The organism is Micromonospora sp. DT233, from assembly GCF_049841815.1.
Taxonomy (GTDB): Bacteria; Actinomycetota; Actinomycetes; order Mycobacteriales; family Micromonosporaceae; genus Micromonospora.
This window is the reverse complement of record NZ_JBNCLB010000004.1, coordinates 300461-358131: the sequence shown is the minus strand read 5'-3', so window position 1 is coordinate 358131 and position 57671 is coordinate 300461. Positions and strand designations below refer to the sequence as shown.

The following is a 57671-nucleotide window of genomic DNA, read 5'->3' as shown; positions in this document are numbered from 1 at the left end:
GCGGGCCGTCCGCCTCGGCCAGGCTCGCCACCGTGAGTTGGACGTCGATGACGTCGGTCGCCGCCAGGCCGGGCACGGCGGTCGGGCCGATGTGGTCGATCCGCAGCTCGGCCGGGGCTGTGGCGTGCCGGATCCGGGCGGCCAGCCGGGCGTACTGCTCGGGCCAGGTGGGATCCGGGCCGACCGGGGCCGACCGGTCGGGGCGGACGGCCCGGCGCAGCCGCACGTTCTCCTCGTACGGCAGCAGCCGGTCCCGCCACAGCCGGTCCACCTCGGCGTGCAGGTCATCGAGGGTGCCGTCGTTGGTCAGCTCCACGTCGGCCACCGCGCGACGGCGGGCGTCGTCGGCCTGCGCGGCGATCCGCCGCTCGGCCTCCGCCCGGGGCATCCCTCGGTCGCGCTCCAGCCGGGCGATCCGGGTGGCCAGCTCCGTGCGCACCACGACCACCAGGTGGTACGTCGGGGCGAGCCCCACCTCGACCAGCAGCGGCACGTCGTTGACCACGACGGCGTCGCCTGCCGCCGCGGCGGCCAGCTCGGCGCTGCGCGCCCGGACCCGGGGATGCGTGATCGCCTCCAGCCGGCGGCGGGCGCCCTCGTCGGCGAAGACCGCCGCGCCCAGGGCGGGGCGGTCCAGCGCGCCTTCGGCGGTGAGCACCCGGTCGCCGAAGGCGGCGACGATCTCCGCCAGCCCTTCGGTGCCGGGAGCGACCACCTCCCGGGCGATCCGGTCGGAGTCGATCACCACCGCGCCGAGCGCGGCCAGCCGGGCCGCCACGGCGCTCTTGCCCGACCCGATCCCCCCGGTCAGTCCCACCATCAGCACCACACCAGTCAACCGGACCGGCATGGCGCCGCCGGCACCGGGGCACCTCGTCCGGGCGGTGGCCGTGCCGCCCCCGTCGGCGTCGGGGAGCGCCTATCCTGCGGTCGGGGGTAGGCGGGCGCGGGGGCGCGCCGAGGTCAGCGGCGAAGTGGTGGAGGCGGCGTGGCGACGACTGAGAAGATCGACTTCAGGAGGACCCTCGACGCCTACCGGGCGCGGCGGGGCCAGTTCCGGACCGTGGAGCTGCCGGTCACGCGGTACCTCATGATCGACGGCCACGGCGACCCGAACACGTCGCCGGCGTTCTCCCAGGCCGTCGAGGCCCTCTACCCGGTGGCCTACCGGCTGAAGTTCGCCAGCCGCAGCGAGCTCGGGCGCGACTACGTCGTGCCGCCCCTCGAGGGGCTCTGGTGGGCCGAGGACATGGCCGCCTTCACCGTAAAGCGCGACAAGTCACGCTGGGACTGGACGCTGATGATCATGACTCCGGACTGGATCGACCGGGACATGTTCGCCACCGCCGTGCAGCGGACGGGGGCCGGGAACCGCCCGGCGCGGCTCGCCGACGTCCGCCTGGAGACCCTGGCCGAGGGGCGGTGCGTGCAGACGCTGCACGTCGGCTCCTTCGACGACGAGGCCGAGGTGCTGGCCCGGCTGCACGGCGAGGTCATCCCCGGCGGCGGACTGCGAATGGCGGGCCGGCACCACGAGGTCTACCTCAGCGACTTCCGCCGGGTGGCCCCGAGAAGCGGCGCACCATCCTGCGGCAACCGGTCACCGCCACCGCCCCGGCGGCCGGGTAGCCGACGGCGAGGGCCCCGCCCCCGGCGATCTCACGATCGCGGGGACGGGGCCCTTGCCGTCGTTCAGCGGGTCACTTGCCGCCGGCGAGCTTCTCCCGCAGTGCGGCGAGCGCCTCGTCGGTGGCCAGCGTGCCGGCCGGCTCCTCGGCCTGCCGGCTCGGGGCCGAGCTGCTGGTCGAGGTGGTGGTGCCGGCACCGGCGGAGACCGGCGGAGCCGGGTTCGCCGCGGCCTCGGCGTCGGCGGCGCGGGAGGTCTGCACCTGCTTGGTGTGGGCCTCCCAGCGCTGACGGGCCTCGGCGTACTGGTTCTCCCAGGTCTCGCGCTGCTTGTCGTACCCCTCGAGCCACTCGCCCGTCTCCGGGTCGAAGCCCTCCGGGTAGATGTAGTTGCCCTCGGTGTCGTACGTCGCGGCCATGCCGTAGAGGGTCGGGTCGAAGTGCTCCTCGCCCTCGACGAAGCCCTCGTTGGCCTGCTTGAGCGACAGCGAGATCCGGCGACGCTCCAGGTCGATGTCGATGACCTTGACCATGACCTCGGAGCCGACCTGGACGACCTGCTCCGGGATCTCCACGTGGCGCTCGGCCAGCTCGGAGATGTGGACCAGGCCCTCGATGCCGTCGTCCACCCGGACGAAGGCGCCGAACGGCACCAGCTTGGTGACCTTACCCGGCACGATCTGCTGGATCGCGTGGGTGCGGGCGAACTGCCGCCACGGGTCCTCCTGGGTCGCCTTCAGCGACAGCGAGACCCGCTCGCGGTCCAGGTCGACGTCCAGGACCTCGACCTCGACCTCCTGGCCCACCTCGACGACCTCGGACGGGTGGTCGATGTGCTTCCAGGACAGCTCGGAGACGTGCACCAGGCCGTCCACGCCGCCCAGGTCGACGAAGGCGCCGAAGTTGACGATCGAGGACACGACGCCCTTGCGGACCTGGCCCTTCTGGAGCTTGTTGAGGAACTCGGTGCGCACCTCGGACTGCGTCTGCTCCAGCCAGGCCCGGCGGGACAGGACCACGTTGTTGCGGTTCTTGTCCAGCTCGATGATCTTGGCTTCGAGCTCACGGCCGACGTACGGCTGAAGGTCACGCACCCGCCGCATCTCCACCAGGGACGCGGGCAGGAAGCCGCGCAGCCCGATGTCGAGGATGAGACCACCCTTGACGACCTCGATGACCGAGCCGCGGACGACACCGTCCTCGTCCTTGATCTTCTCGATCGTGCCCCAGGCCCGCTCGTACTGCGCCCGCTTCTTGGAGAGGATCAGACGACCCTCCTTGTCCTCCTTCTGGAGGACCAGGGCCTCGATGTGGTCACCGACCGAAACGACCTCGGCCGGGTCCACGTCGTGCTTGATCGACAACTCACGAGAGGGGATGACACCCTCGGTCTTGTAGCCGATGTCGAGCAGGACCTCGTCCCGATCGACCTTGACGACGGTGCCTTCGACAATGTCGCCGTCGTTGAAGTACTTGATGGTCTCGTCGATCGCGGCGAGGAATGCCTCCTCGGAACCGAGATCGTCGTGGGTGACCCGGGTGGCGCTCGAGGGGGCCTCGATGCTGCTCGTCATGTGGGCGGTTGCTCCGGTCGGATGGGTTGTCACAGCAAAGCTGGTGTCGCGGTGACCTGTTCGCGCCAGCGGATCCGTCGCCGGGCACACCGAACGAGCGCTCAATGAGATCTAGTGATCGCTTGAGATCCTGATGTGGCTCCGTCGACCGCGCACCTGCTCCCTGCCGAGGCACACGATCCGCGAGCGCATCGTCAAGCCTACCGTGCGCATTACCACAGCGTGCAAGCCCCGGGGTAAGTGATTCAGCCCGCTTGCCCGAGGGGTCGCTGAATTCCTCCCGGTAAGGCCGGTTTCGGGCGTTCCGTCCCACGCGACGCCGGCCGCGCCGAGCGCCCCGACCCCGCCGCGCCCCGTGACCCTCCCGGCGCCTTCCTCGTTGACAGACACGTTCGACCCCGTCGCGTCCGGGGCGTCACCGCCGCGTCGCCCGGCGTCACCGGCCCACCCGCAACGAGCGCCGGCCGGTGCCGGCCCACCGAAGAGAAATGAGCCCGAAGTGCCACGTCCCACGATCACCCAGCGGGTCCGGGCCCGGATACCGGGGGTCCCGCGCACCGGCCGCGAAGCGCTCTCCTCGCTCCAGGTGCTCGCGGTGCTGCGGGAGCAGGGCTGGCACCGCACGGTCAGCGGCGGCACCCCGGCGGACGGGGCCGGCCGGCCGGTGCCCTGGCTGACCTACCCCGCCGTCGACCTGCTCGACCGGGTCATCACCCCGCAGACCCGCGTCTTCGAGTACGGCTCGGGCGCGTCGACCCGGTGGTTCGGCGCCGGGCGGGCCGCCGAGGTGATGGCGGTGGAGCACGACGCCGAGTGGTTCTCCCGGCTGCCCCAGCCGCGCAACGGGCGGATCGTCCACGTTCCCGGCGACGGCGCGCGGTGGGACACCGACCCGGACGCCCCGTACGTGCGGGCGGCCGCGGCCGGCGCGCCGTGGGACATCATCGTCGTCGACGGGATGGCCCGGACCACCTGCGCCGCCGCCGCACCGGACTACCTGCGCCCGTACGGCCTGGTCGTGCTCGACGACACCGACCATCCGGGGCTGGCCGACGCCCAGGCGGAACTGACCCGCCGCGGCATGGGGCGCATCGACTTCTGGGGCTTCAAGCCGGGCATCGGGCTGCGCGGCTGCACCTCGGTCTTCGCCTGGGACTTCAACCACTGGCTGGTCACCCGGTCGCCCGACCGCCGTGCCTGACCGACGGCCGACGGCGCGCGACGCGGAAGCGCCGCAGGAGCCGCGGCGGCGCACGCTGATCCTCAACCAGGGCCACCAGGGGCACCCCCTGGTCTACGTCCGGCTGCTGGTCGACGCCCTGCTCGACCGCGCCGACGTGCCGGTCCTGGCGCTGCCCGCCGCCGCGCTGCACTCCCCGGAGTTCACCCTGCACCTCGGCGCGGTGGCCGACCGGTGCGAGCTCGTCCGGTCCGACGAGCCGATCACCCCGGCGCTGGCCCACCGGCTGGCCGACCGGCACCGCTGCGCCCGGGTGCTCGTGCCCGACGGCGACCAGTTCGCCACCCGCCTCGGCCTGGTCGGGTGGCGCAGCGCGGCTCAGGTCGTCGCGCTGGTCATCCGGGACCCCCGGCTCTCCGGCAACCCCCGGCCCCGGCACCGGGCGAAGATGGCCGTCAAGGGCGTCCTGCTGCGGCGGACGGCCCGGCTTCCCCGGGTACGGGTGCTCTACCTGGCCGACCACGCCGAGACCGCCCGCCGCGGCCGCGACGCGGTGGCCGACCCGATCCTCTTCGACGCCGCCCACCTCGACCCGGCGGAGATCCGCCGCGACCTGGGGCTCTCCGAGGACCGGTTCTACTTCGTCGTGGCCGGCAAGATCACCGCCCGGAAGAACCTGGACATGGTCCTGCGGGGCATCCTGCCGCTGGCCGCCGCCAAGATCGGCCTCTTCGTCTGCGGCGAGCTCTCCCCGGACGTGCGGACGACGATCGCACCGCTGCTGGAGCAGGCCCGCCGGCTGGACGTCGAGGTGGTGCTCAGCGACCGGTTGCAGAGCAACCACGAGCTGAACCGCGCCGTGCAGATGGCGGACTGCCTGGTCACCGCCTACTCGAACTCCGCGCCGCCGTCGACCACGACCAAGGGCGCGCGGGCGGGCCGGCGGGTCGTCGTCGCCGGTTCCGAGGTGACCCGGATGTGGGCGCGGAACCTGGGCATCGAGCTGCACTGCCCGCTAAAGCAGCGGGCGCTCGACGATCTGCTCCGCCGGGCGTTGAGCAGCCCGGTCCCGCCGCCCATCCCCGGCGGCGACCCGCGCGCCTTCGCCGAGGCCTTTCTGTGCTGACCGCGCGGGGGTCCGGGCGATCGCGGCGCGGGTCCGGGTCGCGCCGGCACGGGTCGCGGCACGGCGGGCCCGGACGGTTGCGGCGCGGGGCCGGCTCGCTGCGACGCGCGGCCGGACGGCTGCGGGACCGCTCCCGGTTGCTGCGGGGCCGGCTGCGGCCCCGGGGCGGGCTGACCCGGCAGACGCTGGTGCTGGCCGGCGCCACGGCGGTGTCCCAGCTCGGCTACGCGGGGCTGCTCGTCGTCGTGGCGAAGCACGCCGGCCCGGCCGACCTCGGGGCGGCCACGGCCGCCATCGGGCTCGGCAGCTTCCTGGGCGGGCTGCTGGACTACGGCTTCACCTCGTACTCCCTGCGGGAGCTGGCGGCCGGGCGGATGGCCACGGTCGAGTACTGGAGCCGGCTGCGGGCCAAGCTGGTCCTGACCGCCGCCGTGGGCCTGGCGGCCGTGCTGGTCGCGGTGGTGGCCCTGCCCGATCCCGGGCTGGTGGTGGGCGCGGCGGTGGTGGCGTTCGGACGGATCCTGGTGCTCGGCGTGACGATCCCGAACCGGGCCGACCGCCGGGTGGCCAGCATCGCCGGGGTGACCGTCCTGGAACGGGTGGTCGCCCTGGTCACCTACCTGGTCGTCGACGCCGTCCGCCCCGGCGACCCGGTCTCGGCGCTCTGGCTCGCGCTGGGGCTGGGCACCCTGGTCGCCGGCTGCTGCGGCCTGCTGCTCACCCCCGGCGGCCACCGGCTGGTCACCTCGCGCCGGCTGGTGAACCCCTGGTCGGCGGTGGCCGGGTTCGGCAGCTACGCGCTCGCGGTCAGCGCGTGCAGCCTGGACACCGCCCTGCTCGGCCTGGCCGGCGGCGGCGTGCAGGCCGGCCTCTACGGGGCGGTGAGCCGGTGGACCCAGCCGGCCCAGCTCATCGCCCAGTCGTACGCGATGGCGGCCGTGCCGCCCCTGGCCGCCGCGCAGTCCACCCGGGCGGCAGCCCGGATCGTGCGCAACTCGCTGGCCTTCCTGCTGCTCGGGGTGGCCGCCTGCGCGGCGCTGGCCGCCGCCGCCCCCGCGCTGGTGCCGCTGGTGCTCGGGGAGAGCTACCGGGGCTCCGCGCCGGTGCTGGTCCTGCTGGCCGGCTCCGCCGCCGTGGTGCTGCTGAACCAGCCGCTGCTGACCGTGCTGACCTCGCGGGGGCGCGACCGCTTCGTCGGTCGGGCGACCGTCGTCACCGTCGCGGCGCAACTGCTCGGGGTGTGGCTGCTCGCCGGCCCGGCCGGCGCGCTGGGGGCGGCGCTGGCCGCCCTGCTGTCGCAGGCCGCCCTCACCGTGGTGCTGGCGGTCGGCCTGGCCCGGCTGATCCACGGCGAGTCCGCCCCCGACACCGCCGCCCCGACACCCGCACCCGCCGCGCCCGTGGCGCCCGCCGAACCCGCCACGCCCACCGAACTCAGCACCCCCGCCGGACCCACCGTGCCCACCGGACCCGCCGCGCCCGCCGCCACGCCGCGTGCCGGGGAGCCGGCCGGGGCGGCCACTAGACTGCCGCGATGATTGACGACCGGGCGGGCAGCGCCCCGCAAGCCGACGACGCCGAAACCCCCGGCGTGCTGCGTCGCCCGGTGACCGACGCGGACGCCCGCCGGGCCAACCGGGGCTGGTGGGACTTCGACGCCGACGACTACCAGGCCGAGCACGGCCCGTTCCTCGGCGACGTGGACTTCGTCTGGTGCCCCGAAGGGCTGCGGGAGGCCGACGCCCGGCTGCTCGGCGACGTCACCGGGCGGCGGGTGCTGGAGGTGGGCGCGGGCGCCGCCGCCGCAGCCCGCTGGCTGGCCACCCAGGGGGCCCGGCCGGTCGCGCTGGACCTCTCCGCCGGCATGCTGCGGCACGCCGCCACGGCGGCCGGGCGCACCGGCGTACGTGTCCCGCTGGTGCAGGCCGACGCGCTCGCGCTCCCCTTCGCCGACGCGGCGTTCGACACCGCGTGCACGGCGTTCGGGGCGATCCCGTTCGTGGCCGACTCGGCGGCGGTGATGCGCGAGGTGTGCCGGGTGCTGCGGCCCGGCGGGCGGTGGGTCTTCTCGGTGACCCACCCGATGCGCTGGATCTTCCTCGACGACCCGGGTCAGGGCGGCCTGACGGCCGTGCACTCGTACTTCGACCGGTCCCCGTACGTGGAGCAGGACGCCACGGGCCGGGCCACCTACGTGGAGCAGCACCGCACCCTGGGCGACCGGATCCGCGAGCTGGTCGAGGCCGGGTTCCGGCTGGTCGACCTGGTCGAGCCGGAGTGGCCGCAGGGGCACGAGGGGGTCTGGGGGCAGTGGAGTCCGCTGCGCGGGCGGCTCTTCCCCGGCACCGCGATCTTCGTCGCGGAGAAGCCCGCCGGCTGAACCGCCTACGCGGACGAGCCAGCGGCCGACCTGGTCGGACGAGCCGGCCGGCCGGGCGCGAGACGCACCGCGAGTGCGACATGTCGGGCATCCGCCGGGGATATTCTGACCGGGTGAGCGCCGGACCGATCGCGACCCCACCCGGTCCCTGGCGTCCGGACCCGGTCCGGCAGCAGCGTGCCGACTACACGATCGAGGACCTCTTCAAACTGCCCGACGACGCCCCCCGCGTCGAACTCGTCGACGGAGTCATCCAGGTGGCGCCCTCCCCCACCCTGGGCCACCAGGACATCGCCCTCCTCCTGGCCCGCTGGTTGTTGCAGCACACCCCCGACCACCTACGCGTCACCCAGGCCGTCGGGGTCGCGCTGACCCTGACCACCAGCCGACAGCCGGACGTGCTGCTGCGCCGCGCCGGCGTGAGCACCGACCGCAGCCTGCTCCTGCCCGCCGACGTCGTGCTCGCGGTGGAGGTGGTCTCCCCCGCCACCCGGCGCACCGACCGCTTCACCAAGCCCACCGAGTACGCCGCCGCCGGCATCCCGTTCTACTGGCGCATCGAGCAGGACCCGGTGCACGTGTACGCGTACCGGCTCGGCGGCCGGCGGGGCCCGAGCGGCGAGCGGCAGTACGAGCTGGCCGCCGAGAGCGCGGAGCTGATCGCGCTGGACGAGCCCTTCGAGATCAAGCTGCCGGTGGCCGAGCTCATCGGCTGAGCCCGTCGTTTGGCCGTGGGTGCCCCGGGTAGCCAGGCGCATGGCCGAGAAGAAGTTCCGCAGAGGTGACCACGTCTCCTGGGCCAGCCACGGCAGCCGGACCCAGGGGGTCATCCGGGAGGAAGTGACCGAACGGACGCGGTTGAGCGGGCACACCGTGAACGCGTCCCCGGACGACCCGCAGTACCGCATCCGGGCCGACAGCTCCGGCCGGGACGTCGCCCACCGCCCGGAGGTGCTACGCCATGAGCGGAGCTGACCGCAACCGGGCCGACAGCAACCGGGCTGACCGGGGCAAGGCCGGACAGGGCGGGGCTGACCGGGGCGGGGACACCTATCGGGAGTTCACCGACGCGGTGAACATGAAGCCCCGCGAGCTGGCCACCTGGCTGGAGACCGACGAGTCCAAGCGGGTCGGCTGGCACAAGGGCGGCCGCTCCGGTGGCGGCGAGTCGGTCGGGCACGCCTCCGGCCGGCGGATCATCGACCTGCTGCGCCGCCGGCGCAACCAGCTCGACGAGGGCGACTACAAGCACATGCGCAAGGTCGTCGGGTACGTCCACCGGCACCTGGCGCAGCGCCCCTCCGGCGACGTCCGGAACACGAAGTGGCGGTGGTCGCTGATGAACTGGGGTCGCGACCCGCTCAGGTGACCATGCCCCGGCGTTGCGGCGGGTGCCGCCGCAGCGCCGGGGCCCACACCGGTGCGACCACAGCCCGCCGGGGCCCCTGCGGCCGCCGGCCGGTCAGTGGTCGTCCGGCCCGTCAGTGGTCGCGTCCCCGGCCCGTCAGTGGTCGGCGCTGTTCCAGTCGCGGCCCTCGCCGACGGAGACCTCCAGCGGCACCGACAGCGGGTACGCCCCGCCCATCCGCGCCCGCACCAGCGTCTCCAGCGTCTCCCGCTCGCCCGGGGCCACCTCGAAGACCAACTCGTCGTGCACCTGCAGCAGCATCCGGGAGCGCAGGCCGGCGTCGCGCAGCGCCGCGTCGACGTGCAGCATGGCCACCTTGATGATGTCCGCCGCGGAGCCCTGGATCGGGGCGTTGAGCGCCATCCGCTCGGCCATCTCCCGGCGCTGACGGTTGTCGCTGACCAGGTCGGGAAGGTATCGGCGGCGACCCAGGACGGTGGAGGTGTAGCCGTCGCGCCGGGCCCGGGCGACCACCTCGTCGAGGTAGTCGCGGACCCCGCCGAAGCCGGCGAAGTAGTTCTCCATCAGCCCGCGCGCCTCCTCGGCGCTGACCCCGAGCTGCTGGGAGAGGCCGAACGCGCTGAGCCCGTACGCCAGGCCGTAGTTCATCGCCTTGATCTTGCGGCGCTGGTCGGCGGTGACCTCGGCGACCGGCACGCCGAAGACCGACGAGGCGGTGGCGGCGTGGAAGTCCCGGCCGGAGTTGAACGCCTCGATCAGCGCCTCGTCGGCCGACAGGTGCGCCATGATCCGCATTTCGATCTGGCTGTAGTCGGCGGTGAGCAGGCACTCGTAGCCCTCCCCCACCACGAAGGCCCGGCGGATGCGCCGCCCCTCCTCCGTGCGGATGGGGATGTTCTGCAGGTTGGGGTCGGTGGAGGAGAGCCGCCCGGTGGCCGCCACCGTCTGCTTGAACGTGGTGTGGATGCGGCCGTCGTCGGAGACGGACTTGAGCAGCCCGTCCACGGTCGACTTGAGCTTGGCGACGTCCCGGTGGCGCAGCAGGTGCTCCAGCACCGGGTGCGGGTGCTGGGCGTGCAGCCACTGGAGGGCGTCGGCGTCGGTGGTGTATCCGGTCTTGATCTTCTTGGTCTTGGGCAGGCCCAGCTCGACGAAGAGCAGCTCCTGCAGTTGCTTGGGCGAGCCGAGGTTGAACTCCCGATCCACCGCCGCGTACGCGGACTGGGCGGCCTTCTTCACCTCGTCGGCGAAGTCGGTCTCCAGCTCGTGCAGGTAGTCCAGGTCGGCGGCGATGCCGACGCGCTGGATGGTGGCCAGCACCTCCGAGAGCGGCAGCTCGACGTCGGCCATCAGCCGGGCGGACTGCTCGCCGTCGCGGGAGAGCTCGGCGTCGATCGCGTCGGCCAGGTCGAGGGTGGCGCGGGCCTGCAGCATCAGGTTCTGCTCGGCCTCGCCCTCGTCGCCGAGCCCCTCGAGGGTGAGCTGGCCGGTCTCCGGGGCGTCGACCCGCAGCTCGCGGTGCAGGTAGCGCAGCGCCAGGTCGGTCAGGTCGTAGGAGCGCTGGTCGGGGCGGGCCAGGTAGGCGGCGAGCTCGGTGTCGCGGGCCACCCCCGCCAGCGACCAGCCCCGGGCGGCGAACGCCAACCGGGCGTGCTTGCTGTCGTGCAGCACCTTCGGCCGCTGCGGGTCGGCCAGCCAGCCGGCCAGGGCCCGCTCGTCGGCCTCGGCGAGCTGGGTCGGGTCGAACCAGGCCGCCGGCCCGGCCGCCAGGGCCAGGGCCACCCCGTCGAGCTGCGGCTCGTAGCGCTCGCGGGGGGCGGCCGGCTTGGCCGGCGTCTTCACCGCCACGCCGACCTGGGTGCCGGCCGGGGCATGGGCGTCGAGCCAGCCGGCCAGCGCCCCGGGCTCGGTGAGCTTCTCGCCGGCCAGGTCGAACCCGGCCTCGGCCTCCGGCTCCACGGCCTCCAGGTATTGGTAGAGGCGGTCGCGCAGGATGCGGAACTCCAGGGTGTCGAAGACCTGGTGCACCGCCTCCCGGTCCCAGCCGGCCCAGCGGGCGTCCTCGGGGCGGATCGGCAGCTCCAGGTCGCAGACCAGGCGGTTGATCTCGTAGTTGCGGATCACGTCGGCGAGCCGCTCGCGCAGGCTGTCGCCGGCCTTGCCCTTGATCTCGTCGGCGTGGGCGACGACCCCGTCGACCCCGCCGTACAGGTTGATCCACTTGGCGGCGGTCTTCGGGCCGACCCCGGGCACTCCGGGCAGGTTGTCGCTGGTCTCCCCGACCAGGGCGGCCAGGTCGCGGTAGCGCTGCGGGGGCACCCCGTACTTCGCCTCGACGGCGGCGGCGTCCATCCGGGCCAGGTCGGAGACGCCCTTGCGCGGGTAGAGCACGGTGATGTCGTCGTCGATGAGCTGGAAGGCGTCCCGGTCGCCGCTGGAGATCAGCACCGTCATGCCCTGGTCGCGGGCCTGGCAGGCCAGGGTGCCGATGACGTCGTCGGCCTCGTAGCCCTCCCGCTCCACCACCGGGATCCGCAGCGCCGCCAGCACCTCCTTGACCAGGCTGACCTGGCCCTTGAAGTCGGTGGGGGTCTCGCTGCGGCCGGCCTTGTACTCCGCGTACTGCTCGGTGCGGAAGGAGCGGCGGGAGACGTCGAAGGCGACCACGATGTGGGTGGGCCGCTCGTCGCGCAGCACGTTGATCAGCATCGAGGTGAAGCCGTAGACGGCGTTTGTCGGCTGCCCCGTCGTGGTGGAGAAGTTCTCCACCGGCAGGGCGAAGAACGCCCGGTATGCCAGGGAGTGTCCGTCGACGAGGAGCAGGCGCGGCGTCGTAGCTGTCACGCGAGCGACTCTAGTCCGTACCCCCGACAACCCGGCCCGGCGGCACGGCCGGTGACCCCGGGATTCGGCGGGCCCCGCGACGCCGGCGGCCGCCCGCCCCCCGGAGTGGGGAACGGACGGCCGCCGGCGGTGCGTGCTCAGGCCACGCCGAGGTACGCCTCCTTGACCGCCGGGTCGTGCAGCAGGTCCTGGCCGGTGCCCTCCTTGACGATCCGGCCGGTCTCCAGCACGTAACCCCGGTGGGCGCGGGAGAGCGCCTGCTGGGCGTTCTGCTCCACCAGCAGGATCGTGGTGCCCTGCTGGTTGATCCGGGTGATGATCTCGAAGATCTGCTGGATCAGCTTCGGCGCCAGCCCCATCGACGGCTCGTCGAGCAGCAGCAGCTTCGGCCGGGCCATCAGCGCCCGCCCCACGGCCAACATCTGCTGCTCACCGCCGGAGAGGGTGCCGCCGGCCTGCTTGCGCCGCTCGGCCAGCCGGGGGAACAGGTCCAGCACCATCGCCATGTCCTTGGCGATCTCCGCCTTGTCCCGGCGGGTGTACGCCCCCATCTCCAGGTTCTCCATCACCGTCATGCCGGGGAAGACGCCCCGACCCTCCGGCGCCTGGCCGATGCCCCGGGTGACCCGCAGGTCGGCCCGCATCCGGGTGACGTCGGTGCCGTCGAAGACGATGGAGCCCTGGGCCACCGGGCGCAGCCCGGAGATCGCCCGCATCGTGGTGGTCTTGCCCGCGCCGTTGGCGCCGATGAGCGCGACCACCTCGCCCTCGTTGACCACCAGGCTGATCCCGTGCAGGGCCTGGATGCGCCCGTAGAGCAGGGTCAGGTCCTTGATCTCAAGCAGCATCGGTCGGCACCCCCAGGTACGCGGCGATCACCTTCGGGTCGTCCCGGACCTCGGCCGGCAACCCCTCGGCGATCTTCTTGCCGAACTCCAGCACGACGATCCGGTCGGTGACGCCCATCACCAGCCGCATGTCGTGCTCGATCAGCAGCACGGTCGTGCCGTTGTCGCGGATCAGCCGGATCAGGCCGAGCAGCTCCTCCTTCTCCGCCGGGGTGAAGCCGGCGGCCGGCTCGTCCAGGCAGAGCAGGGCGGGATCGGTGGCGAGCGCCCGGGCGATCTCCAGGCGGCGCTGTTCGCCGTAGGAGAGGTTGCGGGCCAGGTCGTTGGCGCGCCGCTCGATGCCGACGAAGCGCAGCAGCTCCAGGGACTTCTCCCGGCCCTCCCGCTCCTCGCGCCAGTGCCGCGGCAGGCGCAGCATGGCGGCGATGACGCTGGTCTTGTGGTGGACGTCGGTGCCCACCATCACGTTCTCCAGCGCGGTCATCTCGGGGAAGAGCCGGATGTTCTGGAACGTCCGGGCGATGCCGACCTTGGTGATCCACGACCGCCGCTTGCCGTTGGTGCGCTGCCCCTTGAACCGGATCTCGCCCTCGGTGGGCCGGTAGACGCCGGTCACGGCGTTGAAGCAGGTCGTCTTGCCGGCGCCGTTCGGGCCGATCAGGCCGAGGATCTCCCCCTTGTAGAGGGTGAAGTTGACCTTGTCGAGGGCAACCACGCCACCGAAGCGCAGCGTGACGTCGTCGACCTCCAGCAGCGGCTCCCGGCCGCCGGCGTCCCGCCTGGCCGGGGCCGCGCCGGTGGGCCCGTCGTCGCCCTTCGCCGGCGGCACCCCGACCGTGCTACGGCCGTCGGCGGTGACGTCGCGGTCGCTGCTCTGGTCGCGCTCGCTTCTCATCTGCGGATCACTCACTGGACACCTTCTCCTGCGGAACCGCCTCCTGGCGTCGGTCGGCGAACTCCGCCGCCCGGCGCCGGTTGGGCACGATACCCTGCGGACGGAAGATCATCATCACGATGACGACCAGGCCGAAAATCAGGATCCGGTACTCCGCCGCGTCGAACTCCACCCCGAGCAGATCGCCGACCCCGCGCAGCCACTCCGGCAGGTACCAGGTGACCGCGCCGCCGACGATGGCGCCCTTGATGTTGCCGACACCACCCAGGATGACCGCCGCGAGCACCAGGATGGAACTCTCCAGCACGAACTGGTCGGAGTTGATGAACGTCTGCTTCCCGGCGAAGACCGCGCCGGTCAGGCCGGCCACCGCCGCCCCGATGGCGAACGCCCAGAGCTTGTACTTGAACGTCGGCACGCCCATCACCTCGGCGGCGTCCTCGTCCTCACGGGTCGCCACCCAGGCCCGGCCGACCCGGCTGTTGGCCAGGTTCCGCACCAGCACGACCACCAGCAGGATGAGCGTCAGCAGCAGCCAGTAGTACGGCCGGGAATCCACCACCCCGAACAGCGGCTTGCCGTCCGAGCCGGTGCCCGGCGGGTGCGGGATCGCCGGGATGCCCCGCTGGCCCTGCAGCACGCCCTCGTTGCGGGCGGCGTAGAGGCGGATCATCTCGGCGAAGCCGAGGGTCACGATGGCCAGGTAGTCGCCGCGCAGCCGCAGCGTGGGGCCACCCAGGATCACCCCGGAGATCATCGCGACCATCACCGCGATCGGCACCGCCGCCAGCCACGGCCACTCCGTGCCCAGCCGGCTCTCCGGCGAGGTCAACAGCGCGACCGTGTACGCGCCGAGCGCGTAGAAGCCGAAGTACCCCAGGTCGAGCAGGCCGGCGAAGCCGACCACCACGTTCAGCCCCACGGCCAGCAGCACGAAGACCGCGGTGTCGAAGAGGACACCCGCGAAGTCCGACCGGGTGGTGTAGAGCGCGAAGTACTCGCTGCCGATCGGGAAGCCCAGGTACTCGTAGAACCACTTGTTGGGCAGGATGTAGAGCAGCACGATCAGTGCCGCGATCCCGGCCCACCGGACCTGCTTGGGCATGGCCGCCCAACGGCCCTTCATGCCGACACGTCGGCCCTTGTCCACGGTGGCGGTCATGCGCGCGCCCTCCCGAGAGATTCGCCGAGCAGGCCGGTCGGCCGGAACATCAGCAACACGATCAGCAGCACGAAGCCGGTGAAGTCCTTCCAGTCCCCGCCGAAGAGGCCGGCGGCGTAGTTCTCCGCCACCCCGAGCAGCAGGCCGCCGAGCAGCGCGCCGCGCAGGTTGCCGATGCCCCCGAGCACCGCCGCCGCGAACGCCTTCAGCCCGAGCAGGAAGCCCACGTTGAACTTCGTGAAGCCGTAACGGACGTCCCACAGCAGCGCCCCGAAGCCGGCCATCAGGCCACCGAGGACGAAGACCAGCAGGATCACCCGGTTCTTGTTGACGCCCATCAGGGCGGCGGTGTCCGCGTCCTGGGCCACCGCCCGGATGCCGCGACCCATCCGGCTGCGGTTCACGAACTGGTCGAGGCCGACCATCATCACCAGCGTCACGCCGAAGATCAGCAGCTGGATGTTGGTGACGGCGGCGCCGAAGACCGTGAAGAGCGTCTCGGAGGGCAGCAGCGTGGGCATCCCGAAGGGCGCCCGGGAGGTGCCGATGCCGAAGGACTCGGCGAGCACGAACGACGCGCCGATCGCGGTGATGAGGAAGGCCAGCGGCGGCGCGTTGTGCCGCCGCAGCGGCCGGTAGGCGACCAACTCCAGGGTCACCGCGGTCGCCGCGGAGGCGACGCCCGCCACGATGAGGCCGGCGCCCAGGGCCAGCACCAGCGGGCCGAGGGCGGGGGCGGCGGAGTTCTGGTCGTAGCCGAGGGCTCCCCAGGTCCACAGTGCGGCGAAGGTGCCGACCATGAAGACCTCGGAGTGCGCAAAGTTGATCAGACGCAGAACGCCGTAGACGAGGGTGTAGCCGAGGGCGATGAGGGCGTAGATCGCGCCCTGTTCCAGACCGGTGATGGTCAGCGTCGGGAAGTTCCCGAACAACTCATCGAAGTTCAAAGTGAGGGCTCCAACTGTGCGGCCACGCGACGCGGCCGGGAGGAGGACTCCCGGCCGCGTCGTATGGATATCCCTGGCGGGACCGGCGAACCGGTTACGCCTTCGGGATCTCGACGTCCGGGACGACCTGGCCCGCGCTGACCTTGAACGCCCAGACCAGCACCTGGGCCGGGTCCAGCTCACCGCTGGACTCGAACTTGTAGGTCACACCGGTGGCGGCACCGGCCTTGTTGTAGGACTTCACGAAGGCGAGGAGGTCGGCCCGGCTGGTCTTGCCGGCCTTGATGCCCTCGAGGAAGATCTTCGCGATGTCGTACGACACGTCGGCGTAGGTGCCCGGCTGGGCGTTCTCGAAGGCCGCCTTGTAGTCGGTCACGAAGGTGCCCTTGGCCGCGGTGGCCGGGGCGCAGGGGCAGGTCAGGATGGTGCCCTCGGCGACATTCTGACCGGCGACCTTGATGAAGTTGGCATCGTTGACGCCGTCACCGGCGATCATGGTGCCCTTCCAGCCGGCACCCTTGAGCTGCTTGAGCAGCAGGCCCGCCTCGGTGTAGTAACCACCGAAGAAGAGCGCCGTCGCGCCACTGCCGACGATCTTGGTGACGACCGCGGAGAAGTTGGTCTGCTTGACCTGGATCTTGTCCTGGCCGACCGGGGTGCCGATGACCTTCTTGACCTCGTCGGCCAGACCCACGCCGTACGCCGACTGGTCGTCGACGACGTAGACCTTCTCGGCCTTCAGCACGTTCTTGATGTAGCGGCCGGCGGCCGGGCCCTGCGAGGTGTCGTTGCCGACGCCCCGGTGGAAGATCTTCCAGCCCTTGGTGGTCAGGGTCGGGTTGGTCGCCGACGGGGTGATGACCGCCAGGCCAGCCTCGTCGAACGTCGGGCCGGCCACCTCGGACTCACCCGAGAACGCCGGGCCGACCATGCCGACGACCTTGGTGTCGCCCGCCGCCTTCTGCGCCAGCGGCGGGGCCTTGGCGGGGTCACCCTGCGAGTCGTACTCGGAGAGGGCGACCTTGCAGTCGGCGTTCTCCTTGTTGTACTGGTCGATCGCCAGCTTGGTGCCGTTGCGCATGTGGATGCCGAGGCCCGCGGCGTCGCCGGTCAGCGGGCCGAAAAAGCCGATCTTCAGGTCGCAGGCGGCCTTGTCGCCACCGCCACCCTCACTGCCACTGTCGGCCTTGCAGGCGACCGCGCTAGTCAAAACGAGCGCGGTGATGGCCACGCCACCCAGCACCCGTGCGAGCTTCTGCCTCACGGCTCGTACCCTCCTCCGTCCGAAGGCTCGAATCACCCGCCGCAATGTGGAAATTGGCTCTTGCAGGAGGGGATCGAACCGACCGCGTACCCGGTCTGGGCCGGGACGTTATCCCACCGGCGGGTCGGCGGGGTAGACCTGGACAGCGGGGTTCATCTAACCGTTACGTTCCGTGGCCGATTTCACTGCCGTGGTGTAACACACACTTTTGGCAGCCCGGTGAAACCGGACATCCGACACTGACTGGTAACAGACCCGTGCAACCCTCAGCCGGCCCCCGCCGGCAACCGGGCCGACCACGCGCCCACCTGGCCACCGCCGTCGACCAGCAGCAACACCCGATCCCCCGCGCCGGCGAGCGCCACCGAGCGGTCCGCGCCCACCGGCAGCGGCCCCGGCAACGTCACCGGGAACCACCCGCCACCGTCGGTGGTGAACCACGCCGCCCCGCCCGCGTCTGTCAGGACCACCGCCAGCGCGCCGTCGCTCACGGTCGCCAGGCCCCCCACCTGCGCCGACGCGCCCTCCGTCGGCCCCAACGCCCCGCCCCCGCGCCAACCGCTCCGCGCCAACCCCGGACCCGGCCCGTCGGTCCAGGCGCCCAGCCCGTCGCCGCGTCGGCCCACCGCCACCAGCCGGTCCCCCACCCGCACCACCCGCTGAAGATCGCCCGACCCGGCGCCCGAGATCGCCTCCCGCTGCCAGCCCAGACCGTCCGACGACGTCCACACCGCAGGGCCGCCGCCGGGCGGGCCCGCCGCCGACCCCACCAGCACCCACCCCGCCTCCGCCGCGGCCACGTCCGCCGCCCAGGTCCGCCCGGTGCCGCCCGACGCCAGCGGCGGCACCCCGCTGACCAGCCGGAACTCCGTCGCATCCGGCGAGGACCAGGCCGCCGCGCCGGTGCCCCGGTTGCCGGCGATCACCCACCCCTGCGGGCCGCCCGCGATCCGCCCCACGTTCACCGCGTCCGGGCCGCCGAAGACCTCGAACTCCGCCGGCACCTCCCGCACCGAGCCGTCGGCGAGCTGCCGCCAGGTGCTCACCCGGGGATTGCCGTGCACCCCGCCGCTCTTCGCCCCCACCGCCGCCAGCACGCCGTCGCGGCAGCCCACCGCCGTCAGCACGTTCTCCGCGCCGTACGCGCTGCGCGCCGCCAAACGCAGCGACGCCCACGCCCGCCCGTCCACGCTGGACCAGGCCGCCGGCCGGGTCGCCCCCGCCGCGTCCGCGACCGCGCCCACCACGAACCACCGCCCGGCGCAGGCCGCCGCGTCGCGCAGCAGCAGCCGCCCGGCCGCGCCCGGCGGCGTCGGCAGGGTCACCGGCTGCCAGTCGGGGCGCGCCGGGACGAGCGGTGGCGGGCGCGGGTCCGACCAGCATGCGGTCAGCAGCAGCGTGCACGCCGCCAGCACGCCGGGCACCGTCCGCAGGCGGGGAGGGGACATGACGCCGATCGTATCGACCGATCCCCACACCGGGTGCCCCCGCGAGCGCGGGCCCGCCCGGTCGGCCCGCCCGGTCGGGTCGGGCCGTTCGTCAGGAGGCCGGCTGGGCCATCTCGCCGCCGGCGGTCTCGGCGAGGATCCGCTCGGCGACCTCCTTCATGGTCAGCCGGTGGTCCATCGCCGTGCGCTGGATCCACTTGAACGCCTGCGGCTCGGTCATCCCGTACGTCGTCATCAGCGCGCCCTTGGCGCGCTCCACCGCCTTGCGGATCTCCAGCCGGTCGGTCAGGCCGGCGACCTCCGACTCCAGCGCGGCGATCTCCGAGTACCGCGACAGCGCGATCTCCACCGCCGGCACCAGGTCGCTCTTCTGGAAGGGCTTGACCAGGTACGCCATCGCGCCGGCCGCCCGCGCCCGCTCCACCAGGTCCCGCTGGCTGAACGCGGTCAGGATGATCACGGGGGCGATCCGGTTGCCGGCGATCCGCTCGGCGGCGGCCAGCCCGTCCATGATCGGCATCTTGATGTCGAGGATGACCAGGTCGGGCTTGAGCTCCTCGGCGAGCCGGACGGCGGTCTCGCCGTCGCCGGCCTCGCCGACCACGTCGTAGCCCTCCTCGATCAGCATCTCCGCCAGGTCCAGCCGGATGAGCGCCTCGTCCTCGGCGATCAACACCCGCCTGCGCGCGGCGTCCGTCTGCGTCTCGGCCACGAGCCACTCCCACCAGTCTGTGCCCGACACCGCCGTGCCGGGTGTCGCCGCCCCTAGCCTAGTAGGTACTCTGACGGGGCCGGACCACGGAAGCCCTCGTAGCCCAATGGCAGGAGGCAATGGATTCAAAATCCATACAGTGTGGGTTCGAATCCCACCGAGGGCACCAAAACTTGTCATACAGGCGTTCGAAGATGAGCGCGTGCATCCACCCGAGATCCGAGCGCGCGCCCGCCGCCTCTACCTCTCCGGGGCGACCGTCGCCGAGACCGCCCGCACTGTCGGCCTCCCCTATCCGACGGTCCGGCACTGGTGCAGGGATCGCCCGGAGAGCAAGCAGCAGGCCAGCGCGCTGCGCTGCTTCCGCTGCCGCGACGGCGTCGACGACCCGACAGATCCGGCTGCCTACGCCTACCTCCTGGGGCTCTACCTGGGCGACGGCCACCTGGTCACCACCGCACGGGTCCCCGTGCTCCGCGTCTACTGCGCGAATGCCTGGCCCGAGCTGATCGATGCCTGCGAAGCAGCCATGCGCGCGGTCCTGGCGACGAAGGTGCAACGGGTTCAGCAGCAGGGATGCGTCAGTGTGCAGAGCTACGGGGTCCATTGGCCCTGCCTCTTCCCCCAGCACGGGCCGGGCAAGAAGCACGAGCGGCCGATCGTCCTCGCCGACTGGCAGCGCGAGCTCGTCGTCGCCCACCCCGGCGACTTCGTGCGCGGCCTGTTCCACTCCGACGGCTGCCGGGTAACCAACCGGGTGACCGTGCGGGGCAAGGGCTACGTCTACCCCCGCTACATGTTCAGCAACGAGTCGGCCGACATCATGGGGCTGTGCCAGTGGGCGCTGGGCCTGCTGGGCGTCGCCTGGCGGATGAGCCGTCGCAACTGCCTCTCGGTGGCCCGCCGCGAGGCCGTCGCCGCCCTGGACCGGCACGTCGGCCCGAAGTCCTGACCGCACCCCCGGCCCGGAACGCCCGAGGCCCTGCCCCTCGGCGAGGACCGGGCGGGCCCCGTCAGTCGAGCGCCGCGAGCGCCTGCGCCAGGTCGTCGCGCAGGTCCTCCGGGTCCTCCAGGCCGACGGAGATCCGCAGCAGCCCGCCGACCGGCTTGGCGTCGCCGGCGACCGGGCGGTGGGTCAGCGAGGCGGGGTGCTGGATGAGGGTGTCCACGCCGCCGAGGGAGACGGCGTGGGTGATCAGCCGGCAGGCGCCCGCGACGGTGGCGGCGGCGGGCGCGCCGCCGCGTACCTCGAAGGCGAGCAGGCTGCCGGTGCCGGCCAGTTGCCGGCCGACGAGCCCGGCGGGGTCGGCGACGCTGGGGTGGTGCACGCGGGTGACGGCCCGGTGGCCGGCGAGCCAGCCGGCGAGCTTCTCGGCACCGGCCTGTTGGGCGCGGACCCGCACGGGGAGGGTCTGCAGGCCGCGGTGCAGCAGGTACCCGCCGAGGGGGTGCAGGATCGCGCCGGTGAGGGCGCGGACCTGGCGCAGCCGGGCGGCCCACTCCTCGTCGCAGGCGACGACGCCGGCGAGGACGTCGCCGTGGCCGCCGATGCTCTTGGTGGCGCTGTGCAGGACGAGGGCGGCGCCGTGCCGGGCGGGCTGCTGGAGCACGGGGGTGGCGACGGTGTTGTCGACGAGCAGGGGAACGTCGCCGGCGGCGGTGGCGAGGGCGGCGATGTCGACGAGGTCGAGGGTGGGGTTGGCGGGGGTCTCGACGATGACGAGGGCGGTGTCGGGGCGGAGTGCGGCGGCGACGTCGTCGGGGTGGGCCCAGGTGACGGTGGTGCCGAGCAGCCCGGTGGCGAGGACGTGGTCGGTGCCGCCGTAGAGGGGGCGCACGGCGACGACGTGCCGGCGTCCGTCGCGGGTGGCGGCGAGCAGGGTGGCGGTGAGGGCGGCCATGCCGCTGGCGAAGGCGACGGCGGCGGCGGTGCCCTCCAGCTCGGCGAGGGCGGTCTCGAAGCGGGCCACGGTGGGGTTCCAGAGGCGCTGGTAGACGGGGTTGCCGCCCGGGGGGAGGGTGCCGCCGGTGGCCAGCAGCTCGTACGCGTCGCCGCCGGCGTCGACCGAGGGCAGCGGGTTGGTGGTGGAGAAGTCGAGGGGCGGCACGTGGACGCCGAGGGCGGCGAGGTCTGCGCGCCCGGCATGCACTGCCCTGGTGTCCACGGTTGTCATGATCGGAAGCTTCGAACATGAGGGCGACATGAGGCAATAGTTCCGCATATCATTCTGCTTGCCGACAGCTAGGCAAGCAGAAATTCGGGGAAGGACGAGCGGATGCCCCTCGCACCGCATGATGTGCGGCCCTTCGCGGCCCTGGACGACGTCGATCGCGCGATCCTGACGGAGCTGGCCGGCGACGGCCGGTTGCCCAACAACGCCCTGGCCGAGCGGGTGGGGGTGGCCCCGTCGACGTGCCTGACCCGCACGAGGGCGCTGCGGGAGTCCGGCGCGATCCGGGGCTTCCACGCGGAGGTGGACCCGGCGGCGGTGGGGCTGCCGTTGCAGGCGCTGGTGTCGGTGCGGTTGACGGCGCACGAGCGGGCGGCGGTGGACGCGTTCCGGGCCCGCTCGGTGCGGCTGCCGGGGGTGGTGTCGGTGTTCCACGTGGCGGGCGCGGAGGACTACGTGCTGCACGTGCGGGCCGCGTCGGGCGACGCGCTGCGCGACTTCGTACTGGATCATCTGGCGGTGGATCCGGTGGTGCAGCACACCCAGACGAGCCTCATCTTCGAGCAGGTCCGGGGGGTGGGCTGAGCCACCCGGGCCGGCCCCGGGGAACAATCGGGGCGCGGGGCGGCTTGGGTTCGGGTGTGATCGACGTACCCCTGTCTGTTCTTGATCTTGCCCCGGTCGCGGCCAACGGCACCGTCGGCGAGGCCCTGCGGCACACCACCGAGCTCGCCCGACGCACCGAGGAGCTGGGCTACCGCCGGTTCTGGGTGGCCGAGCACCACAACATGCCCTCCATCGCCAGCTCCGCCCCGGCGGTGCTGCTGGCGCACCTGGCGGCGCACACCTCGACGATCCGGCTGGGCTCGGGCGGGGTGATGCTGCCCAACCACGCCCCGCTGGTGGTGGCCGAGCAGTTCGGCACCCTGGAGGCGCTGCACCCGGGCCGCATCGACCTGGGCATCGGCCGCGCCCCGGGGACCGACCAGGTCACCGCGTTGGCGTTGCGCCGGACGATGGAGGGGCTGTCGGCCGAGGGCTTCCCCCGGGAGCTGACGGACCTGATGAACTACTTCTCCGGCGAGCGGCCCGGGCCGATCACGGCCACCCCGGGGCGGGGCCTGCAACCGGCGGTCTGGCTGCTGGGCTCCAGCGGGTTCAGCGCGCAGCTCGCGGGGCTGCTGGGGCTGCCGTTCTCGTTCGCGCACCACTTCAGCTCGCAGCACACGATCCCGGCGTTGGCGCTGTACCGGCAGCACTTCCGGCCGTCGCGGTTCCTGGACGAGCCGTACGCGATGGTGGCGGTGAACGCGATCTGCGCGGAGACCGACGAGCGGGCGCAGTGGCTGGCCGGGCCGAGCACGCTGTCGTTCCTGAAGCTGCGCTCGGGGCGCCCGGAGCCCCTGGTGACGCCGGAGCAGGCGGCGGAGTACCCGTACACGCCCGCGGAGCGGGAGTTCGCCCTGGCCCGGCGCGACGGGCAGGCGATGGGGTCGCCGGAGACGGTACGCGGGCAGCTCACCGACCTGCTGGCGCGCACGGGCGCGGACGAGCTGATGCTGACCTCGATGGTCTACGACGTGGCGGATCGGGTGCGCTCCTACGAGCTGGTCGCGGAGCAGGTGGTGGGCGGGCTGCGCCGCCAGGGGTGAACCGCCCGCCAGCCGGGCGAAACACGATCTTCATACCGGCGTCACCCCCGCGTCGCGGTCCGCCGGTAACTTGGGTTCCGGTGGTGGTACGGCACTCCCCGGTCGGGACGGGTCGGGGATGCCGCGGTGTGGTGCACCGGGCCGGAGCTGTGCGGATTCCGCGGCTGCGGCCCGGTGCCTGCCACCTGTCTGCGAGCGCTCAGCGCAGGTAGATGTTCGGCACGGGCGGGGCGCCCATGCCGTCTCCGATGAAGAATCCCGGGTGCGGCGGCTGGTTGTACGCCGTGTTCTGCCAGGCGATGGCGGCCCGGTACTGCGGGTCGTGCATCAGCGTGTAGATCCGGGTGCTGGTCGGCGTCGGGGTGCTGTAGATGCGCAGCGCGGTGCTGTCGCTGGTGCGCCAGACGACCTCCTCGCGCCAGTCGCCGAGGATGTCGCCGGAGAGCGCCGGGGTCGACTTGGTGCCGTTGTTCGACGCCACCGAGCTGCCGGTGAGCAGCCGGGTCTCGCCGCCGGTGCCGTACTTGTCGATCTTGGTGCCGTCGAGCAGTTCGCGCACCGGGTCGCCGTCCCACCAGGCGAGGAAGTTCGCCGAGGAGGGCTTGCGGCCGACGTTCTGCCCCCGGGGGTTGGCCACGCCGCTGCTGGCCGAGGACCAGGACTCCGCGCCGGGGCTGCCGGCCCAGATGTCGGCGCTCACGCCCCGGCCGTTGTCGCCGGAGGCGGCGGTGGACCAGATGATCTGCCCGGTGCGGGCGTCGGCGAAGTACGAGCTGGGCTTGCTGCCGTCCTCGTCGACCTTGAAGACCTCCAGGCCGGCGCGGGTCGGGTCGAGGTCACCGACGTGCATGGCGTCGCCGTGGCCGTTGCCGGTGGAGTACAGCAGCCGGCCGTTGTCGTCGATCGTGGCGGCCCCGTAGACGATCTCCTGCCGGCCGTCGGCGTCGACGTCGGCGACGGAGAGCTGGTGGTTGCCCTGGCCGGCGGCGGCCGAGTTGCCGGAGGCGTTCGAGTCGAACGTCCACCGCTTGCGCAGGGTGCCGTCGCGGAAGTCCCAGGCGGCGATCACCGCGCGGGTGTAGTAGCCCCGGGCCATGATCAGCGAGGGGCGCTGGCCGTCGAGGTACGCCGTCCCGGCGAGGAACCGGTCGACCCGGTTGCCGTAGTTGTCGCCCCAGGAGGAGACGGTGCCGCGCGGCGGGTCGTAGTCGACGGTGGAGGCGATGGCGCCGGTCTGCCCGTTGAACATGGTCAGGTACTCGGGGCCGGCCAGGACGTACCCGCCGGAGTTGCGGTGGTCGGCCGAGGAGGAGCCGACGACCTGGCCGGTGCCCGAGCGGGTGCCGTCGGCGGTCTTCATGGCGACCTCCGCGCGGCCGTCGCCGTCGTAGTCGTACACCTGGAACTGGGTGTAGTGGGCGCCCGCGCGGATGTTGCGCCCCAGGTCGATGCGCCACAGCCGGGTGCCGGTGAGGGTGTACGCGTCGACGTAGACGTTGCCGGTGTAGCCGGACTGGGAGTTGTCCTTGGCGTTGGACGGGTCCCACTTGAGCACGATCTCGTAGTCGCCGTCGCCGTCGAGGTCACCGACGCTGGCGTCGTTGGCCGAGTAGCTGTACGCCTCCCCGCTCGGCGTGCTGCCCCCGGCCGGCGGCTGGATCGGCACGTCGAGGTAGCCGGCGCCGAACTGCAACGCCGGGGCCGAGGCCGCCTGTTCCGCGCCGTTCACCACGGCCCGCACGGTGTACGCCGCACCGGCCGCCGCCCCGGCGTCGAGGTAGTTGGTGGCCCCGCTGATCGGGGTGGCGTTGACCTTGGTGCCGCCCCGGTAGACGTTGAACGACACCCCGGAGGTCTCGGTGCCCAGCAGCCGCCAGGAGACGAGGTTCCCGCTGCCGGAGCGGACGCTGATCACCCCCCGGTCGAGGTCCTCGAGCTGCTTGGCCCCGGCCGGCGGCGTGGTGGGAGTCGGGGTCGGGGTGATCGGGGGTGGCGTGGTGGTCGGGGGTGGCGTGGTGGTCGGCGGCGGGGTGCTGGTGGGGGCGGTGCCGCCGGTGCAGGTCGTGCCGTTGAGCGCGAAGCTCGCCGGGACGGGGTTGCTGGCGTCGTTCCACGAGGCGTTGAAGCCGAAGTTCGCGGTGCCGCCGGTGCCGATCGGCGCGTTGTAGCCGACGTCGCGGGCGGTGACCTGCGTGCCGGACTGGGTGACGGTGGCGTTCCACGCCTGGGAGACCTGCTGACCTGCGGCGTACGCCCAGGTCAGGGCCCAGCCGTTGACCGGGTCGCCCAGGTTGGTCACGGTGACGTCGGCGCCGAAGCCGCCGCCCCAGGAGTTGGTGATCCGGTAGTCGACCCGGCAGCCGGCTGCGGCGGCCGAGGCGGTGACGACGCCGAGGGCGCCGGCGGTGACGGTGGCGGCCGCCGCCGCGGCGACGAGCGCGGTGCGGCGGCGGAATCTGCTGCGGTGGTGCACGGAGTGCCTCCGGGGAGGTCGGGCGCGCGGCGACGCGGTGCCCCGTCGGCCTGCCCCGGCCGGCGGGAGGTGTGCGCCGCACTGCGGCGATGAGCGGACGCATCGACGTCCGTTGTTCGGCTCCGCGCAGCACGAATGCTAGGACACCGCTTTCCCGCAGGCAACCACGGGCGAGTACGCCGGGCGGGTGACCGGCGGTACCGGGGGTTGCCTGCGGTGCCGGGGTTTGATCGACTTCACGGATGGCTGAGCACATGGATCCCGAGGAGTTCCGCCGGGCCGGGCACGCGGCGGTGGACTGGATCGCCGACTACTGGGCCACCCTCGGGCAGCGCCCGGTCGGCTCGTCGGAGCCGCCGGGGGCGCTGGCCGCCGCGCTTGCGGGCGGGCCGACCGCGCAGGGCGAGCCGGTCGAGGCCGTCCTCGCCGACCTGGACACGCTGATCGCCCCCCGGCTGACGCACTGGCAGCACCCCGGCTTCTTCGGCTACTTCCCCGCCAACACCTCCGGCCCCAGCGTGCTGGGCGACCTGATCAGCTCTGGCCTCGGGGTGCAGAGCATGCTCTGGGCCACCAGCCCCGCCGCCACCGAGCTGGAGACGGTGATGCTGGACTGGCTGGCCGACCTGCTCGATCTGCCGCAGCGGTTCCGCTCGGGCGGCAGCGGCGGCGGGGTGATCCAGGACTCGGCCTCCTCGGCGACCCTGGTGGCCACGCTCGCCGCGCTGCACCGGGCCAGCGCGGGCCGGTGGCGGGCCGCCGGGCTCGACCGCCGCTACCGCGCCTACACCTCCACCGAGGGCCACTCGTCCATCGAGAAGGCCGCCCGGATCGCCGGGCTGGGCGGCGACGGGCTCCGGACGATCGAGGTGGACCCGCAGACGCTGGCGATGAGCCCCGACGCGCTGCGCGCGGCGATCCGGGCGGACCTCGCGGCCGGCGACGTGCCCGCGATCGTGGTGGCCACGATCGGCACCACCTCCACCACCGCCGTCGACCCGCTGCCGGAGATCGGCGCGATCTGCGCCGAGTACGGCGTCTGGCTGCACGTCGACGCCGCGTACGCGGGCGCGGCGGCGGTCTGCCCGGAGCTGCGTTGGTCGCACGCCGGCCTGGAGTACGCCGACTCGTACTGCTTCGACCCGCACAAGTGGCTGCTCACCGGCTTCGACTGCGACGCGTTCTGGGTGGCCGACTCCGGCGAGCTGATCGAGGCGCTGACGGTGCTGCCGGAGTACCTGCGCAACGCGGCCTCCGAGTCCGGCGCGGTGATCGACTACCGGGACTGGCAGGTGCCGTTGGGCCGCCGCTTCCGCGCCCTGAAGCTCTGGTTCGTGCTGCGCTGGTACGGGGTGGAGGGGCTGCGGGCGCACGTCCGCGCCGGGGTGGCCCTGGCCGACCGCTTCGCCGCCCGGATCCGCGCCGACGACCGCTTCGTGCTCGCCGCGCCGCACCCCTTCTCGTTGGTCTGCTTCCGTCTCGCCGCCGGTGACGAGGCCAGCGCCGAAGTGCTGAGCCGGGTCAACGCCACGGGCCGGGTGCTGCTCACCCACACCCGGGTCGCCGGCCGGTTCACGCTGCGCCTGGCGGTCGGCTCCCCCCTGACCACACTGGAGCACGTCGACGAGGCGTGGAAACTGCTGAGCGAGACGGCCGAAAAGCTGCCGACCGTCCACGAGTGACCCGGTCGGCCAGTGCGCTGGGTGGGGCGCCGGCCAGTGGGCCGGGTGGGACGGCAGGGCGGGGCGAGCGGGGACCGGCGCGGATCTGGGGACGGGCCGGCGCGGCACGGGCCGGCGCGACACGGGCCGGCGCGACACGGGCCGGCGCGGCACGGGCCGGCGCGACACGGGCCGGCGCGACACGGGTCTCCGTCCGTGCGGCGTTCGGCCAGGTGGGAAGGCTGTTCGGGACGCTATGGAGCTGATGTCGTTTACGACATCAGGCGGACTGCGTATCCCTGGATCGGAACGGGTCCCCCTGATTCGTCTACGACATCAGCTCCAGATAGCGCCGAAGAGGTATCCGCCGCTCCCCCGCCTCGGCCGTTCGCTCGCTCCGATGCGGCCGGGGCGGGTGAGAGGGCCGGCCGGGTCTTTCAGCCTTTCATGGTGGCCAGTGGGCGGGTCCGCCCCCGAGCCGCCTCCTCCGGAGCCGCCGGCAGCGCTTCCGGAGCCGCCGGCAGCGCTTCCGGGGCCAGGGGCAGCGCCGGCCCGGCGGCGGCCTCGACCGTGGCGCGGGCGTGGCGTACCCGACGCAGGGCGCGGACGGCCAGGACGATGGCGGCGAGCCAGCCTGCGGCCAGCAGCCCGTAGACCAGCCAGTGCGCGGCGGCGGGCAGGCCACCGGCGCGGACCAGGGTGCGGGCGTTGGTCAGCACGATCACGCCACCGACGGCGGCGCCGAGGAGCTGGGCCGGAACGATCCGGACCAGCCAGGCGGCGATCGGGGCGGCGATCAGGCCGCCGACGAGTAGCGCGGCCACGGTCGGCAGCAGGAAGCCCTCCGTGCCGAGGCCGATCAGGAAGCCGAGGCTGGCCGCGCCGGCCACCACGAACTCGGCGGTGTCGACCGAGCCGATGACCCGACGTGGTTCCATCCGGCCGGAGACCAGCAGCGCCGGCGTGGCGACCGGGCCCCATCCCCCGCCGCCGGTCGCGTCGACGAAGCCGGCGACCAGGCCCAGCGGGCCGAGGAACCGGCCGCGCAGCCGCCCGGCGGTCCGGTTGGTGGGCAGCGGCCGGGAGAAGCGCACCAGCAGGTACGCCCCGAGGGTGAACAGGATCGCGGCCATCCAGGGCGCGGCGGCCTCGGTGGAGATGGCGCTGAGGAAGGTCGCGCCGGCGAACGCGCCGAGGGCGCCCGGCACGGCGATGCGGGCCACCACCCGCCAGTCGACGTTGCCGAACCGCCAGTGGGCCACCCCGGCGGCGAGGGTCGTGCCGATCTCGGCCAGGTGCACCGAGGCCGACGCGGCGGCCGGGGCGATCCCGGCGACCAACAGCAGGGTGGACGACGTCAGCCCGTAGGCCATGCCGAGCGAGCCGTCGATCAGTTGCGCGACCAGCCCGACGAGGGCGAGGACCAGCAGTTTGCGCATGAGCGCCCCCCGACTTTTCGGCATCTCCTATCAACTTGGTCGACAATGCGCCACGCGCCGGCCCGGGTCAAGTCCCCTATCGACTGGTGAGACGCGCCGAACGGCCCCCGTCCCCGCAACCCGCCGTCGCGCCGGGCCCGGCCGGGCGGCGGAGCCCATGCCAGGCCGACCCGGGCCCGTTCCCGTGACCCGCCGCTACGCCGGTCCGGCCGGTCAGGTCCAGGCGCGCGGGTCGGCGGCCAGCTCGCTGACCCGCTCGGGCAGGGTGCCGTTGGCCACGTCGGCGACCGTGACCAGTTCGAGGATCTCCCGCTCGCTGGCCCGCAGGGCGATCCACACGTCCTGCAGCGCGCGGGCCGCCCCGAGGTAGCCGAGCTGCTCCGGTCGCTGCCCCCGGATGTGCGCCAGCGGCCCGTCCACCACCCGGATCACGTCGGCGAGGGAGATCTCCGTCGCCGGCCGGGCCAGCCAGTAGCCGCCCTCGGGGCCCCGTTGGGCGTGCACGATGCCGCCTCGGCGCAGTTGCAGCAGGATGCTCTCCAGGAACTTCGGCGGGATCTCCTGCGCCCTGGCGATCTGCTCGGCGGTCACCGGACGGGTCCGGGTGCCGTTGGCGCCCTCGGCGACGGCCGCGAGTTCCGCAGCGGCGCGGAGGGCGTAGTCGACCCGGGCGGAGAGGCGCATGTCGGTGAGGTTAGTCGGCTGGTCGGCCGGCCGGACTGCCGCCCCTCGGCCGAACGGCCGAACCGGCATCCCCCCTCCGCCGGCACGCCGAGGTGCTCACCGGTGGCGCAGTCGTGGCACCATACCGGTGTCGACGCGGCGAGGACGCGCGACGTGGCGAGACGAGCGGTTCGCGCGGGACGACGCACCCGCGCCAGCCGAAGGCAGCCAGGCCGATAGGGGCAGCGACAGCAATGCCGGAGATGACGCCGCTGGGTCCGCGGGACCCCGTCCGGGCGGGCCCCTACGAGCTGCTCGGCCGGCTCGGCGCGGGCGGCCAGGGCGTGGTCTACCTGGGCCGCGACGAGCAGGGCACGGCGGTCGCCGTCAAGATGATCAACGTCGACCTGCACCACCACCCCCGCGCCAAGGCCCAGTTCGCCAAGGAGATCGCCGCTGCCCGGCGGGTCGCGGCGTTCTGCACGGCCCAGATCCTCGCGGCGGACGTGGACAGCGACCCCCCGTACGTGGTGAGCGAGTACATCGAGGGCCTCACCCTGCAACAGCACGTGCGCGAGCAGGGCCCGATCACCGGCAACGCCCTGCACCGGCTGGCCGTGGGCACCGCCACCGCGCTCGCCGCCATCCACCAGTCCGATGTGGTGCACTGCGACCTCAAGCCCGACAACGTCGTCCTCGGCGCGGACGGGCCCCGGGTCATCGACTTCGGCATCGCCCGAGCGCTCGACGTCACCGAGACGGTGACCAGCAGGATCATGGGCACCGCGCCGTACATGGCCCCGGAGCGGTTCCGCGACGAGGAGGTCGGCCCGGCCAGCGACGTCTTCGCGTGGGCGGCGACCATCGCCTTCGCCGCGGCGGGCCGGCCACCGTTCGGCACCGGGACGATCGTGGCGGTGATGAACCGGGTCCTGCACGACCCGCCGGAGCTGGCCGGCCTCTCCGGCCCGCTGGCCGAGCTGGTCGCGCACTGCCTGGCCAAGGACCACCGGGCCCGGCCCCCGGCCGAGCAGGTCCTGCTGCGGCTGCTGGGGCACACCCGCGCCGAGGCCCCGGTGCCCATCCAGGCGGCGCTGCGCGAGGGCACCGACGCGGCCACCCACCTGGTCCCCCGCCAGCCGACGACACGGCAGCCTGCGCCCCCCGGGGCGACGACCCACCAGACGACCCACCACGCGCCCCCGGCGCAGAGGGCGACCGCCCACCACGGGACCGCCCACGCGCCGCTGGCGCACGAGGCGACCGCCCACCACGCGACCGCCCACCCGCCCCCGACGCACGGGACGACGGCGTACGCCCAGACCGCGCACGGGTCGACGGCGTACCCCCAGGTGGCGCACGGGGCGACGGCGTGGCACGGGCGGGCCGGACGGGGAGAGCCGGCGTGGCCGCCGGCGGCCGCCGAGACCGGGCCGACCGGTGCGGCGGGCGACCGGCGTGAGTCCGCCCGGGACACCTGGTCGGCGCGGCTGCGCCGGCAGTGGGCCGACGCGTGGGGCATCTCGACGGCCATCTTCCTCGGCGCGGTGGGGGCGGCGACCGGCTACGTGGCGTCCACCGCCGTGGGCACCGCCGCCGGCATCGGGGCGGTGACGTTCGTCGTGGTCTACGGTGTCCGTCTGCTGGTCGCCAGCGCGTTGCCCACGGTCCGGGCACCGCACGCCGCCGCCCTACCGCAGGACGCCGCCTCACCGCACGACCCCGCACGGGACGGTCACCCAGCCGGGCCGGGCCGCCGGGCGGCCCACCCCGACGTCACCAACCGACCCCAACCGTAGGAGGACCCGATGGCCGCCGGCCAGCCTGCCGCCCGCGCGTGGTTGCCGTACTCGCTGGCCGTCGTCGCCGGCCTCGCGGTGATCGCCGGGGCGTACGTGATCGTGCGGCCGGCCACCGGACCCGGCACGGACCGCTCCTCGTGCGTGGCGCTGGAGGTGAACTCCTCGACGGAGAAGGACCACCTCCTCGGCCAGCTCGCGGAGCGGTACAACGCCGCCGACCGGCGCTTCGGCGGGCACTGCGCCCAGGTCAGCGTGCACGGGCTCAACTCGGGTAAGGCGATGGAGGCGCTGGCGGCGGGGAACTGGGCGGGTCGGCAGCCGACGTTCCCCACCCCGCAGGTGTGGCTGCCGACGTCGTCGCTGTGGACGAGCCGGCTACGGATGCTGGAGCAGCAGGAGCCGGGTCGGCCGGCGCAGATCGCCGAGCGCACGTACCCGTCGATCGCCACCAGCCCGTTGGTCATCGCCATGCCGCAGGAGAAGGGTGAGTTGGTGCGCCAGCGCGGCCCGCTCGGCTGGGCGGACCTGCTCGGGCTCTCCGGCGACGCGGGCTGGGCGGCCTTCGGCCGCCCCGAGTGGGGCCGGTTCACCTTCGGCAAGGACAACCCCAGCCTCTCCACGTCGGGGCTGGCGGCCACCATCGCCACCTACTACGCCGCCGTGGGCCGCTCCAGCGACCTGACCAAGGCCGACCTGGGCAGGCCGGCGGTGACCCAGTTCGTCCGGCGGATCGAGGCGAACGTCTCGCACTACAGCGACGACTCGGTGGACCTGCTGCGCGACCTGGCCGAGGCGGACCTGGGCGCGATCGGTGACGCGCGGGCGCGCGACATGAGCGCGGTCGTGGTGCAGGAGGAGCTGGTCTACCAGTACAACGAGGGGCAGCTCAGCCCCACCCCGGGCGACAAGCCCCGGGTGCCGCTGGTGGCGGTGCACCCGAAGGAGGGCACCTTCAACCTCGACCACCCGTACGTCGTGCTCGCCTCAACCGACGAGGCGCAGCGGGCGGCGGCCCAGGACTTCCTGGCCTTCCTCCAGGCCGCGCCCCAGCAGCGCAGCTTCGCGGAGCTGGGCTTCCGCGACCACGAGGGCCGGCCCTCCGACGCCCTGCTCGCGGCGGTCGGCGGCGGGCCCGGCGCGGAGCTGGTCACCTTCGACCCGCCGGAGCCCGAGGTGGTCGACGCGATCCTGCGCGGCTGGGGCACGCTGCGCAAGAAGGCGAACATCCTGCTGGCCGTGGACACCTCCGGCTCGATGACCGCCCCGGTCGGCGGCAGCACCCGGTTCAAGGTGGCCACCGCCGCCGCGTACAAGGGCGTGGACCTGCTCAACTCCGCCGACCGGGTGGCGCTCTGGTCGTTCTCCTCGGAGACGCCGCAGCGGCCGGGCAAGCCGTACGGCGAGGAGGTCCCGCTGGGGCCGTTCAACCGGGCCGTGTTCAAGCGCGGCCTCGCCGAGCTGCGGCCGGAGGGCAACACCGCGCTGTACGCGACGGTCCGCGCCGCGCACCGGCACCTGCGCGACAACTACGACCCGGATCGGATCAACGCGGTGGTGGTCCTCACCGACGGCAAGAACGAGTACCCGAAGGACAACGACCTGGCCCGGCTGCTCAAGGACATCGCGCTGGACCCGCAGCGGCCGGTGAAGGTCTTCTGCGTGGCCTTCGACCAGCAGTCCGACCTGCCCGCCCTGGAGCAGATCGCCACGGCCAGCGCCGGCAAGGCGTTCAACGCCAAGGACCCGACGACGATCGACGAGGCCTTCGTGAAGCTGGTCAGCAGCTTCTGACCGGCCCGGCCCGGCCGAAGCAGATCAAGCCCGCCCGGCGCGGCGGGTCAGGCGCCGACCCGGCGCAGCAGGCCCTCCTGCACGGCGCTGGCGATGTGCCGGCCCTGCGCGGTGAACATCCGGCCGGTCGCCAGCCCTCGGGCGCCGGAGGCCGACGGGCTCTCGCAGTCGTACAGGAACCACTCGTCGGCGCGGAACGGCCGGTGGAACCACAGGGCGTGGTCGAGGCTGGCGCCGACCACGCCGCCGGGGCCCCACACCTCGCCGTGCACCGACAGCACCGAGTCGAGCAGGCTCAGGTCGGAGGCGTACGTCAGGGCGCAGGCGTGCAGCAGCGGGTCGTCGGGGAGCTTGCCGTCGATGCGCATCCACGCCCGCTGGTGCAGGTCGGCGGGGCGGTCGCCGGGGCGTACCCAGCCGGGCTCGCCGACGTAGCGCACGTCGATCGGGCGGGGGATCTGGCCCCAGATGCCCCGCCGCTCGGGGTAGCGGGCCAGTCGCTCGCTCATGGTCGGCACGTCGTCGGGTCGGGGCACGTCCGGCGGGGTGGGGGTCTGGTGGTCCAGGCCCTCCTCCGGCCGCTGGAACGACGCCGACATGAAGAAGATCGGCTTGCCGTGTTGCAGCGCCACCGCGCGGCGCACGGAGAACGACCGGCCGTCGCGGATGTTCTCCACCTGGTACTCGATCGGCTCGGCGGCGTCGCCGGCGCGGACGAAGTAGCCGTGCAGCGAGTGCACGGCCCGCTCCGCGTCGACGGTGCGGCCGGCGGCTACCAGCGCCTGGCCGGCGACCTGGCCACCGTAGACCCGCTGCAGACCCACCTGGGGGCTCATCCCCCGGAAGGTCATGTCACCGGTCTGCTCCAGGTCGAGGACCTGGAGGAGTTGGTCCACGGCGGCCTGGCCGACGGCCACGGCGTCGGTCACCGCAACGCCCTCGCCGAGGCCGCGTCGACCAGCGAGCCGAGCTGGTGCACCCGCAGGGTGTTGGTGGAGCCGGGGGTGCCGGGCGGGCTGCCGGCGACGATCACCACGTAGTCGCCGGGGTTGGCCCGGTCCAGGCCGAGCAGCGCCTGGTCGACCTGGCGGAACATGTCGTCGGTGTGCTCGACGAACGGCATCAGGAAGGTCTCCACGCCCCAGCAGAGGGCGAGCTGGCTGCGCACCTCGGGCACCGGGGTGAAGGCCAGCAGCGGCAGGTCGCAGTGCAGCCGGCTGAGTCGCTTGACGGTGTCACCGGTCTGCGAGAAGGCGACCAGGGCCTTGGCGTTGATGGCGCGGGCGATCGAGGACGCGGCGACGGTGAGCGCCCCGCCGTGGGTGCGCGGGTCGTGCTGCAGCCGGGGCACCCCGATGGAGCCGGCCTCGGTGGTGGTGATGATCTTCGCCATGGTGCTGACGGTGAGCACCGGGTACTTGCCGACGCTGGTCTCGCCGGAGAGCATCACCGCGTCCGCGCCGTCGAGCACCGCGTTGGCCACGTCGGAGGCCTCGGCGCGGGTGGGCCGCGAGTTCTCGATCATGGAGTCGAGCATCTGGGTGGCCACGATGACCGGCTTGGCGTTCTCCCGGCAGAGCTGCACGGCGCGCTTCTGCACCAGCGGCACCTGGTCCAGCGGCATCTCGACGCCGAGGTCGCCGCGGGCGACCATCACGCCGTCGAAGGCCAGCACGATCGCCTCCAGGTGGTCGACCGCCTCCGGCTTCTCCACCTTGGCCAGCACCGGCCGGCGCAGGCCGACCTCGTCCATGATGCTGTGGACGAGCTTGATGTCCTCCGCCGAGCGGACGAAGGAGAGGGCGATCAGGTCGACGTTGAGCCCGAGGGCGAAGCGCAGGTCCTCGGCGTCCTTCTCGGACAGGGCCGGGACGCTGACCGCCACGTTCGGCAGCGAGACGCCCTTGTTGTTGGAGACCGGGCCGCCCTCGGTGACCAGGCAGCGGATGTCGTTGCCGACCACCTCGCTGACCTCGACGGCCACCCGACCGTCGTCGATGAGCAGCCGGTCGCCGGCCTTCACCTCCTGCGGGAGCTTGGTGTAGGTGCAGGAGACCCGCTCCCTGCTGCCGAGGATCTCGTCGCCGGTGATCACCACCGAGTCGCCGGTGCGCCACTCGTGCGGGCCGTCGGCGAAGCGGCCGAGGCGGATCTTGGGGCCCTGCAGGTCGGCGAGCACGGCCACCGGCCGGCCCGCGGCGTCGGCGGCCTCGCGGACGAGCCGGTAGACCGCCTCGTGGTCGGCGTGGCTGCCGTGGCTGAAGTTGAGCCTCGCCACGTTCATGCCCGCCTCGACGAGTCCCCGGATGCGTTCCGGGGACGCGGTGGCAGGACCGAGAGTGCAGACGATCTTCGCGCGGCGTGTCACGCCCATCAGGCTAGTCTCTCCTCCGGGTCGGTCGAGGGGCCGACCCCTTTGGGACTGCGGAACAAAAGTGTGCGACGACCTGGCACGCCCGCGTGCCCGGCGAGCGGGACCACACCGGCGCCGTCGTCGGGAATCATCGTGTCGGCGGGCATCGGTGACCGCGCGCCGGGAATCGTACCGCCCGGTGTCATCCGCCGTGGTCGCGCTCCCCGCCCCGCCGCGCGGGCCGTGGCCGCCGACGCGGTTTCGATCACGCAGGCCCGCCCCGGGGGACGGGCGGCGGATGTCCGCCGAGGATCAGCTCCCGGTCTTGACGAGGGGGAAATCCACCGAGCCGGCCGGGCAGAGGAACGTCAGGACGTCCACCCGGTAGAGCCCGGCCTGCACCGCCGGGTCGGCCTGCATCACGTCGCGTACGCCGTCGACCGAGCCGGTACGGGCCAGGCCGAAGCCGATCGGCGGGTCGGGCTCGCGGGCGGGACCGTCGATCGAGCCGACGAGCAGCACGATGCCCCGCCGTTGCAGCGCAAGCATGTGCTCGGTGTGCTCGGCCTGCAACCGCTGCACCGTCTCCTCGGGCAGGGCCCGGCCGGCGGCTCCGGGGTAGAGCACGATGCACTCGTAGGTGTCCAGCGCCGAATCGACCTGCGGCAACCCCGTCATGGTGCTCCCCTCCCCCGCTCCCGACCCGTTCCCCGCTCCACGGCCCGCCCGGCCCGCGCGCCGCTCCCGGCCCACCCGAGCCGCCCGACCCGCGCGCCGCTCGCCGCGCCCGGCCCACCTGCGCCGTTCCCGGCGGTCGGCCCACGGACGCCGGGGCGACCGGACGTCGTTTCCGGCCCAGCGTCGCACGCGGACGGCCGCCGCCGGGGCCGCTCGGCGCAACTGACCCCGCCGCCGGCCCGGTTGTCGACCCCGTGCCGGTTTCGCCCGGCCCACCGGGGGCCGACCCACACACCGCGTCACCCCACGGCCGCGAGGGGTGCCCCGCTCTTTCCGTCGGGTGATCGAGCGACTACCTTCTGAGGGATTCTCACACCCGTCGATCGGGGGCAGCGTGACAGAGTTCGACTACGTCGTGGTGGGTGCCGGCGCCGCCGGGTGCGTGCTGGCCAACCGGCTCAGCGAGGACCCGGGGACCCGGGTGCTGCTGATCGAGGCGGGCGGCTGGGACCGCAGCCCCTTCGTCCGTATCCCCAAGGGCTTCAGCAGGCTGATGGACGACCGGCGCACCGCCTGGCACTACCCGGCCCAGGCGGCCCCCGCGCAGCGCGAGGTGTGGCAGCGCGGCCGGCTGATCGGCGGGTCCAGCTCCCTCAACGGCATGGTGTACGGCCGGGGCGACCGCCTCGACCACGACGAGCTGGAGCGGCTGGGCAACCCGGGCTGGGGCTGGGACACCATGCTGCCGATCTTCAAGCGGCTGGAGGACCACCCGCTGGGCGCCTCGGCGGTGCGCGGCGCGGGCGGGCCGCTGCGGCTCTCCTCGGCCACCGACACCGACGAGCTCTGCGAGGACGCGCTCACCGCCGGGCAGGCCCTGGGTTGGCGTCGGGTCGACGACCTCAACGCCGACGACGACGAGCGGATCGGCTACCTGACCGCCACCATCCGCGACGGCCGGCGGGTCAGCGCCGCCGACGCGTTCCTGCACCCGGTCCGCGACCGGCCCAACCTCACCGTCGCGGTGGAGACCGCCGTGGTCCGGGTCCTCGTCGAGGGCGGCCGGGCGGTCGGGGTACGCGCCCACCGCGCCGGCCGGACCGTCGACTACACCGCCGCCGCCGAGGTGATCCTCGCCGCCGGGGCCATCGCCACCCCGCAACTGTTGCAGGTCTCCGGGATCGGGCCGGCGCAGACGCTGCGCCGCGCCGGGGTGCGGGTGCTGCTGGACCGCCCCCGGGTGGGGCTGGGGCTGCGCGAGCACCGCGCGACGCCGGTGCAGTTCCGGCTGACCGGCGACGGCGGCTACAACCGGATGCTGGGCAGCCTGCTCGGCCAGGGGCTGGCCGCGCTGCGGTACGCGCTGACCCGGCGCGGCCCGCTCAGCCTCCCCGTGCACGACGTCGGGGCGCACATCCGGTCGTCGGCGGACGTCGACCGGCCCGACGCGCAACTGCTGATCGCCCCGTTCTCGGCCGCGCCGAGGCGGCCGGGTCACGCGCTGGAGCTGGAGACCGAGCCCGGCATGATGGGGCTCTGCACGGTCAGCCGGCCGGACAGCGAGGGCACCCTCGCCATCACCTCCGCCGACCCGGCCACGCCACCGCGGATCGTCGCCAACTACCTCACCACCGACCACGACCGGCGGGTGGCCGTGAACGCGTTCCGGCGGATGCGGGAGCTCTTCGCCACCGACCCGCTCGCCGGGCGGGTGGCGGTGGAGACCCTGCCCGGCCCGGACGTCCGCGACGACTCCGAGATCATCGCGGCGTCGCTGGCCCTGGGCTACTGCGGCTACCACGCGGTGGGCACCTGCGCGATGGGCCCCGACGACGCGCACGTCGTCGACCCGCAGCTGCGGGTGCGGGGGGTCGACGGGCTGCGGGTCGCCGACGCCTCGGTGCTGCCGGTGCTGGTCTCCGGGTACCTCAACGCCCCGGTGATGGCGCTGGCCTGGCGGGCGGCCGATCTGATCCTGGGCCGCACGGCGCGACCGACGGATGTCGTACCGGCGGCGTAGGCGTCCGCGATACGCGGGACCGGGCTCCTTCGCGTCGCTGCGCCCGTCGTCGGGTGCGCTCGGGCTGATCGGGCGTTGGAAACCCCGATCCGGGGGAATGACCCACCGTACGATGCCGGGTCCGCCGAGGGCGACACGCAGGGATTGGGGTTCGACCATGGGCAACGACGCTGGCGGGCAACCCGCGAAGGCGTCCGGGACGTACCGGATCGGTGGTGACCTTGAGGTGCGGCGGCTCGGCTACGGGGCGATGCAGCTCACCGGGCCGGGGGTGTGGGGCGAGCCGAAGGACCCGGCGGAGGCGGTGCGGGTGCTGCGCCGCGCGTACGAGCTGGGGGTGACGTTCATCGACACCGCCGACTCGTACGGCCCGTTCGTCTCGGAGCGGCTGATCCGCGAGGCGCTGCACCCGTACGCCGATGATCTGGTGATCGCGACGAAGGCCGGGCTGACCCGCGCCGGGCCGAGCGACTGGCGGCCGGTGGGGCGGCCGGAGTACCTGCGCCAGCAGTGCGAGCTCAGCCTGCGCCACCTGGGCCTGGAGACCATCGGGCTCTACCAGTTGCACCGCATCGACGCCAAGGTGCCGCTGGCCGACCAGCTCGGCGAGCTGGCGCTGCTGCGCCAGGAGGGCAAGATCCGCCACATCGGGCTCTCCGAGGTGACCGTGGAGCAGATCGAGCAGGCCCGGGCGATCGTCCCGATCGTCTCGGTGCAGAACCTCTACAACCTGGCCGAGCGCAGCGCCGAGGCGGTGCTGGAGCACTGCGAACGCAACGACCTGGCGTTCATCCCGTGGTTCCCGATGGCCACCGGCGAGCTGGCCAAGGCGGGCGGCCCGCTGGACGCGATCTCCACCGCGCACGGCGCGACGCCCGCGCAGCTCGCGCTGGCGTGGCTGCTGCGGCGCTCGCCGGTCATCCTCCCCATCCCGGGTACGTCGTCCGTGGCGCACCTGGAGGAGAACGTGGCCGCCGCGCAGGTGCGGCTCACCGACGACGAGTACGAGGCGTTGGCGAAGGCCGCCTGAGCGCCCTTTGGCGGTGCGGGGACGTGGGCGGGTCGCTAACCTGCCGTGGGCGGGGCGCACGGGGTGCCCGCAGAGGCGAGGAGACAACGGCATGGCCGCAGCGGGGCAGGGCGAGACTATCGAGGACAGCCCGGTCGGCTGGGTGGGCGAGCACATCCGGCGGTACGTGGAGACCGACGGCGCGGAGGGCTCCACGTACAACGGCTACGAGGCGCTGCTGCTCACCACGCGGGGCCGCAAGTCGGGCGCGCTGCGGCGCACCGCGTTGTACTACGGCCGCGACGGCGACCGGGTGGTGCTGGTCGCCTCCAACGGCGGCTCGGCGACCCACCCGAGCTGGTACCTGAACCTGGCCGCCGACCCGGCGGTGGAGGTGCAGATCGGCGCGGAGCGCTTCACGGGGCGGGCCCGGACGGTCGACGCGCAGGAGCGGCCCCGGCTGTTCGAGCTGATGGCGAAGGTCTTCCCCCCGTACGCCGAGTACCAGCGCAAGGCCGACCGGGAGATCCCGGTGGTGGTGATCGAGCGCGCCTGATCGTCGGCGTAGCCGGCCGGGCCGGGGCGGGCGGGTGGACTGCGCTCACCCGGCCCGGGCCGGCCCGGCGCGGTCGGCGTTGTCGACGGGTCGGCGCGGCCGGCGGGTCGTCCGTTTCGTCGGGGCCGGGGCGAGGGCGGAGGGGTTCAGCAGCCGCAGCCCGGCGCGCTGGACGAAGATCGAGCGCCGCGCCACCGCGTCGCCCGTGGCGTCGAGCTGGTAGCCGTCCAACCAGGTCCAGCCGTCGTAGGTGATCCGGTCGGCGTGCACGCGGATCAGCCGGAAGAAGATCGGCTTCACGAACTGGACGCTCGCCGCGCTGGTGACGTGCAGCAGCGCCCCGGCCCGCAGGTCGATCACCGCACCCAGCCGAGGAAGCGGCGGTGCAGCGTGCCCGCCGGGGCCCAACCGATGTCCTGGCAGGCGGCCACGTAGTACGAGCCCATGTAGAGGGCCAGGGAGATCGGCGAGCCCGCGAACTCCTGGCGCAGTTCGTCGCGGCGGGTGGCGCAGGGCCAGGGGGTGGAGCAGCCGGCGCAGAGCCACAGCGGCAGCACCGGGCCGTGCCGGGTCACTGCTCCTCCCCCGGCCAGTGCTGGCGACTGATCGGGATGCGGTGCCGGTGCCGGCAGGGCAGGTCGTTGCCGCACCTACAGACGTACCGCCACCTGATCCACGACCAGACCGGCTTGTGCCGCCGGGCCAGGGTCATCGCCGTGGCGACCAGGAACTCCTTGAAGGACACTCGTCGCTGCATACGGACACGATCCCGACGGGGCGACGAGTCAACTGGCAATAGCCAATCGGATAGTGACCGACCGGCTACTTTCGGCCCTCGTGGGACGTGTCCTGGGGGCCCTGATGGGGCCCTACGAGATCGCCGAACGGCTGGGCGTCTCGCGGCAGCGGTTCCAGCAGCTCACCCGGTACCCCACCTTCCCGAAGCCCTACCAGGAGCTGCGCGGCATGAAGGTGTGGCTGGCCGAGGACGTCGAAGAGTGGATCAAAAAGTACCGCCAGCCACGCCCGACCGAGGACGACACCCCAGCCTGACAACGCAAGGCTGACGCGCTGCCGGCCTGACATGTCGATGAGCTGACGCGGGAGTGGCGGCAGCCGGGGCGGATCAGACCGGGGAGAAAATGACGGGCAAATCAGGACCTGGTCAGGCCGCGGGCCCGTCGCACTTCGGCAGGGCAATGGCCGACTACACCGGCGAGCAGTTCCTGCTTGCCAGCCTCGACTGCTTCTTCGCCACCAGCCCGTTCGACGTGCTCGGCGCGGATGTCCTTCCATCGCGCGTAGTTGCTGCTCATGACTGGCTCCCCTACTCCTCGGCGCGTTCCTTCAGATACGTCTCGTAGAGATATTCCGCCAGGGGGATGGCTCCGGCGTACCTCAGGTTAGCGATCGACGAGCCGTGGATCGTGTCGACGAGCGGACGGCCCCAACCCTGGCCCCACCTCGGCGAGGAGGTCGAGGGCTACGGCACCTCACATGGCCTATCCTCAGCCCTTGTCGTTCCCGCGCCAACGAGACGCTCGCTCGGTGATTCGGCTGGAGAGCCTGCCCGTCACCGAGATGGCCCGGTCGACGGTCTCGTTACTCAGGCGCCTGGCGGTATCGACGCCCTCTCCTCCCGTCTCGAGCGCCTTGTTGGTCACCTCCTTGGCCGCGTCCGCCCATCGCCTCGCCTCCGCTGATTGCGCAGCACGCTCGATTCCGAGCCGTCCTTGAAAGTCGACGATGGCGACCGAGACATGGTTGCTCGACTGCACTACCGCCGGGGCATCGAACGGGTTCATCAGAACCTTCGTGTTCGCTCGACCGGCAGCCACAGCCAACCGAGCCAACAAGCGCTCGGTGCACCGCGAGATGAGCTCCAGCCGGTTCTGACGGGCCGTCTTCAGCCCCAGGCGATGCCCGTCCAACTGACCCGGAGACGCGTCGAGGACCCGGTCGAGTTCAAGCACGGCGACCGCGTCTTGAAGCTGGAAGCAGCGAGCCAGCACGGCAAGCCACTCCCCCGCCTGGGACTCTGCTTCCTTCGCCGCCTTGGCGAGACCACCGATGTCGGTCTTGCGCTCCAGCTTCTCCGCGAGGGCGTCGAGCTGACGCAGCGCGTACGCCTGGGTATCCGCGATGGTCGTCGGCGCGGTCTGCACCTTCGACCACGTGATTTCGTCGACCCGGCCCGTGCTCTCTCGGATGGTCATGGCCTCTTCGATGACGAAGCCCACTCCGATCATCCGGGCCAGCACAGCGTCCTTCTGCGCCCGGAGCACATCGTCGACCTTCTCCTCGATTCGGGCGAGATAGTCGGTGATCTCCTCCATGGCCTGTTGCATGGCAACCTGCGCCATGATCCCCGCAGCACCGGACAGAATCGCCGGGTTGCCGGCAATCGATCCTGGCCCCTTCGCGATCTGCAGCCATGACTGGATCGAGCCGGGCTGCCCCACCATCGCATGACTGACGCCGGGGGTCTTGCTCGGCATCAGCCCGAATTTATGGACCTTCTCTGCGGACTCCTTGGTCAATTGCACCCAGCGGCCCGAGTTGGCGGCAACCTCGGAAGCTGCCTGTGCGATGCCAGATCCGCTGCTAAGGACAGAGCGAAGCCGTGGGAGTCCCGGGTCCTTCGACGGCAGCCCTTCGGAGACGAGGAAGAGTTCGACAGCCGCCGCATCCCCGAGGACCAGCAGCCCATCCCCGTCACTGATCAGTTGCACTGCGTTATCCATTGTCGACTCCTGAAGTCTGGGCACCGAGGGCTTCGGCGATGGCGGCGAACTCGCGTAGCGCCGCCTGTAGGTCCTCGACGATCTCCTGCGCGATGACCTCCGGCGGGAGCAGCGCGTCGGCGTCCTCCAACGAGGCGTCCTTGAGCCAGGTGATGTCCAGGTTCACCTTGTCGCGGGCGATCAGCTCGTCGTACGAGAAGGATTTGAAGCGTTCGGTCTCCACCCGCTCGGAGCGGTCCTTGCCGGGCAGGTAGCAGTCCACGAAGTCCTGGAGGTGGTCGCGGCGCAGCGCGTTCTGTTTGAGCGTGAAGTGCTGGTTGGTGCGGAAGTCGTACACCCAGAGCTTTTCGGTCCACGGCTCCTCGCGGGCGCGCTTGCGCTCGAAGAAAAGCACGTTGGCCTTGACGCCGCCCGCGTAGAAGATGCCCGTGGGTAGGCGCAGCATGGTGTGCAGGTCGTACTGCTTGAGCAGCCGGCGGCGGATGATCTCCCCCGCGCCACCCTCGAAGAGCACGTTGTCGGGCAGGACGACCGCCGCCCGTCCGTCGATCCTCAGCAGCGAGGCGATGTGCTGGACGAAGTTGAGCTGCTTGTTGGCGGTGGTGGCCCAGAAGTCGGCGCGGTTGATCTCGCGTTCCTCGCGATTGCTCTTCCCGCCCTCCCCCACCATCCGGATCGAGGAACTGCGCCCGAACGGCGGGTTGGCCAGCACCAGGCTGACCCGCTGCTCCGGCTCCTTGCCGAGGGCGTCCCGCACACTGATCAGCGACGGGCCGTTGGGGGTGCCGATGCCGTGCAGCAGCATGTTCATCGCCGCCAGGCGCGCGGTGCCGTCGACCAGCTCGGTGCCGGTGATCGCCCCGTTGGCGAGCCGCCGCCGCTGGTCGGGGGTGAGCCCGCTGCCGTGGTGGCGCTGGATATGCTCGAACGCCGCCAGCAGGAAGCCGCCCGTGCCGCAGGCCGGGTCGGTGATCGTGTCGTCGGGGGTGGGCAGCATGCAGTCGACCATGGCGGTGGTCAGGGCGCGCGGGGTGAAGTACTGCCCCGCGCCGGACTTCGCGTCCTCCGCGCCCTTGGCCAACAGCTCCTCGTAGGCGTCACCCTTGACGTCGACCCCAGTGGCCGACCATTCCTGCTTGCCGATCAGGTCCACGATCAGCCGCTTGAGCTTCGCCGGGTCCTGGATCTTGTTCTGCGCCTTGCGGAAGATCGTGCCGAGGGTGCCGCCCTCGCGGGCCAGCCCGGTGAGGATGTGCCGGTACTGCACCTCCAGCGCGTCACCCTCGGAGTCGAGCAGGGTCTGCCAGCTCAGCTCGTCCGGAACGATCTTCTCCGGCCTGAGATTTCGGTTGGCCCGCTCGTGGGCCATCTTGAGGAAGAGCAGGAACGTCAACTGCTCGACGTAGTCGATGGTCGAGACGCCGTCGTCGCGGAGCACGTCGCAGTAGTTCCAGAGCTTCTGCACCAGCCGGCGAGAATCCACGGTGCTCACAGCGGCAAAGCCTCCTGCTGATAGTCGTCGCCGGTCACCCTGGTCGGCGGAGCCGGCAGCTCCTTGGGGGTACGTCGAGAGCGGGCGCGCTGCTTCGGGACGGTGGCCGCCCGCTCGGCCCTGATCCGGGCCAGCAGCTCGGAGGCCGGCTCGTCGTTCGGGTCCTGCGGCACCAGCTGCCCCGCGAATGCCTCAGACAAGAGCGAGGCGCGCAGCGCCGCAGCCCGGCGCTGAGCGATGGTGGTCGCCTCCGTCAGACGGTCGATTCCCCCAAGAAGATCGGAGGTGCGAGCCACGATCTCCCTCTGCTCAGACAGCGGCGGAATTGGGAACTCGACCGCTTTGAAGCGCCCGGCGGAGAGATGTGCGATATTCGTCGTGATCCGCACCTCTCGCGTGAAGCGCCCGGCGTGCATGTGCCGCCGAAACACCAGCAATGCCCACTCCGGGTCAACGCCAGGCCCCGTCCGGAAACGAAGAATACTGTTCGTGAATGCCGCATCCTTGGGGACGCCGCGATAAAGAGCGGGGCGCCCCAGGAGCTCCGGGCTTTGCCCCTCGTTGAGGAGGACATCGCCCTCACGAAGCCTGAACTTTTCGAAGACTGCGGGCGGAAAGTCCATCTCCATGACGTCCGAGGTGTCGATGCGATCCTCGAAGACGTTGGCCACCCGCAGATAGGGCCGCATGTGCGGGCCGTTGTGCCAGTCGGGATGCCGCTGCCGCCCAAGGTCGACTGTTCCGGCATCAGCGACGGTCACCAGCCGCCAGCGGCTACCACCGTCAAGCGGCACCGCCTCGACCAGGACTCTCTTCTTCAACCTGCCAAGTCGCTGCTGCGACAACCGCAACAACTCAGTCCCGGCGTCGAGCAGAGAGAGCTGGCCCTCAAGCGCGGCGACGATGCGGCGCTGCTCCACAAGTGGAGGAAGCGAAAATGGTATCGACTTTAAGCTAGACCCGGAAATTCCTGCTTGACCAGCAGTGGTGCGCGCACTCGATCGAACCAGCGATCGAACCTGCGGAGCCTCGAAGGCATATTGAATGTACCTGGGATCGACGACATCCTGATTGAGTCTGGCCCGAATCAACTTGTCAGGATAGGTCAAATCTCCGAGACAGTCCGGCACCATTGCGCACGCGCCAACGTAATTGATATTGCCGTTGTACCGAGTGAAGAGTAAATCACCTGGAACCAGCAGAGCGTCCGACTTTGACAGCTCATCGCGATCTTTCGCGCTGTAGCGCACGTCATCGAGCCTCAGGGCTCCAGGCCGAACAGCATTGATACGCAGGATTGGCACACCGTTTGGCTCAGCATCAGGTCGAGAGACGAAGATTCCGTTCTTTACTGACTCTGCCACATCTCCAAGGGTGACCTCGGTCCAGCCGACCGGCAGATCGGTCACGCGGAAAGCTCCTGGTTCAGCTCGTCCAGCAGTGGCTCAGCCCGATCTCCGAACGTGTTGGCGTACCCGTCGATGCCGCCGCGTTCCGTGAACGGGGCGCCCTCCAGGTCTTCCGTGGTGATCTCCACGCTGACCGATATCACGTCCTTGATCCTCTCCAGCCACCACACCTGATCGGCTGTGAACGTAGCCCCCGCCTGCCGCTGCGCCAGCAGCCACCCACGGAATCGCTCCTCAACGGACGTCCGATAGGGACGAAGCTCCTGGTCAAGCCCTATTTCGTACCGGATGAGGGCCACCAGGTCGGTCAGCGCGCGCGGGCCGGGCTGCGCGGAGGTCCGTCCGAGCAGGACGTACGCCTCCCAGAGCCGCTCGGTCGTCCATGCCTGCGGCGGGCGGGCGATGCGCGCGGCCAGTTCCTTGATCTGCTCGTAACTGACCCGGCCCTTGCCCTCGTAGTAGACCTGCAACGCGGTGATCTCGTCGCGGTGCTGCTCCAGGTATTCGTGCCAGCTCCGCACGGTCACCCGGGCGCGCTCCTCGGCGGGCACCCCGGCCGCCGAGACAAGCTTGTCGACGTTGACTTCGTCGATGGTGATGTCGTGCGCCCGGCGGATCTGAAGGATGCGTTCGCGCAGCGTCGGGTTCGCGGCGAGCGGGTGCAGCGCGCCGGCCAGCAGATCCCGTACGGCCTTCTGCCCGGCCTGCCGGGCCGGGTTGAGCTGCTCGGGGGCGACGGCGTCGGTCAGGCCGCGCACGATGCCCTTGAGCGGTCGCCCGGCCAGCGTGGCCAGCTCGGCCCGCTCGTCGGGGCTGAGCTGGCGGTCGAGCCGGGCCAGCCGGGCTGCGAGGGTGGCCACCTCGTCGGCGGTGGCGGTGAGCGTGCCGGCCTTGCGCAGCAGGTCGCGCAGCGAGATCTGCTTCTCGGTGTGCCGGTGCAGCGGCACCGCCTCGTCCAGGTCGGCCTCGGTGACGCCGACCGCGTCGACGATGACGAAGCGCTCCTTGACCTCGGCGTCGGGGGTGACGGACTGGAAGTCGGCCGCGTCGATGGTGCGCGCCCCGCGCCCCTTCATCTGCTCGAAGTACGTGGCGCTGCGCACCGGCCGGAGGAAGAAGACGCACTCCAGGGGCTTGACGTCGGTGCCCGTGGCGATCATGTCGACGGTCACCGCGATGCGCAGCTCGGGGCTGTTGCGGAACGCCTGGATCAGCGCGTCGGGGTTGTCGCCGTCCCGGCGCGACGAATAGGTGATCTTCTTGGCGAAGTCGTTGCCACGGCCGAAGACGGTGCGGACCATCGCCACGATCTCCTCGGCGTGGTTGTCGTCGCAGGCGAAGATCAGCGTCTTGGGCACGGTGCTGCGGCCGGGGAAGATCTCGGTGAACAGCCGGTCGCGGAAGGTCTCCAGCACCAACTTGAGCTGCCCCTTGGAGATCACCGACCGGCCGACCTGGCTGCCGCCGTACGTGAAGTCGTCCTCCAGCTCCTGGTAGCGCTCGGCGCGGGTGCGGCGGTCGCGCAGCGGCACGACGGTCCGGGCATCGATCTTCGCCCCGGACGCGGTGATCTCCGTCTTGATCCGGTACACGTCGAAGTCGACGTTGACGCCGTCGGCGACCGCCTCCTCGTAGGTGTACTGCGAGACGATGTTCTGGCCGAAGAAGCCGAGGGTCTGGTTGACCGGCGTCGCGGTCAGCCCCACCACGAACGCGTCGAAGTACTCGATGACGGCCCGCCACTTGCCGTAGATCGACCGGTGACACTCGTCGACCACGATCAGGTCGAACGTCTCCGGCGGGAGCTGCGGGCTGTAGCCGACCTCGGCCGGCTCGTCGAGGTCGTAGCTGTCGTACGCCGGGTCGTCGGCGTCCGCGTCGGGCAGCTCCGCGCCGCGCAGCGCCCCGTAGAGCCGCTGGATCGTGGAGATCACCACGTTCGACGAGTCGAGCATGGCGGCCCCGGTGAGCCGGTCGACGGCGTACAGCTCGGTGAACTTCCGCCCGTCGTCCGGGGTCTGGTAGCCGGCGTACTCGCGCAGGGTCTGCTTGCCGAGGTTGTTGCGGTCGACCAGGAAGAGGATGCGGCGGGCGCGGGCGTGCTTGAGCAGCCGGTAGCTCGCCGTCACCGCCGTGAAGGTCTTCCCCGCGCCCGTGGCCATCTGGATCAGCCCCCGGGGCAGGTCCTTGGCCAGCGACGCCTCCAGCCCTTCCACCGCCTCGATCTGCGCCGGGCGCAGGCCGTCGTGCTCCAGCGCCGGCATCCGGCGCAGCCGCGCCCGCAAAGTGGGCGCGGCCGGGTCGTCGTCGGCCTCCCGCATCCACCGCGCCAGCGTCTCCGGCCGGTGAATAGCAAAGATCTCCCGAGTACGCGGGACGGGGTCGAGCCCGTTGACGAACGTGGTCTCGGTGCCGGTGGCGACGTACCCGAAGGGCAGGGCGGTGTCGTCGTACCGCCACGCGCTGAGCCGCTGCTCGGCGGTCAGGCCGGCGCGGTACCGGTCGAGCTGCGCCTCCACGCCGCGCGGGGCGGTGCCCTCCCGCTTGGCCTCGACCACGCCGACCAGGCGCTGGTCGACGTAGAGCAGGTAGTCGGCCCGGCCCGTCGCCAGGGTCACTTCGCGCACGGCGACGCCCGTGGCCGCGTACAGGTTGAGCTGGTGTTGGTTCTGCACCGACCAGCCGGCGGCGGCGAGCTGGCGGTCGATCTGAACGCGGGTCTGCGCCTCGTTCAGCGGCTCGTGGGAGGCCCGCCGGGCGCGGGTGATGAAGTCCTCCCGCCGCGCTGCGGAGACCCGCGCCGGCTTGGCGCTGTCGAAGGCCCGCTGCGCCGCCTTGGCGGCCGGTGCCAGGCTGACCACCAGCGCGGCAGCATCCGCCCGGCGGGCGTCGGCGACCCGCACCGCCGCCTCGGCGGCCAGCGCCGCGTCGGCCTCGGCCTGCGCCAGCGACGCCTTCCCCTCCAGCAGCAGCTTGGCCTCGGCCAGCTCCCGCTTGTAACGCTCGATCTCCGCCTGGAGGCCGGCCGCGATCGAGGCGGGCACCTGGGTCGGCGGCGGCGTCGGGGGCACGAACCCGATCGGCGTCCGGTCACCGGTGAGCGCGCGGTGGAACCACAGCCCCAACTCGAAGCACGTACGCAGCAGCTCCAGCGCCTCGCGCAGCTCGCTGAGGTGCCCGTGCACCGCCTCGTTGCCGACGTTGCGCAGCCGCTCGAAGGCGGCGTGGACGCGCGGCAGGAGGACGCCGGCGGCGTTGAGCGCCTGCACCTGGTGCACGAACTTGGTGCTCTGCGCCTTCGTCGCGGTGCGCCGGATCAGGTCCCCGGCCAGCACCTCGCCGAAGCTGCGGGTCTTGACCATCGCGGCCTGCGCGTCGACGTAGAGCAGCGCTTCCGCGCCCGCGCCGTACCAGACCAGCAGCGGGTAATCCTGGAGGAACCCGAAGTTGGCGGACTGCTCCGCCAGGCGGCGCACTTTGCGAGGTTCCACGACTCTCCACGTCCATACTCGACGGTGAACACGTCAGGGTATGAAGGGAGAGCCGCGTTCGTCGACCGCCGGCCTATCGGCTTTCCGACACCACTCAGGCCGAGCGGGTCACCTGCGCGACCACGGCCAGCAGCTCGGACTCCGGCACCAGCTCCGGGTCGGCCAGCACGTCCACCGCCACGCCCGGCTCGACCAGCCGGAACGCCTCGCCGTCGCCGGCCAGGCCGGTGACCTCGCCGACGCGGAACTCGGTGGGCCGCCACCCTTCGGGGTCGCGCTCGTGATAGCCGGCGAGGAATTCGCGCAGGTCGTCGAGGCTGCCCAGCCCGCCGCCGCGCAGGACGTGCACCCGCAGGTCGACGCGGTGGCCGTCCTCGACCCGCCGCTCCCACACCCGCGTGGAGAAGGTCACGTCCTCCCACTCGCTGGCGAAGTCCGACACCTCGGCACCGATCCCCGCCGGCACGTACCCGATCGTGAACCCGTCCAACTCCCCGCCCACGGTCACCTCTCCCTCACCGCCCCGATCCTCAACGTCTCTTGTCTACAAGGGACATTAGACGTCGACAGCCTCGACGGGCACCTGTTTTGATCGACTTCGTGTGCGGCATGTGGGGGTTTCCGGGCGGGGTCGAGGCGCGATGTGCCGCATCTCGTGTGGATCAAGCCAGCCCTCCGCCGGGTGCCGCGGCTGGTGGGGGTGGCAGGAGGGCCAGGAGGTGGTGGACCGTCGGGTTGGTGCCGTCACGCCGCCACGCCAGCCGCACGTCCACCGTGGGCACCGGGGCGGTGAACTGGCGCAGCCGTACCCCCGGCACCTTCAACGCCCGCGCGCGGCCGGCCGGCACCGCCGCGATCACGTCGCCCTGCGCGACCGCGCGGAGCAGTTGCTCGTCGTCGGGTTCGTGCCGCACCCGGCGGAAGCCGCCGTGCGGCCAGACCTGGGCGATGGTCCGGTCGTACATGCCGGGGCCGTTCTCGCGCGGCCACATCACGGCGGGCAGGTCCACCACCTCGGCCCGGCTGATCCGGCGTCGCCCGGCGGCCAGCGGATGCCCCGCCGGCACGGCCAGCAGCAGCTCCTCGATGTCGACCAGCCGACAGGACAGCGCCTCGTCCAGCACCGGGGTGCGGACGAAGGCCGCGTCGAGCCGGCCGGCCAGCAGGCCCGCGACGTTCGGGGCGGTCCAGGCGGTCTCGACGACCAGCTCCACGTCGGGGTGCGCGGCCCGGAACCGGGCCACCAGGTCGTCGACCCGGCCGCCCCGGGCCGAGCGGGTGTACGCCAGGCGGAGCCGGCCGCCCGGCTCGCCGGCCAGGGCCCGGATGCGGGAGGTGCCGGCGCCGACCTCGGCCAGCAGCCGGGTGGCCTCGGCGGCGACCCGCTGCCCCGCCTCGGTCAGCGTGCAGCCCCGGCTGGTGCGGTGCACGAGCACCGCGCCGAGCTGGCGTTCCAGGGCCCGGATCTGCTGACTGAGCGCCGGCTGGGCGATGTGCAGACGGACGGCGGCCCGGGTGAAGTGCAGCTCCTCGGCGAAGACCGCGAAGTACCGCAACCGGCGCAGGTCCCACCAGGAGTCTCGCTCGGGCATGGCCCATCATAAGCCCCGCTTATGGTCGCCTGCCGGTTCCGTCTTGGACGCCGAGCGCCGCCACCAGCGACGATCCGTAGCCAGGGCAGATCGCAGCACCGCCCGCGACGCCGGACGGCCCGGGGCGCGGCGAAGAGTTCCGAGCACGACGGAGAGGAGCGGACGATGACGCACACGAGGGACGTGCTGGTGATCGGCGGCGGGGTGATCGGGCTGACCACCGCGATCACCTTGCAGCAGCGGGGCGCGCGGGTGACGGTGTGGGCGGCGGACGACCCGGACGAGATCGTCTCGACGGTGGCCGCCGCGGTCTGGTACCCGAGCCACACCGACTCCGACCCCCGGGTGCTGCGCTGGGCCCGCGACACCCACGCGGAGCTGCTCCGCCAGGCGGGCGAGGGCGTGCCGGGGGTGGTGGCCCGGCCGACCCGGATGCTGCTGCGCCACCGCTACGCCGGCCCGCCGTGGTGGGGCGACGCCACCGGGGACCTGGTGGCCGAGCCGGCCGCCGCGCCGTACACGACGGTGCTGCGGTTCACCGCGCCGACGGTGGAGATGGTCCCGTACCTGGCCTGGCTGCGCCGGCGCGTCGAGGACGGCGGCGGGCGGGTGCTGCGCCGCCGGGCGCGGCGGCTGACCGAGGGCTTCGACGCCGCGCCGACGGTGGTCAACGCGACCGGGCTGGCCGCCGGCTGGCTCGCCGCCGACCCGGCGGTGTACCCGGCGCGCGGGCACGTGCTGCTGGTGGCGAACCCGGGGCTGACCACGTCGGTGCGCGACGAGGACGACCCGGCGGGCATCACCTACGTGCACCCCCGCCGGCACGACGTGGTGCTCGGCGGCACGTTCCAGCCGAACGTCTGGGACACCCGCCCCGACCCGCAGACGGCCGCGGCGATCCGGCGGCGCTGCGTGGCGCTGGTGCCGGAGCTGGCCGACGCGCCGCTGCTCGGCGAGCGGGTCGGGCTGCGGCCGGCCCGGCACGGCGGGCCCCGCGTCGAGGTGGCGCCGGTCGAGGCGGGCGGCGGCCGGCTGGTGCACGCGTACGGCCACGGCGGTGCCGGGGTCACCCTCTCCTGGGGCTGCGCCGCCGAGATCGCCCGCCTCGCCCTGGGCGACTGACCGACGGGTGGACGGGTGTCAGGGGGCGAGGCGGGAGAGCAGCAGGTACCCGCACTGGGCCAGCGGCACCAGCAGCACGCAGATGACGAAGCCGAGCGGGACGAACCGGGGTGGCGGCCCCTCCGCGCCGAGCGCCGGCCGCCCCCACCGGCCCAGCACCAGGTACCCGGCGACGAAGCAGAGCACCGGCAGCCCGGCGCAGCTCGCGGCGTAGAGGGCGCCGGCGCCGAGCACCAGGCCACCGGCGTTGAGCAGGACCAGCGCCAGCAGGATCCCGGCGGCGGCGCTGCCGGCGTACACGGCCACCGCCCGCGACATCGGCGACCAGGTCGGCAGCAGCGTCGGGTACCGGGCGACGGCCTCGGTGACCCCGACCAGCCGGTCGGCCTCGTCGGCGAGCCGCCGGGCCTCGGCCAGCTCGGCGGCCGGATCGCCACCCCCGGCGCGGGGCGCGGGCACCCCGGCCGCCGTCGGCAGCGCCACCAGCGCCCCGCTCACCGCCCCGCCGGGATACGCCCCGACCCCTGCCCGCCCCGGCGCGGCGGCTGCGCCGCCGGGCAACACCGTCCCCGCCTCGGTGGCCGGTCCGGGCCCGGATGGGGGGGCGGTGGGGCCGGGGTCGGCGGGCGGGGGCAGGCCCAGGGCCCGGCCGAGCTGGTCGAGGCGGTGGCCCTGCCCGGCGAGGCGCTGGGCGAGCTGGTCGGCCGAGGCGTGCAGGGCGCGGCGGCGCGCGGTCTCGGCGGCGGCGTCCTGGTCGGTCTCGCGGCGCTGGTCGGCGAGGTGCCGGGCCAGCGCGGCGTACTCGGAGAAGGTGGACACCGCTCAGTCCTCCGCGTCGTGCTCGTACCCGGCCCGCGTGAACGGCACGATCAGCCGGACGCGCTGGTCGTGCCGGTCCACCAGCAGCGCCCGGTCGGCGCGCGGGCTGTGGCTCAGGTCGTGCTCGCCCAGGTACAGCCCCAGCTCCGCGCCGGGGACGTTCAGCGCGACGAGGCAGGCGACGTCGTCGCGGTGGTGCGACCCGCCGAGGTCGTCGGCGAGCCGGCGCAGCCCACGCCACCAGCCGAGCAGGTGCACCCCGTGGCCGGGGCCCTCGCGCAGCAGGGTGCGCAGGTCGTCCAGGCCGGAGCGGAACGTGGTCGGATCGGTGCCGGCGAGCCCGGCCGACGCGGCGTCCGCCCCGAAGAGCACCAGGTAGGTCCGGCCTTCGCCGGGCGCGGCGGCGGCGAGGGTGGCGATCCGGGCGCGCAGGGCGGCCTGGTCGAGGCGCTCCACCGGGTGGCCGTCGGCGGCCAGCGCGGCGGCGGTGTCGTCGGCGGCCGGCGCGGCGGCGGCGACCAGCGGGGCCAGCAGGAAGCGGGCCGCGCCGGGGAGGTGCTGGCGGGCGAGGCTGAGCACGGCGGCACGCAGCACCTCCGCGCCGGCGGTGTCGGTGCCGACGACGGCGAGGTGCCGCCCCGGGGTGGCGTCCAGGGTGAACCGGGCGGTGCTGCCGGCCACGTCGACCGTCCGGCCCACCAGGACGACCGGGGGCCCGGCACCGGGGCGCAGGGCGGCGAAGGTGGCGTCGTCGGCCAGCCGCGCCGGCTCGTACCCCCGGAACACCACCGGCGGGCGGTCGTCGGGGCGGCGGTCCCGCCACAGCTCGTGGCGCAGCCGGGCGAGGTCGTCGCGGGCGGCGTACGCGTCGGGGAAGCGGATCACCGTGTCCGCGCCGGGCGCCCCGGCGGCGGTGTTCAGCACGGCCGCGCCGATCGGCAGCGCGTTGGCGGCGGGGTTGAGCGGGTCAAGGGCACCCCCGCCGCCAGGCAGCGCCACCCGCAACGGGAACTGCCCGAAGATCGCCTCGGCCCGACCGTAGAGCGACTCGATGCCGGCGGTGGCCTGGCTGGCCAGCACCAGGTGCACCCCGTACGAGCGGCCCTTGCGGGCCAGCTCCTCCAACAGGTCGACGGCCTCCCGGGCCACCGCGTCGGTGCCGGCGAGCAGCACCTGGAACTCGTCGACGACCGCCACGATCCGGGGCACGGCGGCCTCCGGCGGCAGGTCGGCCAGCTTGGTGACACCGTGCCGCTTGAGCACGGTGGCCCGCCGGTTGAGCTCCCGACGCAGCTCACGCAGCACGGCGAGGCCGTACTCCCGGTCGGACTCGATGCCGACCGCGCGGGCGTGCGGCAGCCACGACGGGTCGCGTTCGGTGGGCACGAACTCGGTGAAGCTGACGCCCTCCTTGAAGTCGAGCAGCCAGAGCTGCAACTGCGCCGGGGAGTACCGGGCGGCCAGCCCGTAGAGGGCGTCGAGGAGGAAGACGGTCTTGCCGGCCCCGGTGCGCCCGGCGACCAGCCAGTGCGGGGTGGCGTCGTCGAAGGCGACGGTGACGGGCTGCCGCCCGGCCCGGCCGACGACCGTGGCGAGCCCGGCGGCGCTGGACTCCGCCCAGCGGCGGGCCGGCAGCAGCTCGGCGAAGGTGGGCGGGACGTCACGGCGCGCGGCCGGGCCGAGGTGCCCGGCGAGGGCGGCCACGGTGGCTGGCGGCAGGTCGCCGTCGAGCACGACGGGGGCGGCCAGCCCGGAGCCGTCGGCGCTGAACGGGTGGCCGGGCGGGTCGCCGACGTGGGCGTACCGGTGCTGTAGCCGCAGCGCGGTCGCCGCGCCCAGCCGCGGCGCGTCGGGCGCGGTCGCCGGGGTCGCCGGCGGGTGGCCGGCGAGCAGGACGCAGATCGCGGCGGACGGGCCGGCGTGGGTGAGCGCGGCGAGCCGGGCCAGCTCCCGGGGCGCGGGCGCCGCGGCGGCGACCAGCACCAGCAGCTCCCGGTCGGCGCCGGTGGCCTGCTGCGCCGTGCGGGCGTGCCGCTCGGCGGCGTCCAGCAGCGCGGTGACCTCGGCGGCGGTGGTGGCGGTCGGGGCCAGCACCCCGGCGTCGAGCAGCGGGCGCAGCGGCAGGAAGGTCGCCCCGAAGGCCACCGTGTCGATGCCGGCGACCCGGACCGTGCCGGGCGGGGCGGTGGCCAGCAGCCGCAGCACCAACGCCCGCAGCAGCTCGCCGACGCGCAGGTCGCGGGCGTCGGCGTCGATGGTGAGGTGGCAGCCGCCGCCGAGCGGCACGAGCACCGGGAACCGGCCGTCGAGGGTGCGCGCCTCGCCGACGCGTACCCCGGCGGGGGTGTCGGTCAGCGGGGTCGCCCCGGGGGTGGGGGTGGCGAGCCGCCCGCCGAGGCGGGCCAGCCGGGCGACGACCTCGGCGGGGCCGGCCACGGCCGGCGGCGGTGCGCCGAGGGCCTGCCGGGCCCGGTCGAGCCGGTCGCGGGCCTGCCGGTGGGCGGTGACCGCCTGGGTGTACGCCGCCGAGAGCCTGCCCACCCTGTGCCCCCCACGCGCCGGCCGTCCGATCCAGCGAACCCTAACGGACGCGCGCCCGCAACGGACAGTCCCGCAGCCCCGGGGCGGTCACCGCGTCCGCGCGGCGGACCCGCCGACCCGCGCGGCGGCCTTCCGGGCAGATCACACGCGACACAATGTGATTCACAATCTTCGATTACTGTGTGGTGCGTACACCCGATGGAGGGAGTCCACCTCGTGCGACGCGCTCTCACGGCGGCCCTCGCCGCCCTGACCGTCACCACCGCCGGCGCGGCCGTGGCCGCCGCCCCCGGGCAGGCCGCCACCCGGCCCGGCTGGGGCCGCCCGGCCGCCGCCGCGCCGACGCCCGGCAGCCCCGGCGCGGGCGACAGCTACTTCCCCGACTACGGCAACGGCGGCTACGACGTCGACCACTACGACGTCCGGCTGCGCTACGAACCGGCCAGCGACCAGCTCGCCGGCACCGCCACGATCCTGGCCCGAGCCACCCAGGACCTGTCCCGGTTCAACCTGGACTTCGTGCTGGGCGTGCAGTCCGTGCGGGTCAACGGCTGGGCCGCCCAGTTCGCCCGCGAGGGCGTGCACGAACTCGCGATCACCGCGCCCCGTCCGATCGTCAAGGGCCAGTCGCTGACCATCGTCGTCACCTACTCCGGGGTGCCGTCGACGACCCGCGTCAACGGCTACACCGCCTGGAAGCGCACGGCCGACGGCGGGATGGCCGTCAACGAGCCCGAGTCGGCGTGGTGGTGGTACCCGAGCAACGACCACCCCAGCGACAAGGCCACCTGGGACGTCTCGGTCTCCGTGCCGACCGGCGTCGAGGTGGTCAGCAACGGCGTCCAGCCCCGCCCGCCGGTGGTCGAGGCCGGCAACCGGACCCGGTGGAGCTGGCGCAGCACCAGCCCCGGCGCGACGTACGAGTCGTTCCTGGTCGTCGGCCAGTACGACATCGTCACCGACACCGCCCCCAACGGGCAGCCGGTGGTCAACGCGTACAGCACCACGCTGGGCGAGCTCGGGCCGGCGGCGCGGGCCAGCATCGAGCGGACCGCCGAGGTCAACGAGTGGGCGAGCGGGCTCTTCGGGCCGTACCCGTTCGAGGCCCAGGGCGGCGTCGTGGGCCCGCTCGACGGCATCAGCTTCGCCCTGGAGACCCAGACCCGCCCGGTGTACGGCTCGAGGTTCTTCCGGTCCGGCTCGAACACCTACGTGGTCGTCCACGAGAACGCCCACCAGTGGTTCGGCGCCTCGGTCTCGGTCGCCGACTGGCGACACATCTGGCTCAACGAGGGCTTCGCCTCGTACGCCGAGTGGCTCTGGTCGGAGGCCCAGGGCGAGGGCACCGCGCAGGAGCTGTTCGACTTCACCTACGCCAGCTACCCGGCCGACGACGAGTTCTGGCAGGTTCGCCCCGGCGACCCCGGCGCGGACGACATCTTCGCCGGGGCGGTCTACGACCGGGGCGCGATGGCCCTGCACCAGCTCCGGCTGGCCGTCGGCGACGAGGCGTTCTTCCGGACCCTGCGCCAGTGGACCGCCGCCCACCGACACGGCAACGGCACGACCGCGCAGTTCCAGGCCCTCGCCGAGCGCGTCTCCGGCCAGGAACTCGACACCCTCTTCACCACCTGGCTCCTCACCACGGGCCGCCCGGAGCTGCCCGCCGCCCCCGCCGGAGCCGCCGCCCCCACCACCCCCGCCGGAGCCGCCGGCACCCCGGCCGGCACCGCGCCGGCCCAGCCGAAGTCGTGGACGAAGATCCGCGACGCGCACCAGCTCCTCCCCCGCTGACCGTCCCACTCCTGCGGCCGTCGGCTCGACGCAAGGAACCATCGGCGCGGGTGCCCTCCTCCGGGGGAGGCACCCGCGCCACCGCGCCGGGCGGGCGTGCCGACCGCGTCGCCGGACACGCATGGGCAGCGCGGACGTGACCCAGCGACCTAGACCGTCGGGCAGCGGAGGTAGGTCGGTCGCGGACACTATGGAGCTGATGTCGTCAACGAATCACCCCGTCACCTGCGCCTCCTCCGAAACCACGGGACAGGCCGGTCCCCCGCCTCCGCAGAACCCGAACCCGAACCCGAACCAGAGCGGTCGCCCCCGGCACCGCCACCACCCGGGGCGCGGGCGAGCTGGAGACGATCGTCGCGGTGGGCGACCGGGGGCGGGGCGTCCTCCCGCCGTGCGGCCGGTGCCGGCAGGTGCTGCTGGACTACTTCCCGTCGATCCGGGTGATCGTCGGCCCGCCGGACGCCCTGCGCGTGACGCGGATCGCCGACCCCCTCCCCGACACCTACGTCTGGGCCGACCACCAATCCCCCACCCCCACCGTGCCCGCCCCCACTCCCACCGCGCCCGCCCCCGTCGTGCCCGCCCCCGCCCCTAACCACTCTTGCGTCGGTCAAGATCCGAACATTTTCAGGGAAAATGCTGCCTGGAGGGCTGGTTGACCCAGCATTTTCAGGGAAAATGTTCGGATCTTGGCCGACGCAAGGGTTGTTCGGATCTTGGCCGACGCGCGGGTGATGTGGCGCGTATCCAGTCCAGTCAAAATTGGGCATAGCGCCGGAAGTCAGGGAAGGCAGGCTGGCGCCGCCATCCCGCGAATCGAAGCAGTGCCAGCCCGAGCAGAGCGCCGTTGGCTGAGTCATTGACGACATCAGCTCCATAGCGCTCGCAGAGACATCACTGGCACCCGTGCGAACAGGGCGACAGGGCGCACAGGGCGAACGGGCGGGGGGGGGGGGGGGGGGCGCCGGCCCCCCCCCCCCCCCCCCCCCCCCCCCCCCACCCCCCCCCCCCCCCCCCCCCCCCA

General features: G+C 73.0%; 47 protein-coding genes, 1 tRNA gene and 3 pseudogenes (1 of these 51 cut by a window edge). 21 read left to right on the top strand and 30 right to left on the bottom strand.

The window, feature by feature from the left end:
- Positions 1-826, bottom strand: the 5' portion of a protein-coding gene (gene coaE, locus ACLQ2V_RS12730) for a dephospho-CoA kinase (protein ID WP_425718633.1). The gene continues 173 nt to the left of window position 1, outside the view; the window shows 826 of its 999 coding nt (coding positions 1-826); the start codon lies at positions 824-826; its stop codon lies off the left edge, out of view.
- A gap of 162 nt (positions 827-988) precedes the next feature.
- On the opposite strand from coaE, the pseudogene ACLQ2V_RS12725 reads away from it, so the two are divergent.
- Positions 989-1629: pseudogene (locus ACLQ2V_RS12725) on the top strand (GyrI-like domain-containing protein).
- 71 nt (positions 1630-1700) lie between these two features.
- Here ACLQ2V_RS12725 and rpsA read toward each other — a convergent pair.
- Positions 1701-3200, bottom strand: coding sequence for a 30S ribosomal protein S1 (gene rpsA / locus ACLQ2V_RS12720; RefSeq protein ID WP_425718632.1), 1500 nt, complete (start codon positions 3198-3200; stop codon positions 1701-1703).
- A gap of 499 nt (positions 3201-3699) precedes the next feature.
- Here rpsA and ACLQ2V_RS12715 point away from each other — a divergent pair, with 499 nt between their 5' ends.
- From ACLQ2V_RS12715 to ACLQ2V_RS12685, 7 genes are all read left to right on the top strand, one after another.
- Positions 3700-4401, top strand: coding sequence for a hypothetical protein (locus ACLQ2V_RS12715; protein WP_425718631.1), 702 nt, complete (start codon positions 3700-3702; stop codon positions 4399-4401).
- Positions 4394-5506 carry a hypothetical protein gene (locus ACLQ2V_RS12710; RefSeq protein WP_425718630.1) on the top strand — a complete coding sequence of 371 codons (1113 nt, stop codon included), beginning with the start codon at positions 4394-4396 and terminating at the stop codon, positions 5504-5506. Before ACLQ2V_RS12715 ends, ACLQ2V_RS12710 begins: the two co-directional genes overlap by 8 nt.
- Positions 5507-5583: 77 nt before the next feature.
- Positions 5584-7044, top strand: a complete 1461-nt coding sequence (locus ACLQ2V_RS12705; protein WP_425718629.1) for a polysaccharide biosynthesis C-terminal domain-containing protein — start codon at positions 5584-5586, stop codon at positions 7042-7044.
- Positions 7041-7886 carry a class I SAM-dependent methyltransferase gene (locus ACLQ2V_RS12700; RefSeq protein WP_425718628.1) on the top strand — a complete coding sequence of 282 codons (846 nt, stop codon included), beginning with the start codon at positions 7041-7043 and terminating at the stop codon, positions 7884-7886. The genes ACLQ2V_RS12705 and ACLQ2V_RS12700 overlap by 4 nt, the downstream gene beginning before the upstream one ends.
- A gap of 113 nt (positions 7887-7999) precedes the next feature.
- Positions 8000-8602, top strand: a complete 603-nt coding sequence (locus tag ACLQ2V_RS12695) for a Uma2 family endonuclease (RefSeq protein WP_425718627.1) — start codon at positions 8000-8002, stop codon at positions 8600-8602.
- 40 nt (positions 8603-8642) lie between these two features.
- A complete protein-coding gene (locus ACLQ2V_RS12690; RefSeq protein ID WP_425718626.1) occupies positions 8643-8861 on the top strand; it encodes a DUF2945 domain-containing protein in 219 nt (72 codons plus the stop codon).
- A complete protein-coding gene (locus tag ACLQ2V_RS12685) occupies positions 8848-9255 on the top strand; it encodes a DUF3140 domain-containing protein (protein WP_425718625.1) in 408 nt (135 codons plus the stop codon). Before ACLQ2V_RS12690 ends, ACLQ2V_RS12685 begins: the two co-directional genes overlap by 14 nt.
- Positions 9256-9390: 135 nt before the next feature.
- Here ACLQ2V_RS12685 and polA read toward each other — a convergent pair whose 3' ends face one another.
- From polA to ACLQ2V_RS12645, 8 genes are all read right to left on the bottom strand, one after another.
- Entirely contained in the window at positions 9391-12099 is a 2709-nt protein-coding gene (gene polA, locus ACLQ2V_RS12680) for a DNA polymerase I (RefSeq protein WP_425718624.1), read from the bottom strand.
- A 137-nt stretch (positions 12100-12236) separates the two neighbouring features.
- On the bottom strand, positions 12237-12947 hold the full coding sequence (locus ACLQ2V_RS12675) for an ABC transporter ATP-binding protein (protein ID WP_425718623.1): 711 nt from the start codon (positions 12945-12947) through the stop codon (positions 12237-12239).
- Positions 12937-13857 carry an ABC transporter ATP-binding protein gene (locus ACLQ2V_RS12670; RefSeq protein ID WP_425718622.1) on the bottom strand — a complete coding sequence of 307 codons (921 nt, stop codon included), beginning with the start codon at positions 13855-13857 and terminating at the stop codon, positions 12937-12939. The genes ACLQ2V_RS12675 and ACLQ2V_RS12670 overlap by 11 nt, the downstream gene beginning before the upstream one ends.
- A complete protein-coding gene (locus ACLQ2V_RS12665; protein WP_425718621.1) occupies positions 13850-15004 on the bottom strand; it encodes a branched-chain amino acid ABC transporter permease in 1155 nt (384 codons plus the stop codon). Before ACLQ2V_RS12665 ends, ACLQ2V_RS12670 begins: the two co-directional genes overlap by 8 nt.
- Positions 15001-15951: a branched-chain amino acid ABC transporter permease gene (locus ACLQ2V_RS12660; RefSeq protein ID WP_425718620.1), complete on the bottom strand. Its 951-nt coding sequence runs from the start codon at positions 15949-15951 to the stop codon at positions 15001-15003. Before ACLQ2V_RS12660 ends, ACLQ2V_RS12665 begins: the two co-directional genes overlap by 4 nt.
- Before the next feature lie 94 nt (positions 15952-16045).
- Complete coding sequence (locus tag ACLQ2V_RS12655) at positions 16046-17215, bottom strand: branched-chain amino acid ABC transporter substrate-binding protein (protein ID WP_425718619.1); 1170 nt, start codon at positions 17213-17215, stop codon at positions 16046-16048.
- Between the two features lie 266 nt (positions 17216-17481).
- Positions 17482-18663 (bottom strand): hypothetical protein, encoded by a 1182-nt coding sequence (locus ACLQ2V_RS12650; RefSeq protein ID WP_425718618.1) that lies wholly within the window; start codon positions 18661-18663, stop codon positions 17482-17484.
- Between the two features lie 91 nt (positions 18664-18754).
- Complete coding sequence (locus ACLQ2V_RS12645) at positions 18755-19375, bottom strand: ANTAR domain-containing response regulator (protein WP_425718617.1); 621 nt, start codon at positions 19373-19375, stop codon at positions 18755-18757.
- A gap of 92 nt (positions 19376-19467) precedes the next feature.
- Here ACLQ2V_RS12645 and ACLQ2V_RS12640 point away from each other — a divergent pair.
- Together ACLQ2V_RS12640 and ACLQ2V_RS12635 are read left to right on the top strand one after the other, a co-directional pair.
- Positions 19468-19544 (top strand) — tRNA-Leu (locus ACLQ2V_RS12640).
- A 33-nt stretch (positions 19545-19577) separates the two neighbouring features.
- Positions 19578-20327, top strand: coding sequence for a terminase gpP N-terminus-related DNA-binding protein (locus tag ACLQ2V_RS12635; protein ID WP_425718616.1), 750 nt, complete (start codon positions 19578-19580; stop codon positions 20325-20327).
- Between the two features lie 61 nt (positions 20328-20388).
- Here ACLQ2V_RS12635 and ACLQ2V_RS12630 read toward each other — a convergent pair whose 3' ends face one another.
- Entirely contained in the window at positions 20389-21549 is a 1161-nt protein-coding gene (locus tag ACLQ2V_RS12630) for a trans-sulfuration enzyme family protein (protein ID WP_425718615.1), read from the bottom strand.
- Positions 21550-21651: 102 nt separating this feature from the next.
- Between ACLQ2V_RS12630 and ACLQ2V_RS12625 the strand changes: the two genes are divergently transcribed.
- Both ACLQ2V_RS12625 and ACLQ2V_RS12620 read left to right on the top strand, forming a co-directional pair.
- On the top strand, positions 21652-22131 hold the full coding sequence (locus tag ACLQ2V_RS12625; RefSeq protein ID WP_425718614.1) for an Lrp/AsnC family transcriptional regulator: 480 nt from the start codon (positions 21652-21654) through the stop codon (positions 22129-22131).
- Positions 22132-22187: 56 nt separating this feature from the next.
- Positions 22188-23198, top strand: a complete 1011-nt coding sequence (locus tag ACLQ2V_RS12620; RefSeq protein ID WP_425718613.1) for an LLM class flavin-dependent oxidoreductase — start codon at positions 22188-22190, stop codon at positions 23196-23198.
- A 199-nt stretch (positions 23199-23397) separates the two neighbouring features.
- Here ACLQ2V_RS12620 and ACLQ2V_RS12615 read toward each other — a convergent pair whose 3' ends face one another.
- The gene (locus ACLQ2V_RS12615) at positions 23398-25671 is read right to left on the bottom strand and encodes a cellulose binding domain-containing protein (RefSeq protein WP_425718612.1); all 2274 of its coding nucleotides are present in this window, start codon (positions 25669-25671) and stop codon (positions 23398-23400) included.
- A gap of 242 nt (positions 25672-25913) precedes the next feature.
- On the opposite strand from ACLQ2V_RS12615, the gene ACLQ2V_RS12610 reads away from it, so the two are divergent.
- On the top strand, positions 25914-27353 hold the full coding sequence (locus tag ACLQ2V_RS12610; RefSeq protein ID WP_425718611.1) for a pyridoxal-dependent decarboxylase: 1440 nt from the start codon (positions 25914-25916) through the stop codon (positions 27351-27353).
- A 416-nt stretch (positions 27354-27769) separates the two neighbouring features.
- On the opposite strand, the gene ACLQ2V_RS12605 is transcribed toward ACLQ2V_RS12610, so the two are convergent.
- Both ACLQ2V_RS12605 and ACLQ2V_RS12600 read right to left on the bottom strand, forming a co-directional pair.
- Positions 27770-28771 carry a sulfite exporter TauE/SafE family protein gene (locus tag ACLQ2V_RS12605; protein ID WP_425718832.1) on the bottom strand — a complete coding sequence of 334 codons (1002 nt, stop codon included), beginning with the start codon at positions 28769-28771 and terminating at the stop codon, positions 27770-27772.
- A 213-nt stretch (positions 28772-28984) separates the two neighbouring features.
- The gene (locus tag ACLQ2V_RS12600) at positions 28985-29455 is read right to left on the bottom strand and encodes an RrF2 family transcriptional regulator (RefSeq protein ID WP_425718610.1); all 471 of its coding nucleotides are present in this window, start codon (positions 29453-29455) and stop codon (positions 28985-28987) included.
- A 242-nt stretch (positions 29456-29697) separates the two neighbouring features.
- On the opposite strand from ACLQ2V_RS12600, the gene ACLQ2V_RS12595 reads away from it, so the two are divergent.
- Both ACLQ2V_RS12595 and ACLQ2V_RS12590 read left to right on the top strand, forming a co-directional pair.
- Complete coding sequence (locus ACLQ2V_RS12595; protein ID WP_425718609.1) at positions 29698-31233, top strand: protein kinase domain-containing protein; 1536 nt, start codon at positions 29698-29700, stop codon at positions 31231-31233.
- Positions 31234-31242: 9 nt separating this feature from the next.
- Positions 31243-33027 carry an extracellular solute-binding protein gene (locus tag ACLQ2V_RS12590; RefSeq protein ID WP_425718608.1) on the top strand — a complete coding sequence of 595 codons (1785 nt, stop codon included), beginning with the start codon at positions 31243-31245 and terminating at the stop codon, positions 33025-33027.
- Positions 33028-33074: 47 nt separating this feature from the next.
- Here the strand turns inward: ACLQ2V_RS12590 and ACLQ2V_RS12585 are convergent, their stop codons facing one another.
- The 3 genes from ACLQ2V_RS12585 to ACLQ2V_RS12575 all read right to left on the bottom strand — a co-directional run bounded on the left by ACLQ2V_RS12585 (position 33075) and on the right by ACLQ2V_RS12575 (position 36058).
- Positions 33075-33956, bottom strand: a complete 882-nt coding sequence (locus ACLQ2V_RS12585) for an acyl-CoA thioesterase (RefSeq protein WP_425718607.1) — start codon at positions 33954-33956, stop codon at positions 33075-33077.
- Positions 33953-35401 carry a pyruvate kinase gene (pyk, locus tag ACLQ2V_RS12580; protein ID WP_425718606.1) on the bottom strand — a complete coding sequence of 483 codons (1449 nt, stop codon included), beginning with the start codon at positions 35399-35401 and terminating at the stop codon, positions 33953-33955. Before pyk ends, ACLQ2V_RS12585 begins: the two co-directional genes overlap by 4 nt.
- A 291-nt stretch (positions 35402-35692) precedes the next feature.
- Positions 35693-36058, bottom strand: a complete 366-nt coding sequence (locus ACLQ2V_RS12575) for a YciI family protein (protein WP_425718605.1) — start codon at positions 36056-36058, stop codon at positions 35693-35695.
- 394 nt (positions 36059-36452) lie between these two features.
- Here ACLQ2V_RS12575 and ACLQ2V_RS12570 point away from each other — a divergent pair, with 394 nt between their 5' ends.
- From ACLQ2V_RS12570 to ACLQ2V_RS12560, 3 genes are all read left to right on the top strand, one after another.
- The gene (locus ACLQ2V_RS12570) at positions 36453-38078 is read left to right on the top strand and encodes a GMC family oxidoreductase (RefSeq protein ID WP_425718604.1); all 1626 of its coding nucleotides are present in this window, start codon (positions 36453-36455) and stop codon (positions 38076-38078) included.
- Between the two features lie 157 nt (positions 38079-38235).
- Positions 38236-39108, top strand: a complete 873-nt coding sequence (locus ACLQ2V_RS12565) for an aldo/keto reductase (RefSeq protein ID WP_425718603.1) — start codon at positions 38236-38238, stop codon at positions 39106-39108.
- Between the two features lie 91 nt (positions 39109-39199).
- Complete coding sequence (locus ACLQ2V_RS12560; protein ID WP_425718602.1) at positions 39200-39643, top strand: nitroreductase family deazaflavin-dependent oxidoreductase; 444 nt, start codon at positions 39200-39202, stop codon at positions 39641-39643.
- A 45-nt stretch (positions 39644-39688) separates the two neighbouring features.
- On the opposite strand, the gene ACLQ2V_RS12555 is transcribed toward ACLQ2V_RS12560, so the two are convergent.
- Genes ACLQ2V_RS12555 through ACLQ2V_RS12545 form a run of 3 tightly spaced genes read right to left on the bottom strand, consistent with a single transcriptional unit; the run spans position 39689 to position 40400 of the window.
- The gene (locus ACLQ2V_RS12555) at positions 39689-40000 is read right to left on the bottom strand and encodes a hypothetical protein (RefSeq protein WP_425718831.1); all 312 of its coding nucleotides are present in this window, start codon (positions 39998-40000) and stop codon (positions 39689-39691) included.
- Positions 40000-40218, bottom strand: coding sequence for a hypothetical protein (locus tag ACLQ2V_RS12550; protein WP_425718601.1), 219 nt, complete (start codon positions 40216-40218; stop codon positions 40000-40002). The genes ACLQ2V_RS12555 and ACLQ2V_RS12550 overlap by 1 nt, the downstream gene beginning before the upstream one ends.
- A complete protein-coding gene (locus ACLQ2V_RS12545) occupies positions 40215-40400 on the bottom strand; it encodes a hypothetical protein (RefSeq protein ID WP_425718600.1) in 186 nt (61 codons plus the stop codon). Before ACLQ2V_RS12545 ends, ACLQ2V_RS12550 begins: the two co-directional genes overlap by 4 nt.
- A gap of 80 nt (positions 40401-40480) precedes the next feature.
- On the opposite strand from ACLQ2V_RS12545, the gene ACLQ2V_RS12540 reads away from it, so the two are divergent.
- Positions 40481-40696, top strand: a complete 216-nt coding sequence (locus ACLQ2V_RS12540; protein WP_425718599.1) for a helix-turn-helix transcriptional regulator — start codon at positions 40481-40483, stop codon at positions 40694-40696.
- Positions 40697-40803: 107 nt separating this feature from the next.
- Here the strand turns inward: ACLQ2V_RS12540 and ACLQ2V_RS12535 are convergent.
- The 8 genes and pseudogenes from ACLQ2V_RS12535 to ACLQ2V_RS12500 all read right to left on the bottom strand — a co-directional run.
- A pseudogene (locus ACLQ2V_RS12535) lies at positions 40804-40959 on the bottom strand (helix-turn-helix domain-containing protein); the annotation flags it as partial.
- Positions 40960-40970: 11 nt separating this feature from the next.
- Positions 40971-41127 (bottom strand): annotated as a pseudogene (locus tag ACLQ2V_RS12530) (type II toxin-antitoxin system RelE/ParE family toxin); the annotation flags it as partial.
- 24 nt (positions 41128-41151) lie between these two features.
- Positions 41152-42375: a hypothetical protein gene (locus tag ACLQ2V_RS12525; RefSeq protein ID WP_425718598.1), complete on the bottom strand. Its 1224-nt coding sequence runs from the start codon at positions 42373-42375 to the stop codon at positions 41152-41154.
- A gap of 4 nt (positions 42376-42379) precedes the next feature.
- Positions 42380-43879, bottom strand: a complete 1500-nt coding sequence (locus ACLQ2V_RS12520) for a type I restriction-modification system subunit M (protein WP_425718597.1) — start codon at positions 43877-43879, stop codon at positions 42380-42382.
- Positions 43876-45288 carry a restriction endonuclease subunit S gene (locus tag ACLQ2V_RS12515; protein ID WP_425718596.1) on the bottom strand — a complete coding sequence of 471 codons (1413 nt, stop codon included), beginning with the start codon at positions 45286-45288 and terminating at the stop codon, positions 43876-43878. Before ACLQ2V_RS12515 ends, ACLQ2V_RS12520 begins: the two co-directional genes overlap by 4 nt.
- A complete protein-coding gene (locus tag ACLQ2V_RS12510; protein ID WP_425718595.1) occupies positions 45285-48779 on the bottom strand; it encodes a DEAD/DEAH box helicase family protein in 3495 nt (1164 codons plus the stop codon). Before ACLQ2V_RS12510 ends, ACLQ2V_RS12515 begins: the two co-directional genes overlap by 4 nt.
- A 94-nt stretch (positions 48780-48873) precedes the next feature.
- Positions 48874-49281 (bottom strand): hypothetical protein, encoded by a 408-nt coding sequence (locus ACLQ2V_RS12505; RefSeq protein WP_425718594.1) that lies wholly within the window; start codon positions 49279-49281, stop codon positions 48874-48876.
- Positions 49282-49441: 160 nt separating this feature from the next.
- Positions 49442-50371: a LysR family transcriptional regulator gene (locus tag ACLQ2V_RS12500; protein ID WP_425718593.1), complete on the bottom strand. Its 930-nt coding sequence runs from the start codon at positions 50369-50371 to the stop codon at positions 49442-49444.
- Positions 50372-50536: 165 nt separating this feature from the next.
- Here ACLQ2V_RS12500 and ACLQ2V_RS12495 point away from each other — a divergent pair, with 165 nt between their 5' ends.
- Positions 50537-51493 (top strand): FAD-dependent oxidoreductase, encoded by a 957-nt coding sequence (locus tag ACLQ2V_RS12495; protein WP_425718592.1) that lies wholly within the window; start codon positions 50537-50539, stop codon positions 51491-51493.
- Positions 51494-51511: 18 nt separating this feature from the next.
- Here the strand turns inward: ACLQ2V_RS12495 and ACLQ2V_RS12490 are convergent, their stop codons facing one another.
- Complete coding sequence (locus ACLQ2V_RS12490; protein ID WP_425718591.1) at positions 51512-52312, bottom strand: hypothetical protein; 801 nt, start codon at positions 52310-52312, stop codon at positions 51512-51514.
- Positions 52313-52315: 3 nt separating this feature from the next.
- Complete coding sequence (locus tag ACLQ2V_RS12485; protein ID WP_425718590.1) at positions 52316-54853, bottom strand: FtsK/SpoIIIE domain-containing protein; 2538 nt, start codon at positions 54851-54853, stop codon at positions 52316-52318.
- 216 nt (positions 54854-55069) lie between these two features.
- Here ACLQ2V_RS12485 and ACLQ2V_RS12480 point away from each other — a divergent pair, with 216 nt between their 5' ends.
- Positions 55070-56647, top strand: coding sequence for a M1 family metallopeptidase (locus ACLQ2V_RS12480; RefSeq protein WP_425718589.1), 1578 nt, complete (start codon positions 55070-55072; stop codon positions 56645-56647).
- The last annotated feature ends 1024 nt before the right edge of the window (positions 56648-57671 follow it).

Excerpts from the sequence above, each read along its gene's own strand:
- rpsA (WP_425718632.1), bottom strand. The coding sequence starts at position 3,200 with ATGACGAGCAGCATCGAGGCCCCCTCGAGCGCCACCCGGGTCACCCAC.
- ACLQ2V_RS12700 (WP_425718628.1), top strand. The coding sequence starts at position 7,041 with ATGATTGACGACCGGGCGGGCAGCGCCCCGCAAGCCGACGACGCCGAA.
- ACLQ2V_RS12690 (WP_425718626.1), top strand. The coding sequence starts at position 8,643 with ATGGCCGAGAAGAAGTTCCGCAGAGGTGACCACGTCTCCTGGGCCAGC.
- ACLQ2V_RS12685 (WP_425718625.1), top strand. The coding sequence starts at position 8,848 with ATGAGCGGAGCTGACCGCAACCGGGCCGACAGCAACCGGGCTGACCGG.
- ACLQ2V_RS12675 (WP_425718623.1), bottom strand. The coding sequence starts at position 12,947 with ATGCTGCTTGAGATCAAGGACCTGACCCTGCTCTACGGGCGCATCCAG.
- ACLQ2V_RS12665 (WP_425718621.1), bottom strand. The coding sequence starts at position 15,004 with ATGACCGCCACCGTGGACAAGGGCCGACGTGTCGGCATGAAGGGCCGT.
- ACLQ2V_RS12650 (WP_425718618.1), bottom strand. The coding sequence starts at position 18,663 with ATGTCCCCTCCCCGCCTGCGGACGGTGCCCGGCGTGCTGGCGGCGTGC.
- ACLQ2V_RS12630 (WP_425718615.1), bottom strand. The coding sequence starts at position 21,549 with ATGACAACCGTGGACACCAGGGCAGTGCATGCCGGGCGCGCAGACCTC.
- ACLQ2V_RS12625 (WP_425718614.1), top strand. The coding sequence starts at position 21,652 with ATGCCCCTCGCACCGCATGATGTGCGGCCCTTCGCGGCCCTGGACGAC.
- ACLQ2V_RS12610 (WP_425718611.1), top strand. The coding sequence starts at position 25,914 with ATGGCTGAGCACATGGATCCCGAGGAGTTCCGCCGGGCCGGGCACGCG.
- ACLQ2V_RS12605 (WP_425718832.1), bottom strand. The coding sequence starts at position 28,771 with ATGCGCAAACTGCTGGTCCTCGCCCTCGTCGGGCTGGTCGCGCAACTG.
- ACLQ2V_RS12600 (WP_425718610.1), bottom strand. The coding sequence starts at position 29,455 with ATGCGCCTCTCCGCCCGGGTCGACTACGCCCTCCGCGCCGCTGCGGAA.
- ACLQ2V_RS12595 (WP_425718609.1), top strand. The coding sequence starts at position 29,698 with ATGACGCCGCTGGGTCCGCGGGACCCCGTCCGGGCGGGCCCCTACGAG.
- ACLQ2V_RS12590 (WP_425718608.1), top strand. The coding sequence starts at position 31,243 with ATGGCCGCCGGCCAGCCTGCCGCCCGCGCGTGGTTGCCGTACTCGCTG.
- pyk (WP_425718606.1), bottom strand. The coding sequence starts at position 35,401 with ATGGGCGTGACACGCCGCGCGAAGATCGTCTGCACTCTCGGTCCTGCC.
- ACLQ2V_RS12575 (WP_425718605.1), bottom strand. The coding sequence starts at position 36,058 with ATGACGGGGTTGCCGCAGGTCGATTCGGCGCTGGACACCTACGAGTGC.
- ACLQ2V_RS12565 (WP_425718603.1), top strand. The coding sequence starts at position 38,236 with ATGGGCAACGACGCTGGCGGGCAACCCGCGAAGGCGTCCGGGACGTAC.
- ACLQ2V_RS12560 (WP_425718602.1), top strand. The coding sequence starts at position 39,200 with ATGGCCGCAGCGGGGCAGGGCGAGACTATCGAGGACAGCCCGGTCGGC.
- ACLQ2V_RS12545 (WP_425718600.1), bottom strand. The coding sequence starts at position 40,400 with ATGCAGCGACGAGTGTCCTTCAAGGAGTTCCTGGTCGCCACGGCGATG.
- ACLQ2V_RS12500 (WP_425718593.1), bottom strand. The coding sequence starts at position 50,371 with ATGCCCGAGCGAGACTCCTGGTGGGACCTGCGCCGGTTGCGGTACTTC.
- ACLQ2V_RS12495 (WP_425718592.1), top strand. The coding sequence starts at position 50,537 with ATGACGCACACGAGGGACGTGCTGGTGATCGGCGGCGGGGTGATCGGG.